The organism is Parabacteroides sp. APC149_11_2_Y6 (assembly GCF_054506995.1).
On the sequence record NZ_CP173709.1, the window covers coordinates 2,537,544 to 2,592,934 of the forward strand.

General features: G+C 46.8%; 66 protein-coding genes and 2 tRNA genes (1 of these 68 only partly in view). 27 read left to right on the forward strand and 41 right to left on the reverse strand.

Features of this window, described 5'->3' with window-relative positions:
- The 3 genes from ACGE0T_RS10320 to ACGE0T_RS10330 form a co-directional block, all read right to left on the reverse strand.
- Positions 1-126 carry the 5' portion of an ISAon1 family transposase gene (locus tag ACGE0T_RS10320; protein WP_459186778.1) on the reverse strand. The gene continues 828 nt to the left of window position 1, outside the view, so the window shows 126 of its 954 coding nt (coding positions 1-126); its start codon is at positions 124-126; the stop codon falls past the left edge of the window.
- 22 nt (positions 127-148) lie between these two features.
- Complete coding sequence (locus tag ACGE0T_RS10325; RefSeq protein WP_459186777.1) at positions 149-490, reverse strand: ISAon1 family transposase N-terminal region protein; 342 nt, start codon at positions 488-490, stop codon at positions 149-151.
- A gap of 141 nt (positions 491-631) precedes the next feature.
- Positions 632-706, reverse strand: a tRNA-Pro gene (locus ACGE0T_RS10330).
- 408 nt (positions 707-1,114) lie between these two features.
- Here ACGE0T_RS10330 and ACGE0T_RS10335 point away from each other — a divergent pair.
- The 6 genes from ACGE0T_RS10335 (at position 1,115) to rpiB (ending at position 8,105) form a co-directional block, all read left to right on the forward strand.
- Entirely contained in the window at positions 1,115-2,194 is a 1,080-nt protein-coding gene (locus tag ACGE0T_RS10335; RefSeq protein ID WP_459190373.1) for an aldose epimerase family protein, read from the forward strand.
- Between the two features lie 46 nt (positions 2,195-2,240).
- Positions 2,241-3,521, forward strand: coding sequence for an MFS transporter (locus tag ACGE0T_RS10340; protein WP_459190374.1), 1,281 nt, complete (start codon positions 2,241-2,243; stop codon positions 3,519-3,521).
- 31 nt (positions 3,522-3,552) lie between these two features.
- The gene (galK, locus tag ACGE0T_RS10345; protein WP_459190375.1) at positions 3,553-4,698 is read left to right on the forward strand and encodes a galactokinase; all 1,146 of its coding nucleotides are present in this window, start codon (positions 3,553-3,555) and stop codon (positions 4,696-4,698) included.
- Positions 4,699-4,730: 32 nt separating this feature from the next.
- Positions 4,731-5,423, forward strand: a complete 693-nt coding sequence (locus tag ACGE0T_RS10350; protein ID WP_459190376.1) for an NUDIX hydrolase — start codon at positions 4,731-4,733, stop codon at positions 5,421-5,423.
- 167 nt (positions 5,424-5,590) lie between these two features.
- Positions 5,591-7,618, forward strand: a complete 2,028-nt coding sequence (locus ACGE0T_RS10355) for a transketolase family protein (protein ID WP_459190377.1) — start codon at positions 5,591-5,593, stop codon at positions 7,616-7,618.
- Between the two features lie 55 nt (positions 7,619-7,673).
- Positions 7,674-8,105, forward strand: coding sequence for a ribose 5-phosphate isomerase B (rpiB, locus tag ACGE0T_RS10360; protein ID WP_459190378.1), 432 nt, complete (start codon positions 7,674-7,676; stop codon positions 8,103-8,105).
- A gap of 86 nt (positions 8,106-8,191) precedes the next feature.
- Here rpiB and ACGE0T_RS10365 read toward each other — a convergent pair whose 3' ends face one another.
- The gene (locus ACGE0T_RS10365) at positions 8,192-9,937 is read right to left on the reverse strand and encodes a helix-turn-helix domain-containing protein (protein WP_459190379.1); all 1,746 of its coding nucleotides are present in this window, start codon (positions 9,935-9,937) and stop codon (positions 8,192-8,194) included.
- A 252-nt stretch (positions 9,938-10,189) separates the two neighbouring features.
- On the opposite strand from ACGE0T_RS10365, the gene ACGE0T_RS10370 reads away from it, so the two are divergent.
- Positions 10,190-11,080: a hypothetical protein gene (locus ACGE0T_RS10370; RefSeq protein WP_459190380.1), complete on the forward strand. Its 891-nt coding sequence runs from the start codon at positions 10,190-10,192 to the stop codon at positions 11,078-11,080.
- A gap of 733 nt (positions 11,081-11,813) precedes the next feature.
- On the opposite strand, the gene ACGE0T_RS10375 is transcribed toward ACGE0T_RS10370, so the two are convergent.
- Both ACGE0T_RS10375 and ACGE0T_RS10380 read right to left on the reverse strand, forming a co-directional pair.
- Positions 11,814-13,004 (reverse strand): FecR family protein, encoded by a 1,191-nt coding sequence (locus ACGE0T_RS10375; RefSeq protein WP_459190381.1) that lies wholly within the window; start codon positions 13,002-13,004, stop codon positions 11,814-11,816.
- A gap of 98 nt (positions 13,005-13,102) precedes the next feature.
- A complete protein-coding gene (locus ACGE0T_RS10380; RefSeq protein WP_459190382.1) occupies positions 13,103-13,648 on the reverse strand; it encodes an RNA polymerase sigma factor in 546 nt (181 codons plus the stop codon).
- A 156-nt stretch (positions 13,649-13,804) separates the two neighbouring features.
- Between ACGE0T_RS10380 and ACGE0T_RS10385 the strand changes: the two genes are divergently transcribed.
- Entirely contained in the window at positions 13,805-14,266 is a 462-nt protein-coding gene (locus tag ACGE0T_RS10385) for a hypothetical protein (protein ID WP_459190383.1), read from the forward strand.
- A gap of 126 nt (positions 14,267-14,392) precedes the next feature.
- Here the strand turns inward: ACGE0T_RS10385 and ACGE0T_RS10390 are convergent, their stop codons facing one another.
- Both ACGE0T_RS10390 and ACGE0T_RS10395 read right to left on the reverse strand, forming a co-directional pair.
- Positions 14,393-16,306 carry a fimbrillin family protein gene (locus tag ACGE0T_RS10390; protein ID WP_459190384.1) on the reverse strand — a complete coding sequence of 638 codons (1,914 nt, stop codon included), beginning with the start codon at positions 16,304-16,306 and terminating at the stop codon, positions 14,393-14,395.
- A 23-nt stretch (positions 16,307-16,329) separates the two neighbouring features.
- Positions 16,330-16,464, reverse strand: coding sequence for a hypothetical protein (locus tag ACGE0T_RS10395; protein ID WP_459190385.1), 135 nt, complete (start codon positions 16,462-16,464; stop codon positions 16,330-16,332).
- 1,056 nt (positions 16,465-17,520) lie between these two features.
- Between ACGE0T_RS10395 and ACGE0T_RS10400 the strand changes: the two genes are divergently transcribed.
- Entirely contained in the window at positions 17,521-18,054 is a 534-nt protein-coding gene (locus ACGE0T_RS10400) for a DUF418 domain-containing protein (RefSeq protein ID WP_459190456.1), read from the forward strand.
- A gap of 658 nt (positions 18,055-18,712) precedes the next feature.
- On the opposite strand, the gene ACGE0T_RS10405 is transcribed toward ACGE0T_RS10400, so the two are convergent.
- From ACGE0T_RS10405 to ACGE0T_RS10415, 3 genes are all read right to left on the reverse strand, one after another.
- Entirely contained in the window at positions 18,713-18,904 is a 192-nt protein-coding gene (locus tag ACGE0T_RS10405; RefSeq protein ID WP_459190386.1) for a hypothetical protein, read from the reverse strand.
- Positions 18,905-19,071: 167 nt separating this feature from the next.
- Positions 19,072-19,161 (reverse strand) — tRNA-Lys (locus ACGE0T_RS10410).
- 133 nt (positions 19,162-19,294) lie between these two features.
- Positions 19,295-19,579: a hypothetical protein gene (locus tag ACGE0T_RS10415; protein WP_459190387.1), complete on the reverse strand. Its 285-nt coding sequence runs from the start codon at positions 19,577-19,579 to the stop codon at positions 19,295-19,297.
- Between the two features lie 416 nt (positions 19,580-19,995).
- On the opposite strand from ACGE0T_RS10415, the gene ACGE0T_RS10420 reads away from it, so the two are divergent.
- From ACGE0T_RS10420 to ACGE0T_RS10430, 3 genes are read left to right on the forward strand one after another with little or no spacing between them, the layout of a single operon-like run.
- Entirely contained in the window at positions 19,996-21,219 is a 1,224-nt protein-coding gene (locus tag ACGE0T_RS10420; RefSeq protein WP_004303751.1) for a site-specific integrase, read from the forward strand.
- Between the two features lie 31 nt (positions 21,220-21,250).
- Positions 21,251-22,540 (forward strand): site-specific integrase, encoded by a 1,290-nt coding sequence (locus ACGE0T_RS10425; protein WP_004295428.1) that lies wholly within the window; start codon positions 21,251-21,253, stop codon positions 22,538-22,540.
- Between the two features lie 28 nt (positions 22,541-22,568).
- Complete coding sequence (locus ACGE0T_RS10430) at positions 22,569-22,934, forward strand: hypothetical protein (RefSeq protein ID WP_004289443.1); 366 nt, start codon at positions 22,569-22,571, stop codon at positions 22,932-22,934.
- A 36-nt stretch (positions 22,935-22,970) separates the two neighbouring features.
- Here ACGE0T_RS10430 and ACGE0T_RS10435 read toward each other — a convergent pair whose 3' ends face one another.
- Positions 22,971-23,282 (reverse strand): helix-turn-helix domain-containing protein, encoded by a 312-nt coding sequence (locus ACGE0T_RS10435; protein ID WP_004295430.1) that lies wholly within the window; start codon positions 23,280-23,282, stop codon positions 22,971-22,973.
- Positions 23,279-23,572 (reverse strand): helix-turn-helix domain-containing protein, encoded by a 294-nt coding sequence (locus tag ACGE0T_RS10440; RefSeq protein WP_004319131.1) that lies wholly within the window; start codon positions 23,570-23,572, stop codon positions 23,279-23,281. Before ACGE0T_RS10440 ends, ACGE0T_RS10435 begins: the two co-directional genes overlap by 4 nt.
- A gap of 543 nt (positions 23,573-24,115) precedes the next feature.
- Here ACGE0T_RS10440 and ACGE0T_RS10445 point away from each other — a divergent pair.
- Genes ACGE0T_RS10445 through ACGE0T_RS10485 form a run of 9 tightly spaced genes read left to right on the forward strand, consistent with a single transcriptional unit; the run spans position 24,116 to position 28,523 of the window.
- A complete protein-coding gene (locus tag ACGE0T_RS10445; RefSeq protein WP_017141503.1) occupies positions 24,116-24,367 on the forward strand; it encodes a hypothetical protein in 252 nt (83 codons plus the stop codon).
- 12 nt (positions 24,368-24,379) lie between these two features.
- Entirely contained in the window at positions 24,380-25,372 is a 993-nt protein-coding gene (locus tag ACGE0T_RS10450; RefSeq protein WP_004295433.1) for a hypothetical protein, read from the forward strand.
- A 45-nt stretch (positions 25,373-25,417) separates the two neighbouring features.
- Positions 25,418-25,828, forward strand: coding sequence for a PcfK-like family protein (locus tag ACGE0T_RS10455; RefSeq protein WP_009132163.1), 411 nt, complete (start codon positions 25,418-25,420; stop codon positions 25,826-25,828).
- 2 nt (positions 25,829-25,830) lie between these two features.
- Positions 25,831-27,114 (forward strand): PcfJ domain-containing protein, encoded by a 1,284-nt coding sequence (locus ACGE0T_RS10460; protein ID WP_177776171.1) that lies wholly within the window; start codon positions 25,831-25,833, stop codon positions 27,112-27,114.
- Positions 27,115-27,154: 40 nt separating this feature from the next.
- Positions 27,155-27,481, forward strand: a complete 327-nt coding sequence (locus ACGE0T_RS10465) for a hypothetical protein (RefSeq protein ID WP_004295437.1) — start codon at positions 27,155-27,157, stop codon at positions 27,479-27,481.
- 40 nt (positions 27,482-27,521) lie between these two features.
- A complete protein-coding gene (locus tag ACGE0T_RS10470) occupies positions 27,522-27,839 on the forward strand; it encodes a hypothetical protein (protein ID WP_459190388.1) in 318 nt (105 codons plus the stop codon).
- A 46-nt stretch (positions 27,840-27,885) separates the two neighbouring features.
- On the forward strand, positions 27,886-28,152 hold the full coding sequence (locus ACGE0T_RS10475; RefSeq protein ID WP_004295438.1) for a DUF6956 domain-containing protein: 267 nt from the start codon (positions 27,886-27,888) through the stop codon (positions 28,150-28,152).
- 4 nt (positions 28,153-28,156) lie between these two features.
- Entirely contained in the window at positions 28,157-28,336 is a 180-nt protein-coding gene (locus ACGE0T_RS10480) for a hypothetical protein (protein WP_004295439.1), read from the forward strand.
- The gene (locus ACGE0T_RS10485; protein ID WP_004295440.1) at positions 28,320-28,523 is read left to right on the forward strand and encodes a hypothetical protein; all 204 of its coding nucleotides are present in this window, start codon (positions 28,320-28,322) and stop codon (positions 28,521-28,523) included. Before ACGE0T_RS10480 ends, ACGE0T_RS10485 begins: the two co-directional genes overlap by 17 nt.
- A gap of 69 nt (positions 28,524-28,592) precedes the next feature.
- Here ACGE0T_RS10485 and ACGE0T_RS10490 read toward each other — a convergent pair whose 3' ends face one another.
- From ACGE0T_RS10490 to ACGE0T_RS10585, 20 genes are all read right to left on the reverse strand, one after another.
- Entirely contained in the window at positions 28,593-29,480 is an 888-nt protein-coding gene (locus ACGE0T_RS10490; RefSeq protein ID WP_117615371.1) for an IS3 family transposase, read from the reverse strand.
- Positions 29,411-29,935 (reverse strand): helix-turn-helix domain-containing protein, encoded by a 525-nt coding sequence (locus ACGE0T_RS10495; protein ID WP_032558195.1) that lies wholly within the window; start codon positions 29,933-29,935, stop codon positions 29,411-29,413. The genes ACGE0T_RS10490 and ACGE0T_RS10495 overlap by 70 nt, the downstream gene beginning before the upstream one ends.
- A gap of 70 nt (positions 29,936-30,005) precedes the next feature.
- Entirely contained in the window at positions 30,006-30,392 is a 387-nt protein-coding gene (locus ACGE0T_RS10500) for a hypothetical protein (protein WP_004295441.1), read from the reverse strand.
- A 361-nt stretch (positions 30,393-30,753) separates the two neighbouring features.
- Positions 30,754-32,706, reverse strand: a complete 1,953-nt coding sequence (locus ACGE0T_RS10505; protein ID WP_005681342.1) for a DUF4116 domain-containing protein — start codon at positions 32,704-32,706, stop codon at positions 30,754-30,756.
- 63 nt (positions 32,707-32,769) lie between these two features.
- Positions 32,770-33,213, reverse strand: coding sequence for a DUF3872 domain-containing protein (locus ACGE0T_RS10510; protein WP_004295445.1), 444 nt, complete (start codon positions 33,211-33,213; stop codon positions 32,770-32,772).
- A gap of 13 nt (positions 33,214-33,226) precedes the next feature.
- A complete protein-coding gene (locus tag ACGE0T_RS10515) occupies positions 33,227-33,811 on the reverse strand; it encodes a conjugal transfer protein TraO (protein WP_004319140.1) in 585 nt (194 codons plus the stop codon).
- A 1-nt stretch (position 33,812) separates the two neighbouring features.
- A complete protein-coding gene (traN, locus tag ACGE0T_RS10520) occupies positions 33,813-34,733 on the reverse strand; it encodes a conjugative transposon protein TraN (protein WP_004303795.1) in 921 nt (306 codons plus the stop codon).
- Positions 34,734-34,805: 72 nt separating this feature from the next.
- Positions 34,806-36,086, reverse strand: a complete 1,281-nt coding sequence (gene traM / locus ACGE0T_RS10525; protein ID WP_005681343.1) for a conjugative transposon protein TraM — start codon at positions 36,084-36,086, stop codon at positions 34,806-34,808.
- The gene (locus ACGE0T_RS10530) at positions 36,061-36,360 is read right to left on the reverse strand and encodes a TraL conjugative transposon family protein (RefSeq protein ID WP_004295449.1); all 300 of its coding nucleotides are present in this window, start codon (positions 36,358-36,360) and stop codon (positions 36,061-36,063) included. The genes traM and ACGE0T_RS10530 overlap by 26 nt, the downstream gene beginning before the upstream one ends.
- A 4-nt stretch (positions 36,361-36,364) precedes the next feature.
- On the reverse strand, positions 36,365-36,988 hold the full coding sequence (traK, locus tag ACGE0T_RS10535) for a conjugative transposon protein TraK (RefSeq protein WP_004295450.1): 624 nt from the start codon (positions 36,986-36,988) through the stop codon (positions 36,365-36,367).
- An 11-nt stretch (positions 36,989-36,999) separates the two neighbouring features.
- Entirely contained in the window at positions 37,000-38,079 is a 1,080-nt protein-coding gene (gene traJ / locus ACGE0T_RS10540; RefSeq protein WP_005681344.1) for a conjugative transposon protein TraJ, read from the reverse strand.
- Between the two features lie 19 nt (positions 38,080-38,098).
- Positions 38,099-38,719, reverse strand: coding sequence for a DUF4141 domain-containing protein (locus ACGE0T_RS10545; protein ID WP_004295452.1), 621 nt, complete (start codon positions 38,717-38,719; stop codon positions 38,099-38,101).
- A 35-nt stretch (positions 38,720-38,754) separates the two neighbouring features.
- Positions 38,755-39,069, reverse strand: coding sequence for a hypothetical protein (locus ACGE0T_RS10550; RefSeq protein WP_004295453.1), 315 nt, complete (start codon positions 39,067-39,069; stop codon positions 38,755-38,757).
- Positions 39,070-39,083: 14 nt separating this feature from the next.
- Complete coding sequence (locus ACGE0T_RS10555) at positions 39,084-41,579, reverse strand: TraG family conjugative transposon ATPase (protein ID WP_127074891.1); 2,496 nt, start codon at positions 41,577-41,579, stop codon at positions 39,084-39,086.
- Complete coding sequence (locus ACGE0T_RS10560; protein WP_029427933.1) at positions 41,576-41,902, reverse strand: DUF4133 domain-containing protein; 327 nt, start codon at positions 41,900-41,902, stop codon at positions 41,576-41,578. The genes ACGE0T_RS10555 and ACGE0T_RS10560 overlap by 4 nt, the downstream gene beginning before the upstream one ends.
- Positions 41,903-41,922: 20 nt before the next feature.
- Positions 41,923-42,225, reverse strand: coding sequence for a DUF4134 domain-containing protein (locus ACGE0T_RS10565; protein WP_004303800.1), 303 nt, complete (start codon positions 42,223-42,225; stop codon positions 41,923-41,925).
- Positions 42,226-42,370: 145 nt separating this feature from the next.
- Positions 42,371-43,111: a hypothetical protein gene (locus ACGE0T_RS10570; protein WP_004303801.1), complete on the reverse strand. Its 741-nt coding sequence runs from the start codon at positions 43,109-43,111 to the stop codon at positions 42,371-42,373.
- Entirely contained in the window at positions 43,108-43,527 is a 420-nt protein-coding gene (locus tag ACGE0T_RS10575) for a DUF3408 domain-containing protein (RefSeq protein ID WP_004295458.1), read from the reverse strand. Before ACGE0T_RS10575 ends, ACGE0T_RS10570 begins: the two co-directional genes overlap by 4 nt.
- Before the next feature lie 41 nt (positions 43,528-43,568).
- Positions 43,569-43,991, reverse strand: a complete 423-nt coding sequence (locus ACGE0T_RS10580; protein WP_004319163.1) for a DUF3408 domain-containing protein — start codon at positions 43,989-43,991, stop codon at positions 43,569-43,571.
- 6 nt (positions 43,992-43,997) lie between these two features.
- A complete protein-coding gene (locus tag ACGE0T_RS10585; RefSeq protein WP_004295460.1) occupies positions 43,998-44,750 on the reverse strand; it encodes a ParA family protein in 753 nt (250 codons plus the stop codon).
- Positions 44,751-45,453: 703 nt separating this feature from the next.
- Here ACGE0T_RS10585 and mobA point away from each other — a divergent pair.
- From mobA to ACGE0T_RS10615, 6 genes are all read left to right on the forward strand, one after another.
- A complete protein-coding gene (gene mobA / locus ACGE0T_RS10590) occupies positions 45,454-45,876 on the forward strand; it encodes a conjugal transfer protein MobA (RefSeq protein WP_004295462.1) in 423 nt (140 codons plus the stop codon).
- Complete coding sequence (gene mobB, locus ACGE0T_RS10595; RefSeq protein ID WP_004295463.1) at positions 45,870-47,015, forward strand: conjugal transfer protein MobB; 1,146 nt, start codon at positions 45,870-45,872, stop codon at positions 47,013-47,015. The genes mobA and mobB overlap by 7 nt, the downstream gene beginning before the upstream one ends.
- A 37-nt stretch (positions 47,016-47,052) precedes the next feature.
- Positions 47,053-49,062 carry a conjugal transfer protein MobC gene (mobC, locus tag ACGE0T_RS10600; RefSeq protein WP_005681351.1) on the forward strand — a complete coding sequence of 670 codons (2,010 nt, stop codon included), beginning with the start codon at positions 47,053-47,055 and terminating at the stop codon, positions 49,060-49,062.
- A 154-nt stretch (positions 49,063-49,216) separates the two neighbouring features.
- Positions 49,217-49,498 (forward strand): Imm17 family immunity protein, encoded by a 282-nt coding sequence (locus tag ACGE0T_RS10605; RefSeq protein WP_004295465.1) that lies wholly within the window; start codon positions 49,217-49,219, stop codon positions 49,496-49,498.
- Between the two features lie 4 nt (positions 49,499-49,502).
- Positions 49,503-49,898, forward strand: a complete 396-nt coding sequence (locus ACGE0T_RS10610) for a hypothetical protein (RefSeq protein ID WP_004295466.1) — start codon at positions 49,503-49,505, stop codon at positions 49,896-49,898.
- Positions 49,895-50,281 (forward strand): hypothetical protein, encoded by a 387-nt coding sequence (locus ACGE0T_RS10615; RefSeq protein WP_004295467.1) that lies wholly within the window; start codon positions 49,895-49,897, stop codon positions 50,279-50,281. Before ACGE0T_RS10610 ends, ACGE0T_RS10615 begins: the two co-directional genes overlap by 4 nt.
- Positions 50,282-50,309: 28 nt before the next feature.
- Here ACGE0T_RS10615 and ACGE0T_RS10620 read toward each other — a convergent pair whose 3' ends face one another.
- The 8 genes from ACGE0T_RS10620 to ACGE0T_RS10655 form a co-directional block, all read right to left on the reverse strand.
- Positions 50,310-50,900, reverse strand: coding sequence for a DUF4948 family protein (locus ACGE0T_RS10620; RefSeq protein ID WP_004319175.1), 591 nt, complete (start codon positions 50,898-50,900; stop codon positions 50,310-50,312).
- Positions 50,901-50,992: 92 nt separating this feature from the next.
- On the reverse strand, positions 50,993-51,538 hold the full coding sequence (locus ACGE0T_RS10625; RefSeq protein WP_004295469.1) for an imm11 family protein: 546 nt from the start codon (positions 51,536-51,538) through the stop codon (positions 50,993-50,995).
- Positions 51,539-51,613: 75 nt separating this feature from the next.
- Complete coding sequence (locus ACGE0T_RS10630; protein ID WP_004295470.1) at positions 51,614-52,219, reverse strand: hypothetical protein; 606 nt, start codon at positions 52,217-52,219, stop codon at positions 51,614-51,616.
- A 65-nt stretch (positions 52,220-52,284) separates the two neighbouring features.
- Entirely contained in the window at positions 52,285-52,905 is a 621-nt protein-coding gene (locus ACGE0T_RS10635) for a hypothetical protein (RefSeq protein ID WP_004295471.1), read from the reverse strand.
- Between the two features lie 58 nt (positions 52,906-52,963).
- Positions 52,964-53,719, reverse strand: a complete 756-nt coding sequence (locus ACGE0T_RS10640; protein ID WP_004295472.1) for a DUF6630 family protein — start codon at positions 53,717-53,719, stop codon at positions 52,964-52,966.
- A gap of 70 nt (positions 53,720-53,789) precedes the next feature.
- Positions 53,790-54,041, reverse strand: coding sequence for a hypothetical protein (locus ACGE0T_RS10645; protein WP_004319180.1), 252 nt, complete (start codon positions 54,039-54,041; stop codon positions 53,790-53,792).
- A gap of 100 nt (positions 54,042-54,141) precedes the next feature.
- On the reverse strand, positions 54,142-54,597 hold the full coding sequence (locus tag ACGE0T_RS10650) for a macro domain-containing protein (RefSeq protein WP_004319182.1): 456 nt from the start codon (positions 54,595-54,597) through the stop codon (positions 54,142-54,144).
- A 96-nt stretch (positions 54,598-54,693) separates the two neighbouring features.
- Positions 54,694-55,389, reverse strand: a complete 696-nt coding sequence (locus tag ACGE0T_RS10655; RefSeq protein ID WP_115484191.1) for an Imm19 family immunity protein — start codon at positions 55,387-55,389, stop codon at positions 54,694-54,696.
- Between the last annotated feature and the right edge of the window lie 2 nt (positions 55,390-55,391).

A 55,391-nucleotide genomic window follows, 5' to 3' on the forward strand; every position in this document is an offset into this window, starting at 1 on the left:
CATGTTTTTCTCAAACAATAACCATTTGTCGGCATGTTCACGGTCTTCCCATTCATAAAAACCAGATAAATGTAAACGGTACCATTCCTCTAACCGCTGACCATTTAGCCCATAGAACTTAGCCAATGTGCTACAATTAACAGGGGTATTATCCAGGTGTTCCTTTTAAAAAAGAGGCAAACTCCTCTGTTAAGCGGGTGCCTTTTGATACTACTTCCCAATCACGCATAAAAGGATTACCTGTATCCATATCCACCCAACGACGCCGACGCACATGAAGGATTAAACTTTTACCTCGAAGTGGGAAGTCATGAATGGAGGTGGGGGGATAAAAACCTTTAGACTGAAGATGTTTATCTTTACGCTCCATTTCTGATAAATCCTTTTCATCTAAATAGATTAATATGGCTGTAGATGTGCGCTCGGCATGGGTTACATCAAAATAGGTCAGTAGACCTTCGGGTAATAATAGTTCGTAGCCTGTTTCCATAAAGCAAAACTACTATCTTTTTTTTACCCCACAACTTTTCGGGGTGATCCGGTATGAGCCCCTTCGATGTGGCTCAGAATCAAATTAAACAAAAACAAATAAAGCGTCGATAATCAAATTGACTATCAACGCTTTATTTTGTCGGGGTACCAGGATTCGAACCTGGGACCCCCTGCTCCCAAAGCAGGTGCGCTAACCGGACTGCGCTACACCCCGTTTTTGCAACCCTCATTATTTCTGATTGCGGTGCAAAGGTACGCTTTTATTTTTAATCTCCAAATATTTCCTCGTTTTTTCTCAATTTATTTTTTTCATCGATTCAAAATCATCATCATTTCTCACTCTCGACCTTTATATTAAACACATATGTAACCCTAGAACATTCATAGTTATGCTTTTCCCGATTCATAATTATGATTTCAGAAAAGCATAACTATGAATCGGGAAAAACATCAGTACAAAATAGCTTCTTATATATCCTTATCATATCCGATTTTTCACACTCACAAATTCTTTCTTTTTTTAAAACAAAAAACAACTTTATGCTATAAAACATCCCTAAAGTAGCCCATGAATACAAAGAAGAGAGTAATTTTACACACAATTTTTGAAACTATAATTTACATGAAGAACAAAGTGACGCTGTCTGGTTTACAAATAGACGCTTTTAACAAGCAGATAGACAGCAAAATGACAATGTTATGTATCCTGACAAACAAGAGGGGTGCAGAACTTACTATTACCAACTACGGTGCAAAAATTGTATCGCTTATGGTACCGGATCGGTCCGGAAAGTTAACCGACGTAGTAACCGGACATAATTCAATTGAAGAATATTTAGTTTCCGAAGAACCATATTTCGGAGCCATTTGTGGCCGTTATGGGAATCGTATCGCTAAAGGAAAATTTGTTTTAGATGGTACGGTTTATGATAAACTCGCCATTAATAACGGCCCGAACAGCCTTCATGGAGGATTAAAAGGATTCAATGCCGTTGTTTGGGACTTAAAACAAATAGACGAACAGACTGTTGAATTAAAATATACCTCTGCCGATGGAGAAGAAGGTTTTCCCGGACAGTTAGAAACCACCGTCACTTATCACTTTTCAGACGATAATGAGGTGGTTATTATGTATAATGCAGTTACCGACAAACCGACTGTATTAAACCTGACGAACCACTCCTACTTCAACTTATCCGGAGCTGGCGACCCTTCGATCGGAGACCACTTGCTAACAATCAACGCCGACTATTATCTACCTACAGATGAAACCGCAATACCTTATGGCCCTAAAGAAAAGGTAGAAGGAACGCCAATGGACTTCCGTACTCCCTATGAAGTAGGAGCACGTATCGACGAAGATTTCGAAGCATTGAATTTTGGGAAAGGATATGACCACACATACATATTAAATAAAAAAGAAGAAAACGAACTGTCATTCTGTGCCCGTTGCGTATCTCCTAAAACAGGAATTGTGATGGATGTTTATACCACACAGCCAGGTGTTCAATTGTACACCGGTAATTGGATGACAGGTGACTTCGAAGGAAAAAACGGACAACGCTATCCAGCACGTGCCGCTCTTTGCCTGGAAACACAACACTATCCGGATAGTCCGAACAAACCAGAATATCCAACTACCGTATTGCGTCCGGGTGAAGTATTCCAAAGTAAAACAATCTATAAATTTGCTACGGAATAAGCTGAAAATATAATTAAATATTAATAATCTAAAACACACTAAGCAGATGAATTCTACCAGTCAAAAGAATTACACATTACCAATCATTATGATGGTTGCCCTGTTCTTCATGATTTCGTTCGTAACAGGCCTACAAAATCCATTTGGTATTATTGTAAAAAATCAGTTTGCAGCGAGTAACCTTATGTCTCAATTAGGTAACGCAGCCAACTTTATCGCTTATGCCTTCATGGGTATACCCGCAGGTATGTTATTGCAGAAAATCGGGTATAAGAAAACTGCACTTTTAGCAATTACAGTCGGATTTGTCGGAGTAGGTATCTCCTATTTATCCGGTCTGGCAGGTAGCTACGCCGTATATCTGACAGGCGCATTCGTATCCGGTTTCTCTATGTGTATGTTAAACACTGTAGTAAACCCGATGCTGAACACTTTAGGTGGTGGTGGCAACAAAGGTAACCAGTTAATTCAGGTTGCAGGCTCCGTTAACTCAATCGGTGCTACTATTGTTCCGGTATTGGTAGGTTACCTGATGGGGGATGCTGCCAGAGCAACAATCAACGATGCAAGCCCGGCTTTATTCCTTGCTATGGGTATCTTCGCCGTTGTATTCGTTGTATTGTTCCTGATGGATATTCCTGAACCACACATGGAAAAACAGAAACATGCACAAACTGCAGGACCTGACAAACACAGTGCTTTCTCTTTCCGTCACTTCATCCTGGGCACAATCGCCATCTTTATTTATGTAGGTGTTGAAGTAGGTATTCCTAACTTCATGAACTTGTTCGCAACCAGTCCCGAACTGAATATCGATACAACAACAGCAGGTAGTCTTGTTGGTACGTATTGGTTCCTGATGATGATCGGACGTTTGTGCGGCGCTTCTCTGGGCGCTAAATTCTCCAGTAAATCCATGTTAACACTGGCTTCTTGCGTAGGCTTGTTCTTTATTGCTATCGCAATCTTTGCTCCTATCGAAACGAAAGTCAGTATGCCTGTATTCTTGTCTTCTTTATCATTTGGTATGGTTGAAGTACCTATCGGTATTATGTTCCTGGCACTTTGCGGTCTTTGTACTTCTATCATGTGGGGTGGTATTTTCAACCTGGCTGTTGAAGGTTTGGGTAAATACACAGAAGCAGCTTCAGGTTTCTTCATGGTAATGGTTTGTGGTGGTGGTATCCTGCCGTTGGTTCAGGGTGTTGTTGCCGACGTTGCAGGCTTCCAGTATAGCTACTTTGTTATCCTGTTCGGTCTGGCATACTTATTGTATTATGCTTTAGTAGGAAGCAAAAACGTAAACAAAGATATTCCTGTAGAATAAATTAGATAAAGAACTTTATATCAGAATTATCATGAGACAGAAAATCAGAAATAAATTCCAAGAGTTATTTAATGTAGAAGGCAGTGTATATGCATCTCCCGGACGTATCAACCTGATTGGCGAACATACCGACTATAACGGAGGTTTCGTTTTCCCGGGTGCTATTGATAAAGGCATGATTGCTGAAATTAAACCGAACGGTACTGGTAAAGTACGCGCATTCTCCATAGACTTGAACGATTATGCTGAATTCGGTCTGACAGAAAATGATGCACCGGAAGCAAGCTGGGCAAGATATATTTTCGGTGTATGCCGTGAAATCATCAAACGCGGAGGAAAAATCCAAGGATTTGATACGGTTTTTGCCGGAGATGTTCCTCTGGGTGCCGGTATGTCTTCTTCAGCCGCATTGGAAAGCACTTACGCTTTTGCATTGAATGATTTGTTTTCTTTAAATATCGACAAATTCGAATTAGCTAAAATAGGACAATCAACTGAACACAACTACTGTGGCGTAAACTGCGGTATCATGGACCAGTTCGCTTCTGTTTTCGGTAAAGCAGGCAGCTTAATCCGTTTGGACTGCCGTTCTTTGGAATACAAATATTTCCCGTTCAACCCGGTTGGTTATAAGTTAGTGTTGTTGGATTCTGTAGTAAAACACGAATTGGCATCCTCCGCTTATAATAAACGCCGTCAGTCTTGTGAAAACGTAGTTGCCGCTATCCGTCGCAATCATCCGGAAGTTGAATTCTTACGTGATGCAACCATGGAGATGTTGAATGAAGTGAAAGCTGATGTCAGTGCAGAAGATTATATGCGTGCAGAATACGTAATCGAAGAAATCCAGCGTGTACTCGATGTTTGCGAAGCATTGGAAAAAGGCGATTATGAAACTGTTGGCCAAAAGATGTATGAAACACATCATGGCATGAGCAAACTGTATGAAGTAAGCTGTGAAGAACTGGATTTCCTGAACGACATAGCTAAAGAATGTGGAGTAACAGGCTCACGTGTTATGGGTGGTGGCTTCGGCGGTTGTACAATCAACCTCGTTAAGGAAGACAAGTATGATGCATTTGTGAAAAAGGCATTTGAATCATATACTGCTAAATTTGGTCACGAACCGAAACTGTACGATGTAGTAATCAGCGACGGTGCACGTAAATTAGCCTAATAATAAATTCATCTAATAATCCATTAAAAGTTATGACTACCGCCTTTTATCAAGAGGAAGACAAATTTTATGTTGCTGTAGACTGTATCATATTAGGTTTCAACCAAGGTGAACTTAATATACTACTTTACAAACGCAATATGGAACCACTAAAAGGAGAATGGTCATTAATAGGAGGCTTTGTCAAAACCGGAGAAAGTGTGGACGATGCAGCTTTGCGTGTACTCACAGAATGCTCCGGTATTGACCACCTTTATATGGAGCAGGTAGGAGCTTATGGGGAAGTTGCCCGTGATCTTGGAGAGCGGGTTATCTCCGTAGCCTATTATTCATTGGTAAACATGAACGATTTCAATGAGGATATACTTAAAGAGCACAATGCCATTTGGGTAAAATTAAGTGATCTTCCTACATTGATATTCGATCATAAGCAGATGATAGCCGATACATTGACACGTTTGCGCGGAAAAGCCATGTCGTGCCCGGTAGGGTTCAATCTGCTTCCGGAGAAGTTTACCCTCCCCCAACTTCAGAGTTTGTACGAAGCAATTTATCAGACTCCGCTGGATAAAAGAAATTTCCGGAAGAAATTAAATTCTATGGATATTCTTGAAAAATTAGATGAAAAAGACAAAAAGAGTTCAAAGAGAGGCGCTTTTTATTATACTTTTCATAAAGAAAAATATGACAGCCTGTTAGAACGAGGATTTTACTTCTCATTATAAGAATAAAGCCGGAACATAAGTTTCGGCTTTATTTTTTATCGTTTGTCTCTCTTTATGAGAAAGATCTTACAGTAGAAGAACTTTACCGAAAATGAATTGTTACACAGATATGATGGTCTATACAAAGAGATTGACTATATTTGCATAAAAAATAAAAACTCATCAAAATGAACGATATTAAATTAATGAACAAAGCAGCAGACAACATCCGTATTTTGTCTGCCTCTATGGTCGAAAAAGCTAAATCCGGTCACCCAGGTGGAGCAATGGGTGGAGCAGACTTTGTAAACGTCTTGTTTTCAGAGTTTATGGTATACGATCCTAAAAATCCTACCTGGGAAAGCAGAGACCGTTATTTCCAGGATCCGGGCCATATGTCTCCAATGCTTTATTCAGTACTTGCCCTTACAGGCAAATTCACAATTGATGAATTGAAACAATTCCGCCAGTGGGGAAGTGTTACTCCGGGACATCCTGAAGTAAACGTACAACGCGGTATCGAAAATACATCCGGCCCTCTGGGACAAGGTCATACCTATGCAGTAGGTGCTGCTATAGCTGCCAAGTTCCTGAAAGCGCGTCTGGGTGATGTCATGAATCAAACAATTTACGCATATATTTCCGACGGAGGCATCCAGGAAGAAATTTCACAGGGCGCCGGACGCATTGCAGGTACATTAGGACTTGACAACCTTATCATGTTCTATGATGCAAACAACATACAGTTGTCTACGACCGTAGAAGAAGTGACAGCAGAAAATGTTGCCATGAAATATGAAGCTTGGGGTTGGAAAGTTATTACAATAAACGGTAATGACGTAACAGAAATCCGTAAAGCATTAACAGAAGCAAAAGCCGAGACTTCCCGTCCTACCCTTATTATCGGTAATACAATTATGGGTAAAGGAGCTTTAGGAGAAGACAAGAGCAGCTATGAAAATAAGGTATCCACTCACGGACAACCTCTCTCCGCTGCCGGTGTTTCTATTTCCGAAACTATCAAGAATTTAGGGGGAAACCCTGAAGACCCATTCCAGATATTCCCTGAAGTTGCAGAGTTATATGCTAAACGTGCCAAAGAGCTGGAAGCAATCGTTGCCGAACGCTATGCTGCAAAAGCAGAGTGGGCAAAAGCAAATCCGGAATTGGCTGCTAAAATGGAGAAATGGTTCTCAGGTGAAGTTCCAGCCATCGACTGGAAAGCAATCGAACAGAAGCCGAATCAGGCAACCCGCACCGCTTCGGCCACCGTTTTAGGTATATTGGCTACTCAGGTCGGCAATATGATTTGTGCATCCGCCGACTTATCCAACTCGGATAAGACAGATGGTTTCCTGAAGAAAACCCATTCTTTTGTAAAAGGAGACTTCAGCGGTGCTTTCTTCCAGGCTGGTGTAGCCGAATTGACAATGGCTTGCGTATGTATCGGTATGGCGCTGCATGGCGGCGTTATCGTAGCTTGCGGAACATTCTTCGTATTCTCCGATTATATGAAGCCTGCAATACGTATGGCTGCATTAATGGAATTGCCGGTTAAGTTTATCTGGTCGCACGATGCATTCCGTGTGGGAGAAGACGGGCCGACACACGAACCAGTTGAACAGGAAGCACAAATCCGCCTGATGGAGAAACTGAAAAACCATAAGGGACATAACTCAATGTTGGTACTTCGTCCTGCCGACGTATGCGAAGCAACTGTTGCCTGGAAGATGGCAATGGAAAACACCTCCACTCCTACCGGCTTGATTTTCTCCCGTCAAAACATTAACGATTTGCCTTCTAAGGGCAATCGGTATGAAGATGCTTTACAGGCAGAAAAAGGAGCATACATTGTAGAAAGCGACGAAAATCCGGATGTAGTTATGGTTGCTTCGGGTTCGGAAGTATCGACCTTGGAAGAAGGTGCCGCATTGCTTCGTGCCGATGGCGTTAAAGTACGTATCGTATCCGTTCCTTCAGAAGGCTTGTTCCGTAGCCAGAGCAAAGAATATCAGGAATCGGTAATTCCTACCGGCAGTAAGATATTCGGATTGACTGCGGGCTTACCGGTTAACCTGGAAGGTTTGGTTGGTGCAAACGGTAAAATCTGGGGATTGGAATCGTTTGGTTTCTCCGCTCCTTATAAGGTACTGGACGAAAAGCTTGGTTTCACCGGACAGAATGTATATAAACAAGTAAAAGAATTATTAGGATAAAAAAATAACGGAAAGGGAGTCTCGTGAGAGTCTCCCTCTTCTATAAAAAATAGATATGAAGACAATAGGTTTATGTTGTGACCACGCTGGGTACGAACTCAAAGAATATGTAAAACAACTACTCGATTCTAAAGGATTAGCTTATAAAGATTTCGGTACAAATTCTATGGATAGTTGCGATTATCCGGACTTTGCCCATCCCCTTGCTGTAGCCGTTGAAGCCGGAGAAGTATATCCCGGGATAGCTATCTGCGGAACAGGCAATGGAATCGCCATGACATTGAACAAACATCAGGGCATACGGGCCGCTTTGTGCTGGGAAGAAGAAATAGCACGTTTGGCCCGCGAACATAACAATGCAAACATTATTGTTATGCCCGGTCGATTTATCAGCCGGGAAGAAGCAACCCGTTCGGTAGAAACATTCCTGAACACTCCATTTGAAGGCGGACGCCATCAACGGAGAATTGATAAAATACCAGTATAAGATATTTTCCAGATAAAAAACAAATCCTTCTCTGCCTCTATATTATAGATTCAGAGAAGGATTTGTTTTTATAAAATTTCCCCCATTTATTCTTCTTCCTTCAATCCGTCACCTTGTTCCTTATATTCCTTATTCAATTTGGCATATTGTACGGGAGACATACCATAACGGGCACTAAATAAACGGGACATTGTACGATAAGAACCAAAACCACAAGTGGAAGCAACAACATGCATATCACAATCCACCTCTTCGGAGATTTGTTTTACCACCATTTCCAAACGCAGGCTGTTTATATAATTGGTAAAATTCATGCCTGTATGAGCCTGTAAAACTGCAATAAACTTATTCTTGTTTGTAAAGAGTCTCTTCACTACATAATCCCGTGTAAGCGATGGGTCTTGAAGCAGATGCTCTTCCTTCAGTAGCCTGACAAACTGTTCGAATAAATTGTCCGCTCCATTTCCATCCAGTTTCAATTCTTCATTTTGGGAACGTATCAGATCTTCCAATTGCTGTATACGTTCCTGAGCTTTATCTTTCAATTTCAGATACTCATTCATCTGTGTATACATCTTCTTGTTACGCCGTCTTTCCTGAATAACCACTCCAATAATCAAAATAATAATAACCAGGCACAAAACCACAGTCACAACAGCCGAAGAGATAATCATATCCCCTTGGTGTATCCGGACTTTCTGCCGCTCTATCTGTGATTCTTTTTCTTGCATATTATATAAGGTAGCCATCTCTAAAGCCTTACTCCTCCTGTCCCGTTCATAAAGGGTATCGGATAATACCGATGTCTTCTGATAAAAAGAAACAGCTTCTTTATATTTATGAAGATTCAGATAAGCTTCTGCCAACTGACGGCAAGTTTCAACAAATGGAGACGTAATATCTCCCAGACTTTCATAAAACTGATAGTTTCTCTCCAACAACCTGATTATATCCTCGTTATTTCCCAATGCCTGATAATATCTGACAGCCAATTCCCTTCCGGTTACACTGTCAAAACAAGGATTCGACTCAAGAATCTTAAAATACTTTCCTGCCTCATCATATTGTTTCATTTTACTTAGAACATAAGCAAGGTTACCATAACAATGGCACTGTTGCATTTCCAGTACACGAGGAGGCATTAGCTTTTTATCGGCATCCGAAAAATTATTTATCACATCCAAATGCATTAACGCTGTTTGGTAAGCCTTTTCATAACTCTTATCTTCACAATAATCTAAGGTCAATTCATTATAGCATTCCGACAATTCATATAAAGCTCTTGTCCTACGCAAAGGAGGCCCTGACATATCATCTGCCACTTTTATAAAAAGGCTGATCGCCTCATTTGCAAAATGGTATCCCTGCTTTTTATCACCTAAAGCAATATATGCCTTACCTATCGTCCAATAAGGCCACCGTTTCACCCGGTCATCCAAATTCAATTCTTTAATCTTATCCAATTGTAAACCGGCACATTCTATTGCTTTCCCGTATTCGTCGATAGCCAGATAATCATCACAAAGATTTCTTGTCGCATTTATAAAATAAGAATAGTTGTTTTGTACGGAGTCTTCCGCCAAAAGCAAATTCTCATATTTTATAGAAAGCATATATTGTGAAGTATGTTTATAAATATCCGCCTGCACCCAATACAATTGATAATCGGGTATATCCTTTTTACCCCACACACTATCCAACAACCGCTGTGCATTTTGAGGATCTGTATTCGCTAACGAACGGATAAATATTATATCCAAACTGTCTTGAACCTCAGACTTACCATAGTAAGAGAACAGCAAAAAACAAAAAAATACACATAATACTCGCATCTTCATCTTTTATCAAGTCATTTCCAGAACACAAAAATACAATAATCAACATTAAACTAACAGACACAAACAAATATCCATCAAAAATAACAAGATCATAATAATAATCAATAGTTTATAGCATAAAATAAACAGATCTTCCTGTGAACGGCTAAGTTTAGTTGTGATGTTTTATCCTCAAATTGTGACAAAATAGCCCTTTATATACTTGCTATATAGATATTTTTGCAACAAATATCAAATTACACAATTATGAAAAGAAATTTGTTTATATTCTCATTTTTAATTGCAACAGCATTATTCGCGTCATGCGAAAAGGACCAGACTCCCAAACTGACACCTGCCGAACCCGGACAAATTACAATGGACAGGACCAAAGTTGGCGCCGGACAACCTGTTACCCTGACTTGTCCCATATCCCTGGGTGAAAATGTCAAATCTTATGAAGTAAGATGGAAATATCCGAGTGGCATATCTTCAGAACCAGTTCAATTAGAGGATGGAAAGGCTATATTAAAAGACTATACGCCATCAAGTGCAGGACACTACATACTTGCCTGCACCGTTTCATCACTGGGTGACGGAGGTTTCGAAAATAAAGAAGCTACAATAGAATTCGATGTTGTCAATTGTGATTTCAAAACTTCTTTTTGGGGCGACAACCTCAACGATACCAAACGGAATGCACCCGGCATCCAGAAATTAGAAGGACGAAGTGATGTCTACTTTTTAATATCCGAAGACGCAAACAAGAATCAAATCTTCACTTACTATGTCTTTTCCAATGATAAATTATCTAAAGGCCTTGAAAGTTTGATTGCCGATAATTTGAGGCCTATCCGTAACCGGGTAAAAGCATCCACATTACCTATAGCTGAAAGCTATAGCCTAAGCTTTTCTGGTTTTTGGAAAGAAGGAGCAGTTGAGACAACTCAACAAGAGGCAATTTTAGCCAAAATGATGGCAGACCCATCATTAAAAAACATATCGCCTCAAGAAATCGATAAACTTTACGAACCTGTTTTAAAAGGTGATTTAACGATGGAATTCACATGTTCTAACGGTAGTACAAACTCGGTATTAACGATCGAAAAACAAAAAGACGCAGACAAAATTGCTTTTCGAACTGTTTTCGAACCATAATTGATACATTTCTGCCGGACAGCCCTTTTGTCATTCTGACAAAAAGACAAAAACAGCTATTCCTACGTTACCTGTATGGAGCTACATCCGGTATCAGTTGTAAATATGCGAATCTCACAGGGTTTAGCTTTGTCTGTTTGTTGACGTAAATAGTATAATGCTTACTAATTGAATAAAGAGACGGTTTATTTATTATACGCGAAAAACGCGGGTTAATACATACTATTTGCTCATTAATCCGCGTTTTCCGCGTCATTATCATCTAATCATATTGTTACGTTTATTAGTAGACAACAATCTATTTGACATCTGAATCCAGTCTGGTATTAGTATCATTCCAGAACCGTGTCTTCACTTAAGGGCATCAAAAACAAAACATATATGATTCGATTTCAAAACATATATGCTTTAAAGTCAAAACATACATGTTTTATCCGCGCGGATAGTTGTATTTGAGTGCACAGACTGCTGGAATTTGTTGGCAAAATAACTGGAAATTGGCCCGGAATAGATGAAAATAGGTTCCGGATAGTACACAAAACCCTATTTTTAGCACTAAAAAAGAGTAAATTTCCTCCTAAAATGACTTTTATACATACATGCTGAGTCAAAACAAAAGGCTTTATTCAATCAAAGTGTCAAAAAACAGCACAAAAACGGAACATTATGAAATATCGAAAAGGCAACCTGAACCTATTAAACGGTACTTTTTGAGAAGAATTAGAAAGATAGTTCAGGAGATACTACGCTTCAATTCGATAACATTCCCTTTTATCTCATAGGTGATTGGCAAGCTCTTTTGCAAAGTTTGCAATACCTGTTCCACATTTTCAAATAAAATAAGTTTTCCGGTACATTTCAAATTCTCGATATCGGACGAACAGGCAAACCGGAGATAATAATAATGGGACAGGCGGCTAAGAATATCTTTCAATTCCTTCTGATTAAATTGCAAGAATCCATCTTTCCAGGAGATATAATCATAAATATCTACATGGGAAACCGACATCTGCTCTTTATCCAGCACTAACATCTCATTGGGCTTGATCCGTTTTTCCTCTCCCGAACAGTTATCTACAGATACACTCCCCTCTTTCAGGATCACTGCTTGCTGCGGGTCATCATTATAGGCTGTAACATTAAATGAAGTTCCCAATACTTTCACCTTCATCCGTGACGTCTCCACATAGAAAGGATGGGAAGAATCCTTTTTTACTTCCAGATAAATCTCGCCGTTCACATGGATTGTACGGTCATCACCGTCAAAGCGGTCGGGGAAGCGAAGTACTGTGCCTGAATTGACCCATACTTTAGTTCCATCAGCTAAAAGAATAGACGACTGGCGACCTTTGGGCACCGTCAGCTGGTTTAAAGAAATCTCTTCTTCCTGCTCATCTTCAATAGCAGCTATATTCTTCTCTGAAATCTCTATTTTACCTTTTTTGTTTACACTGATAGGAGTTTTGTCTATGACCCGGACCTTCTTCTTTGTTGTTAATTGCAATGTTATTTCAGTCTGCGTGCTATCTATGCACATATGCTGGGCAATGAAAGAATTTGCCGTATCAAGGCTTCTCCCTTTTTGTACATGCCATCCAATACCAATAGAACAAAGCAAAACAACGCAAGCGGCGGCATATTGCCAAAATAAATACCGGCGCTTGGCTTGCTTATGCTTAACCGCATTTTGCTTAATACGTAATTTAAGAGATTCTTTTTCATCGGGAGATAAGCTGTACCGGTTCATCCGGGCAGAACAAACAACATCCTTCGCATGCCGTACTGTCAACTTTTCTTCCGGAAAAGCATCCAAATAGCCATTCCAATAAGCATCCGACTCTTCTGTCGGACACAGGCACCATAAAATAAACAAATCTTCATGGATTAATTCTTTTTCCGTTTTCTTACAATTGTATTGAGCCATCTCCTTCCTATAGATATTTAAATAAAGACGCAAATATTTTAAATTTGTCCCTATGCACAACCTAAATAAATATTAATAAGCAACACTTTTACAAACACTTAAGGTTTCATCAGGACAACCAGCCATATGAACATAAGCAGTAATTTCTCTTCCTGCATCCGTTCGATAGCCCGGTAAGTCAATTTCCGCACACTCTTTGTCGTAATTTGAAGTATCCGGGCAATTTCTTCATAACTCAAATCCTGCATATAATGCAGATAAATCACTTCCCGTTGCTTACCGGTAAGCAAACTCATTAGATATTCAATCTGCTTAGAACATTCCTGCCGCTCTTCCTCGTCCTCCAGCAAATCCAATGTCTCCACCTTAATTAAAAAGTCATATTCGCTTGTCTCTTCCAGATTCTTATAGGGTATTTCCTTTCGTTTCAAAGAGATAATCCGGTTTTTCAGGCTACACAGGAGATAAAATTTGACATTGGTGGTAATATTCAACTTATCCCCTCCCTCATAGAGATGAAGAAAGACATCGTGTATGGCATCCATCAGAATGTCTTTATCGATGCCAAAAGCCATTCCATATGAAAACATGTCATTTACATAGGTCTCATACCATTGGTCAAAGTCTCTTTCCTCTTGTCTCATATATTCATAAACACAAAAAAATGAAGTAGACACAAATTTAAAAGAAAATCTCCAGTAAAAAACAAAAAGGGATAAAATTCATTACTTTTACAAAGAGCTATTGCTTTGCATGGATAAAACGTGATACATCATTCTAATAACGAAAACAATACTACAATGGAAAAAAATATAATAGACGAACTATTCAGCGATATCCTAAATGAATTTAAAAATAGTAGTGGTAACTTTACTTTTACCCTTAATGATTCACTCCGGAAAATATGTAATGCTCCTGATAATAGTTGTGGCGTCTACATTTATACCATGGAGCAGGAGCACAAAGAAGTTCCTATTTATATAGGATGTTCCGGTGAAATAATAAATGGAGAGCCACACCCTCGATATGGAGGTCTAAAAAGACGTATCTATGGAAAACAAGAAGGTATACGGAGAGATATCTTTTATAAAGAAGTTATGAAAAAAAGAGGTATCGGACAATTAAAAGTATATTGGTATGACACAGGCAATAAAGATCCGGAGTTTATCGAATATCAACTAATTCTAAAATTCATCCTTCATTATCACGAATTACCGGCTTACAACAAAAAATTAGAAAAGAAATCAATATACATCCCGTGACATCCAGATAGTCCGGTTCCGGATGCAAGAATAGATATTCACAAATACAAAAATACCCCTCGACTATTCTCTAGCCAAGAGGTATTATTGTGTTTAAATGAAAATAGGTTCTGGTATAAGGTGAACTTATTCTATCGGAACAAGTTTTGGTATCGTATTATCATCACCTCCGGATGCAAACTTATAAGGGCTTGCATAATCCGGGTTATTTGTATTCCATTCTTCAATAATTGCATTAAGTGAAGCAATCGTTTCATCACTGTTCAAATCGGAGATAAGGCTTGGGCCTTTGGTATTCCAACCTTGACCTTTATTATCTGAACCCGCAACAAACAAGTCTGCATTACCCACAAAATACAAGTCTTCCGTTTTTTCTATATCATAATATAACATATCCCCAACTAACCCTCCTACATAAGAGCTATTATCACCAGCTTTTATTTCACCTTCATTCAAGCAACCTTTTATGTAATTTTTGTCAGAAGACAACATCCCTGCCATTCCACCATGATCCCCCTGACTATCAATTGTTCCGTGATTGATGCAAGCTATAATCTTTTCACTCGTCCCCATAATACCCCCTGTATTACCTGAGCTATTATGCTTTATTTCTCCATAATTCTCACAAGCAATACAATATACATTAGTACCTCTATAAATTATTCCACCTACGTCAGAGCTATTACAGGTAATATTTGCCTTGTTCACGCATCCAATAATATAAGTCCATAGTCCATAACTAACTATACCGGCACATCCTCCGTTTCCTGTAATCTCTCCTGAATCTAAAATTACATTTTTAATTACAGCTGGATTTGATGTACTTCCATAAGCAAATCCAAATAGTCCAGGATTATCACTTGTCAAGTTTATATAAATATTTTCCACTTTATATCCATTTCCATTATATGAACCTTTAAAACCTAAAGATGATGATTTTCCTATAGGAGTCCATTGATTTTCAGCATCACACTTCAAATCCAAATCAACTCCTTGAGTCAAAGTCCAATTGGAAAAACCATTATAATTATACCCATCGGAATACGTTTTATTCCCAAGGTTGGTTACCAAAGCCACCCAAACTAATTCTTCACGTGACATAATTTGGAGCGTTTTAGCCTCATAATCTATTATATCCGGTTTTTTAGCAGTAAGCACAGCTTTTGAGAGGTCCAATTCTAACGTTTTCGTATAACGTTTTCCCGCTTCAAAAGTTGCATTGGACGTAGGCACATCTATATATTTCTCTGAACCATTGTCATAAAGGTATATTCTTACATTCATATCACTATTCATAGCAGGAAAAGAAGCCATAGCTACGATAGTAGTGGTTGTACTAAGTACCGGTCCTGTCATATAAGAAAGTGTCAATTTATTTCCTGCCGAACTTATATCAGAAAGTTCTTTAGTATACACATTCAAATTTTTCTTATTGTAAAGATTACTTCCTGACACTTCTATATTTCCGAGAGTAACTCCCGCCTTAGCATTCTTTAACGTCAGATTAAACTGTAACAAAGCACAAAGATGCTCCATTTTAAAAGTCATATTATCTTCATCATCTAAATGTCCGGCTTCTTTGCCTACCATATAAGTGTATGGAAACAGATAAGAATATTCGTTAGAAATTATACCTCCTGTTTGAGTCGTCAAATCCAAAGAAACAGCCTCACCTGTACCATAAGCATAGTTTGTCCCATTATAAAGCACATAATAGTTGTCGTCAGAGGACTTCGTCACAGTCCCTTCAAACTTTGCCGATTTTGATTTTTCTGTAATAGAAGTTGTAAGAGTTCCTAATTTTGCTTTAGCTCCACGTTGATTGATACCAAAAGCATGTATGGCATCATCAGATGTCCAAAAAACATCTGCACTATTATCATTCGGTTCAATATCGACTTTTGTTACTTCCCCTTGAGAAAGTATTGCTGCAACATGTATTTGCTCCTCTCCATTGCCATTCTCTTTCTTAATCTCATCCTTACTACAACCTGATAGAAAAAAAGCAGTTGTTACCAATAGAAATAATATTTTTTTCATGATTATCAAATGCCATTTAATTTTTACCACGTTCCTCCATCACCAAAATCAGGAGTACTACCATCAAGGATAGCTCCTTCTATTTCCATTTCCACTACCTCAATAAAGGGTTTTTCATAGGCTATCTTAGCCTCTTGGTCTTTTTCCATTGGTCTCATAAAAAACACTGTTTAATAATTTTGTTATACAATAATCAACTTAGTTCTGTTCGAACTAATATGTAAATATTGATTATCAAGACACATAGCCTATAAACACGTATTTTAGGAACGATTTAAAAATCATAGTATTATAGATTATCTAATACGTTAATTATTGTTTTTCCAATCAGAGAAGGAATAATCTAAAAGAAAAATTTAAAATCAACCGCCAATATATATAAATCAAAACATAAAGTAAAATAATATATTTCAGAAATATGATATTTAGTTGATAAACAATTTATTAATAAAACAGAATGAAGCTTTTTAATTGAAATATAGAATTATTTTTGTACTCCCTATATTCGTAGATTTTATTATTAGTTCGAACAGAACTAAGTCTAAATTAATACTAATATACACATATAGAAACAAAATAGCCCTACTCTCACAGGTTAAGCTGTATTTTCCTAATCAAAGAAATGGTAACCATCTAAAACGGCCGGCCACTTCGTACATTGGGCTATCCACTCTGTATGCCATAATTAAAGACCTTGTATATCGAAGACTGATAAAATTGAACGTCAGGAGCAGCGCTACACCGGACGTTCTTTTTTCTGTATGAATTATAAATAAAGCTAATACGTAGTAGTCATTGTCGTAGAAATTTCATCAGGTAAAGTCGAATCACTCTTTCATAATATCTCATATGTATACACCTTATTAATAGTATATTTATGCTTATCTACCATTAGAATCTTAAGATGGTCATTAGATCCCTTAAATTAAAAAAAGAGTGTATAAGTATGATCTTTAGCTATATATCCTCTACTAACATGATATATATCATGACCTTTAAAAGTAGCTTTCATTTTTGCATCATGTACTTTTTGTTCTCCCTCCAGACCATAGTCTTTAAAACCCAATATATAACCCACACATTTTTTTAGATCATGACTATCGTCACTCAATCCGGAAACATCCAAGATATTACTCAAAACAGTATTTGTCACATTTTATTGGAGTTTCGGAGAAGCTCGTTATCCACAAATGATGGGTCTGTTTATTCTTGGAATGCTTATAGGACGTTCTGGTGTATACAAAGACGAGAAAAAAATAATACTGTATAGCCGCAAGACACTGCCATGCAGTATTGTTTGCTCTGTAATATTTAAGGTTGTATTACTTGTACTTCCATTTATAAATATAAACGGGATGGAGCTTATTTACGGCGATATATTATTCAGCGCCTATGCAAATTTAAGCATGGGCATGATGTATATCTCAGCCTTCATGCTTCTTTATCATACAACTAAGAATCAAAATTGGATGGAAAAAATTGCACCTTTCGGACGAATGAGTGTCACGAATTATGTGATGGAAGGACTAATATGCGTTCCTCTTTTTTACGGATATGGTTTTAATCTGGCTGTGCAATTAAGTTACTTGCAATCTTGTTTGATAGGATTGGTAATTTTCGCTTTCCAGGTATTATTCAGCAACAGGTGGATCAAACGATATTATTTCGGGCCACTTGAATGGCTATGGAGAAGTTGCACATGGTTAAAGTTCGTTCCGTTAAAAAGAAAGGTAATAAATACTCCATGATAATAGAAATCAGCTGGTCCCTGTACCACTCACAAAGCAAAATGGAACATATTTGTTCCAGACATCCGAATAAAATGTACAGAAGAATTAAAGAATAAAAATTCTTTAGGAACATTCAACTAAATCTTCATGGTTATACAAATCTCAAAAAGTAATACATAGGCCGGAGTTATCATTCCTCGGCTGTACTTCCTAACACAAACAGAAGTCTGAATATCAATCCCCCTCCTATACAGCTATTTTATTTTCACACCTCTCCTCTTCCTTATTTAGCTCATCAATAAAAAGTCAGTTAGCAATATCAGCTTTCCGATAATCCTCACTGATATATATACCCGTGGTAATAAGATTATGTTCTGGCTCCCGGTGTCCTATATCATCTTTGCTTATACCTATATCTCGCATAAGAGAGGCGAACGAGTGGTGACTAAAATAGGTCGTAAGATTTCCGTCCGTTTCGATGTCTAATAAGTCAGCTATCTTTCGAAGCTGTTGATTAAACATCTTATTAAATGCTTCTGAATTGGCATACTGAAATTCCGATCTACGAGTATGAGGAGTATAACTCAGGTCCTTTCATCAAGGCAGTAATCAGCGAACCACAAAAGATATTTTTACCCTTCGTATTTTCCGATAGCCTCCGCTTCCGGTTCTATCTTCATATTATAAAAAAGGTATAATTCGTTATTACCAGATCAGCAGGATTGGAATTATATTCATCGATAGCAGAATTAAAGATACCAGTAGATATCCACTCCTCACTACCTCTATGAGTAATTTGAATGTAAATTACACATTCTCCACTCTCTTTTGTTTGACCTTTTCTAATGACCAGTTTCAAATTTGCCATACAACCTCCAGTTTCAAATTAGTTTCAAATCCTTTGTGTGAAAACGTACATATGAGCTTTGCACGTCAGACTGTTTTTAGCAATTTTTCCATCAAAAATGAGGCATAAAAAAACAGCACTTCACAGATTAAACTGTAAAATGCTGTTTATTAACTTGTTGTTTTTTGTGACCTGGGAGGGGCTCGAACCCTCGACCCAATGATTAAGAGTCATTAGTGGTCAATCTGCAAAGGATTAATAAACAGTTTCTTACAGTCGGATATTTTTAAATTTTCAAATTAGTTTCAAATCGGGATGATTTTAAAGGTTTAGCAAATGGAAAAACTATCGCCTTACCTCAATCTTTGTTACGAAACAAAGATAGTATTTTTTTAACTTAAGTGATATACATTAATTGCTCATCATCTTATCAAAGTCATCAAGATTAACTAAACTACTGCGCGGTACATCTCCTGTTTCATCAACTGACATACCATAAACGGAAAAACTTTTTTCTTTGAACATGATTAGAGCAACCTCCTGCCCTTTCTGAATTTGTGCATTAAGATAGTCAGACATCAGGTTCCAATCTGTTGGACCGATGAATAATGAAGTTATCTTCATATCTTTTACGATAGAGCCTATTGTATAGCCTTCTATCTGTTTACACTTAGTTGCTGCTTCGTCAAATGTCATAGTAATATCTTTTTCTCCTTGGCACAAAGATATACAGAACTCGCAAAAAAACGGCAAAATTTGGATAAATAAAGTAAGTGTTTGGTATTGAGGAGAGTTAAGCCAAATTCTTCTATACCTTTCCAAATCGCTAAAATGCAGGATAATGAAAGGTTAAGAGAAAGATTTGCTACTTATCCGTTGCCTTTTTTAGCCCCGGATAATCCGGCAAAATAACGCTTAACCACCTGCGGTTTTACCGTTCACCATGCAAAGAACCCTATATTTTGCCCGTAAAGATAACCGTTTTTTTCCGTTTTTCATGGAAATACAGGTTATGTTACCGGCATCCGGGGTTTTATTCTTTGTTCCGCTATAATTTTCATAACTGTAAATAACTCTATATCAAGTAATTTTGCAACATAAAAAATAGAGTTATGAAACAGACGGATGTAACGGTTACGTTCTACCTCAAAAAGAGCGAAATGAATGACGAGGGACATTGCCCGGTCATGGCGAAACTTGTTGTCGGCAAATTTTCAGAAGCGGCTTTTAGTGCGAAAATGTCCGTACCCGCTGCACTGTGGGCATCCGGACGTGCCACGGGTAAAAGTAACGCCGCGCGGGAAATCAACCGGCAACTGGACGATTTGCGAGCTTCAGCCATTTCCATTTATGACGAACTGTCAGCCACCCGTGAGAATGTAACGGCTGAAGAAATAAGGAATCTGTTGTTGGGGACGGCTTTCGGGCAGGAAACCCTGTTGGGTTATTTCCGGACGTTCATCGAACATTTCGAAAAACGTGTCGGCGTGAACCGGGAAAAGGGAACAGCGCAATCTTACCGCTATGCTTGTAACTGTGTGGCCGCTTTCATCCAGGAGAAATACAAGTTGTCGGATGTTCCTTTCACGGCCCTGAACCGTTCATTCATCGACAACTATGACCTCTACCTACGCACGGAGCGCCGCTTTGCCCTGGGAACTATCGTGTTGCTTGTCACACGGTTGAACACGATTGTCGGGGAAGCCATCGCGGAAGGGATTATCACTGCCGACCCGTTCGCGGGTTATGAAGCCGAACATCCCGAGCGGGAACAGAAATACCTTACCGCAGCGGAGTTACAACGGCTGATGACCACACCCCTGCACGACCCGAAACTCTACCATATCCGCGACCTGTTCCTCTTCTCCTGCTACACGGGTATCCCTTACGGGGACATGTGCCGCCTGACGACGGAGGATCTGGAAGTGGCCGAGGACGGTGAGGTATGGATCAAGACCGCCCGCAAGAAGACGAAAATCGACTATGAAGTGCCATTGCTCGACATACCGTTGCTCATCCTCGACAAGTACCGGGATATGGCCCCGGAAGGAAAACTGCTGCCGATGTACAGCAACAACGAACTCAACCGGACACTGAAACGTATTGCCGCCATTTGCGGAATTGAACGGAAGCTCGTCTTTCACTGCGGACGCCATACCTACGCCACCGAGATCACGCTTTCGCATGGTGTCCCGCTTGAAACCGTCAGTAAAATGCTGGGGCATAGCCGCATTTCCACGACGCAGATTTACGCCAAAGTGACCGATGACAAGATCGACATGGATACCCGGTCTTTAGAGGAAAAGATTGCCGGCCGCTTCTCCGTAGCTATTTAATCTATCATTGACAATCAAATTCACAACGATTATGGAAACGAATAATAAAGAGATAAAACGTCGCAGCACGTTCTCCCTGCTGTTCTACATCAACCGCACGAAAGTCCGCAAGGACGGAACATGTAAATTGTTATGCAAGGTAAGCATCGACGCCAAGTCGGCCCCGATCAATATCAACGCGTTTGTCGATCCATCGCTTTGGAATCCGGAAACCAAAAGGGCGAACGGACGAAGCGAGAACGCCCGAACGGTAAACCTGGCAATAGAGAAACTGACCGAAAAAATCACCGGGCATTACCGTCATATTCGTAAAAGCCTCGGTTTCGTGACGGCCGAGCTGGTCAAAAACGCCGTGGAAGGAATCGGGCAGAAACCGTTCACCCTCCTTGCCTTGTTCCGCGAGCATAACGAGGAGTTCCGCAAGCGTGTCGGCGTGGATCGCAAGGAAGAAACCTATGAAAGTTACGAGAACTCCTATAATATTTTAGCCTCCTTCGTGAAAAAAAGGAAGGAAAAGGAGGATGTAGCGTTGCGGAGCCTTGACCGGGAGTTCTACGATGATTTTGAAATATTCCTACGTACAGATCGTGAAATGAAACCCAAGACAGTACACGAGCATCTTTACCGGTTGAAGAAAATGACCAAGCGGGCTGTCAGTCAGGGTACACTCCGGCGCGACCCTTACGGGAAGCTGCACCCGGAACTGCCCCGGCGCAAGAGCCGCCATTTGAAACTCGAAGACCTCAAAAAGCTGATGGAAACTCCCGTCGATAAACCCAACCTCCAGCGGGTGCGGGACTGGTTTCTCTTCGCTACCTTCACGGGGTTGTCCTACGCCGACCTGAAACGCTTGTCCGAAAAAGACATCACGCAGTCGGACGACGGAACGTACTGGATACACATCCGGCGCCAGAAGACCGAAACGCCCTCGGCCATCCGCCTGCTGAACGTGCCGTTGCAGATCATCGAGAAATACCGCCACGAGCGTAAAAGCGACAGGATTTTCAACCTCTATTGCCGGGGGTATCTCATCAAGCTCACCAGAGAACTGGGACGGACATACGGCTTCGACATGACCTTTCACAAGGCGAGGCACAATTTCGGGACACATATCACGCTCTCGTTGGGTGTGCCTATCGAAACTGTCAGCCGCATGATGGGACACAAGAGCATTTCCACCACGCAGATTTACGCCAAAGTGACCGACCGCAAGGTGGACGAGGACATGAAACGGCTGAAAGAACAGACCAAAGGCCGGAAAATAAATCTCTACGAGGAGGACGAACCGGAAACGGCAGATATTATAACGGTAAACGGTTGAACAGTATAACAAAAATTGATAAATTTGTATGACTATGACGACAAGAGAACCTATCAGCATTGAAAACGGGCGGGTGGAAATCCACGCGCCGGAGAACCGTGTATGGCTCACGCGCCACCAGATTGCCGACCTGTTCGGAGTCTTCGTTCCTGCCGTGGGGAGCAACATCCGCTCCATACTCAAAAGCGGCATACTCTGTGAGGAGAGGGTTTACCGCCGGGAGCGCAACCGTGACGGCGGTATTGTCGAGCTGTATTCGCTCGAAATGATCGCCGCGCTGGCTTTCCGCTTAAAATCCGGGAATGCCGAAGCCTTCCGACGGTGGCTTGTCCGAAGGGCCACGACGACCGCTGTCGTCTGGCAGCTCCCCGGCATGAACACGATATTGAACTGAAAAAGAAGAACGGCCAACGTTTTGGCCGTTCTTCTTTTATACCCATTCCTGTCCCCCGATACATTTCTTCCGGGAATCTTCCAGGAATTTCTGTATCTCGGATTCCATGTATAGTACCTTGCCCTGAATCAAATAATAGGGAATGATCCGCGCCGTGCGGTATTCCTGCAATGTACGCCTGCTGATTTTCAGCAGCCGGGACAATTCCTCGTCGGTGACGAACCGCTCTCCCTTGAGTGTCCGGCCTCCGGAGGATTCCAGTTTATCCAGTGCCTTGCCGGCCTTTTCCAAGCGCCGGAAGAGATCCGCCACACGCGGATCGTGCTTGTCGATGAAATAATGGCTCATAACGCGGCGGTATTAGGATAGTGCGACGATTGCAGCAGTTTCCCGACATCTTCCGGTTTGTAGAAGATTTTGTGACGGATGCGGCTGAAAGGCAGCAACCCTTTCTCCCGGTAGGTTTGCAGGGTACGTTTCGATATACCCAGCACGTCACAGACATCCTGGTTGTCCAGCCATTTTTTCAAACTCACGTCCTCTTGCCTGCGGCATAACGCCTCGGCTTTTCTTTCAATGGCTTCCACGTGCCCTGCCAGCGCGTCGAAAGCCTTCACGTCCATACTTATTATTTCCATGTTCTGTTTCATTTTTTGTTTCCCGGATGCCCAAAAGTACACAAATGAACAGTATCTTGTTATCAGCCAGTGGTATATGGACGTATCCGTCTTAAAAGTGGCAGCGAGTGGCGCCACGTCCGGCGGAAACGATCCTCCGCCGATACGGGATCGGCACGTTCCGATACGCCAATCGCCCGTGAAAGGAAATGTTCGCGGGCGATTTATCATTCCATGCAGGGTGAGCCGTGAACCGACTTTCGCGAGCGTTCACGGCATATCGTTTTCTCCCCGTTTCTCCCCCATAACCTTTTCCTCTCTTTTTTTTCATGCCGCGGAGCGCGGTATGGAAATCTGTTGTCAGTAGCAAAGGTAGTTACGGGGCTCACGCTGCTGCAAGATCGGGCCGCGGGGCGGTTTGCCGCAAAATCTTCCTCTTTCCCTGCGGGCGAGCGTATTTTCCGACAAAATCTTGCAGCAGCTATCCCCGACACCTTTTGATGCTACCGAAACAGATTCCATCCATACCGGCTCCGCTACGGCATAAAAAAAAAGTCAAAGGTTATGAGAAACGAAGAGAAAAATAAATGGAAACAGAAATCCTCCAACCTTCCACTTGGCATAAAGGCAAAGGTCGGGTTGGCGGTAAAGGTCGGGGCGGTGACTTTGGGCTTCCACGTGTGGGGTATCGACTTTATTTGGGTCGTTTTGGGCTTCACGTTCTGTTATGACATCCTGCGGGGCATTTTCTCCTGCCTTGTTTCTCTCGTGGCTCTAACCGGCTTTTTCTATTTCCTATTCACTCACATCTTCTAAATTTTTACAGGTATGACAAAGTACATTTCATTATTCGGAGCGACTACCACGGACACGCAGGTGCAGGTAGTCAAGGAAAACCAGGTAATCATCGGTATCGGTGCGGGTGCGAGCAGAAAGCGTTACGTCGTTTACAAGGTGGAACACACCGCCCGTGGCTACGTGTACCACATGGTCGATACCGAAACAAAGGAAATCAGCCAAACGGACATTTTGCGACCCCTCTCGCAAACATTCGGTATCGGCAGGTACTACGACGACGTGAACCCCGAGTTCATGGACGCTTTCGAGGTGGCTTTGCTCGTGAGGCAGGCGGAAGAGCAAGCCACGGCGCAGGCCATCGCCGCCGCCAAAGAGAAAGCCGAGCATGACCGCATAGCGGAAATAGGAGCGCAGAGGTTACGCCGCATCATGCCCGAAGGGGTGCAGGGCGTAATCATCGCCGAACTCAACGAAACGGAATACACTGACCCCTCTTACGAGTGTTCGACCACCCGAAGCGTGCGTACCGTCATTCTCGGCTTTTCGGCCACCTCTCGCAACGGCTTCGGGGAGTTGAGAAAGGCGGCGGCCAATTTCCCGCAAACGGCGCACCTCTCCGAATACGACCCCAAGAACGAACACCGCTATCCCGTTTTCACGCTCGGCAAAAGTCCGAAATACGGGTGGAGTGTCTGCAAACTGACCCACTACACCCGTGAAGGGTACATCGACAGGCTGGCATATATCGCAGGAAACGAGGAGAATATATGTCTGCCCGAGCCGAAAGACGAAAAACGGGCGGAACGCACTGAAACGAGCGTGCAAGGCGGGTTTATCATCGTGGACTATTCCGAGAAGGCGATAGCCGTATTCGGGGACACCAAGCCCGTCAAGGACGCCCTTCACGCACTCGGGGGACGCTTCAACGCACGGCTGACGCATGACGGGCAGAAGAAAGCGGGATGGATTTTCCAAAAGACCAAAGAGGACGAGGTGCGACGGCTTCTCGGAAAGGACGAATAAATGTTGAACACGGGGTGGCTCGCCGCCCCACAATACCAAAAAATCATGGCACAAGGAACAGATTATTTCAAACTGACGATACAGAACTATCTCGACGCACGGGCACGGGAGGACGAACTTTTCGCACCCCGATACGCCAACCCGAAAAAGAACATTGACGATTGCTGCACTTTCATCATCAACCAAGTACGGCAGAGCGGTTGCAACGGGTTTGCCGACGAGGAAATATACTCTATGGCACTCCACTATTACGACGAGGAGGACATCGACATCGGCAAACCCGTCAGTTGCAAGGTAGTGGTCAATCACACCGTCGAACTGACCGAGGAGGAAAAAGCCGAGGCACGGCGGAACGCCATACGGAAGGCCGAGAGCGAAGCCTACGCCAAGTTGGCGAAAGCCAAGTCCAAACCCAAGAAAATCGAAGATAACAAACTAATGCCCAGTCTATTTTAGTTATGAAACCGAGAACAAAATTCCAACAGAACGTCGTGGCGGCAAGCAAACACCTGCCGCCGCTTACCCCCGCACAAATCGAATGGGGGTACAAGAACTGCATCGAGCATATCGGACGCCGCACGCCGAAAGGACTTATCACCTGCACCGAGTGCGGCCACACGTGGCAGAGCGAAAACGGAGAACTCACGGACAATCTGTTAGGGTGCGAGTGTCCGCACTGCCACACCACGCTGAAAGTGGAAACCACCCTGCGCCGCAAGTTCAACGATTACGAGTATTTGTGCATCGTAACCCGCTGCAAGGGTTTTCAAGTCCTGCGCTTCGTCTATATCGAGTGTTGGGCGAAAGTGGGACAGACGCCCGTTTACACCCATATCGAAGCCGTACAGCGGTGGATTGCCTCCGACGGACGCTCCGCAACCTTCGCACGGCTGCGCCCGATGGGCTTCTTCGTTCACGGGTGGAGTTGGTCGAGCGCATTGGAACTGCGGGCGGAGAACGACGGGAAATACAACATCACGCCCACACGCATCTATCCCCGGCAACGGCTTATCCCCGAACTGCGCCGAAGCGGTTACGGCAAACAACTCCCCGATGTAACCCCTTTCGACCTTATCCACCTGCTGCTCTCGGAGAACAAGGCCGAAACGCTGCTTAAAGCGGGACAAACGGCACTCGTGCGATTTTTCGCCCGTTCCTCCCGCAATATCGCAGACTATTGGCCGGCCATCCGTATCGCCATCCGTAACGGGTACGCTATCGGGAAACCGACGGAATGGTGCGACTACATCGATCTGCTGCGATTTTTCGGGAAAGACCTGCATAACGCCCATTTCGTGTGTCCCGCAGACCTGCCCGCAGCGCATGACCTCTACATGGCTAAAAAACGGCGGCACATGCAAATGGAACGGCGGCAGGAGGAACGGCGCAAGGCGTTGGAACAGGAAGCCTCGTTTGTCAAAGCCAAAGGACGGTTTTTCGGAGTGGAGTTTTCCGACGGGGAAATCCGCATCAAGGTATTGGACAGCGTTGAAGCCATACGGCAGGAGGGCGAGGCCATGCACCACTGCGTGTTTACCAACGAATACTATCTGAAAGCCGACTCGCTCATACTCTCGGCTACAATCGACGGCAAACGTATCGAAACGATAGAGGTGTCCCTAAAACGCATGGAGGTCGTGCAGAGCCGTGGCGTGTGTAACAAGAATACCCCATACCACGGGCAAATACTGAAACTGATGAAGGGGAACATGTCCCTTATACGGAAACGAATGACAGCATAAAAATCGGGGCGGCGAAAGCCGCCCGCAAAAACAAAATAGAATGAACCAAATAGCATATAAATTCGTGTCGTGGGACGTTCCCGCACTCGAAAGCCTTGCAGGCTCAAAAGCGTACATATTACGCAAACGGCTCAATGACGGGGGAACGCTCACCCGTGAGGAGAAAGACTGGATTACCCGTGAGGTAAACCATAACACCTATTTCAAGGACTCCATTCCGCTTTTAGGGTATCGTTTCAACTTTGTCGATGTACTGAAAACATTCGTGGTAAAGCAGTACGGGCATTACACGGAATACAAGGGCGTGGACAAGACGAGCATACGCTCCATGTTGTACGGCAGAGTGGAAAGGATTGTCGAATTATAAAATCGGGGCGGCGAAAGCCGCCCTACAAAAAAATATAACAATGAAAATCATCTATAAAAGCTACATGGCACGCCCGCTCAAACCCTTCAGGGAGTGGGATTGGGAAGTTCGGGAAGCAGTCAAGACGGCCCTTGCGCTCGTCGAGGGGAAAAACGGGTTCAAAACCCATTCCGAGATATGGCGAAGGTGCAACCTCGTCATTACCGTGGGACACAACATCTACACCACGAGTATCGAGATACGACCACCCGAGCAGGACGTGATACGCCGCAGGAGCAACTGGCATAACGGCTACGCCTACTACTGCAACGGCGTGTTCTGGGCGAACATGAGCAGGGTTAGAGTGGAACTTGTCTGATTAAAAAATTTCGGGGCGGCAAAAGCCGCCCGTAAAAAGCGAGAATATGAAAACGAATGAAGTAAACAAGGAAATCTCCTATGAAACGCTGCTCGTAACCTTCGGCGAGGGTATCGGGCGGCTCAACACCATGTTCGACGACCCGCAGGTGTGGGGCGTTGCCACGCTGAAGCAGTGGATCGACGGGTATGAAACTACGCGCTTCACCGAAATCGACGACCGAACGGCGGTTATCACATCCGAATACAACATGGACAGCGTGAAGGAATGGCTGCAAAAGAACACACCGATTATCAACCTGGAAAAACGATAAAATCATGCGCAAGTACAAATTATTCATCGGCTACCGGCTGCTGGGAGAGTTTTCCGGTATATGGGAAGCCAAAAATTTCGCCGCTGAAAGCGGCATGAGCGGAATTTTCTCGCTCGTGGGAGAAAATTACCGGGACAGTTGGTACGAACCCAAAAAACAGGACAAGAATGGAAACAAAGATTAAAGACATCACGGGAGCGGAAATAACCGTTACCGACTTAAAAGAGGCGGTACGCCAATGCCGGGAGTGCCTCGCAAGTCCTTACCTGATGCCCTCGGGGCATACCGTGGGGGAAAACCATGCCTACATGTTGCGGCAACTGCTCGCCCTGCAAAGGCGGAAACGGGAACACGGCAGGCAACGGCCGTGAAAATACGACGCGAAAAAAATCGGACGATAACTGAAGTGCACCCCAAATATTGGACGGATTAGTATTTGTTTAGATGGCATGAGTTCGGTATTGTACCGGGCTCATGTTGTTTAAGTATTTCTTTATCCGCTTGTTATTGTAGTAGTCGATATATTCTTCCAATTCTTTTCGGAAATGGTCTATGGATGAGAATTTTTGCAAATATAATAATTCGGACTTCAATAATCCAAAGAAACTTTCCATAGCAGCGTTATCCAGACAGTTACCCTTGCGCGACATGCTCTGTGTAATACCTTTCTGTCTTAAACGGAGCTGATACTGCTTCATCTGATACTGCCAGCCCTGGTCGGAATGCAAGACAATACCCGGAGAATCCGGTATTCTGGCAAACGCATCGTCCAGCATCTTCATGATCTGCATAAAGTTAGGGCGTTCAGCTATTTTATAGCTAATAATCTCCCGGTTATATAAGTCCATAATCGGCGATAGATATAACTTTACGCCGCAAACCGAAAATTCCGTAAGGTCAGTAACCCACTTCTGATTCGGTTTTTCGGCTGCAAAGTCGCGTTGCAGAAGATTGGGCGCTATCCGTCCGATCTGTCCTTTGTATGAACAGTATTTACGGAGCCTGACCTGACTTTTTATCCCGCAAATATTCATCAGCTTAAGTACGGTTTTGTGATTTATCGCATATCCGATCTTATTCATTTCAACGGTAATGCGCCGATAACCATAACGCCCCTTATGTTCGTGATATAACCTTATAATACTCTCTTTTTCGCGAGCATATTTATCGGGTTGTTTTGATTTTCTGAAGTGATAATAAAATGTGCTTCGCGCCATCCCTGCGGCTTTGAGCAATACTGAAAGCCGGCACTGCGGCCTTAGTCCTTCGATGGCTTGGGCTCTTTCCCGCTCTCGCGGACAATGCGCTCCTCGACTAAGGCCTGCAATTTTTTTAAGTAAGCATTCTCGGCACGAAGATACTCCAGTTCCTTAAGCAACTCTTCGTGCGGAGTCGTTTTGAGTTTGACTTTTTTAGTCTTCGATTTACTCATGGCCGGCCTCCTTCTTTGCGGTTTACGCCGCAGGCCTTCAGCACCTTGGTTTTGATAGAGCCGCTCCCATTGACGAATAACAAAAGGGCCCGGAATGCCGAAATGCACTGCTGTCTCCAGCAAAGATAGATGATTTTGGTGCATATGCTTCAAAACTGACAACTTAAATTCTGCACTGTAGCTACCGTGGCGCAGCTTAAGGCCGGCAAGGCCATGGCGCTCGAATAATGTTACCCACAAGTGAACTTGCGAGCGGCCACAGCCCAAGTGACATCCGGCTTCCCTAACCGAAAGTCCGCCTTCGAGTACCAGTTTTACGGCCTTTAAACGAATCTCATAATTATATTTCATAAAAAACACCCCAAAAGTGTCCAACTTTTGGGGTGCAGTACAAACAACCGTCCGATTTTTTTGTTTCCCGTCAATCGACCGCCGTATGGTCGCCCAGCTTCCCGTGCAGTTCACGCCCGATATGTCCGGCAATGCCACGGGGAGAAATTTCAGAGATTGAACCCCACCCGCCATGCGTGTATATGCACGTCTTGAGCGGTTCGGTACGGGAAAGGTAGAACAGATAGCCGTTGCGGAGCAGGATGCCCACGAACACCGAGCCGACCTCGATGTCGGCGATCTCGTCAAAACGTATCTTCCCGTCATTGTATAATACTGCCGTGCCATCCGCATCGGGAATGACGAACAGATCGTCTTCCATAACAATCCCGTGCAACTCGATTAGCGACCCCAGGCATTCACTCGCCGATACCCGGTCGTAATCACCCTTTACCTCATTTGTCGATTTCGTTTCCATATCGCTTTTCTTTAGGTTCAGACAAATACCATACGAAAAAGGCGTGAGAATACGTTAAATACCGGCATTGAGGTACAGCCAAGCACCCATCCACTCGATAGATAATTTCTCCCCACGCCGCTATCGCATACGCTTGACGCATATAGACACGACGATAAAGAAGAGAACTACCCATTATTTTGCGAGCGGATTAAAATTTGGCTGTTTTCAATGCCCCACCATAATGTGTTCCTTCCGTATGTAAATCGCCCGGCGGCACGCCGCCGGAGGATTCGATTGCAAATATAACGATTTCATCCGGGTATCGGCGACAACACGTGCGATTTTTAACAACCTTCCTGCCAAAGAACTACCCGCCGTCCTACAATTTCGGCCCCCGGGCGGGTTTGCGGGGCGCGACCTTCGGCTGCGCCTTCTTCTCCCTGGGCGGTTCGACGATCCGCAGTTTGAGTTTCTCCGTCTTACGGTCGTAACGCACCTCGCAGCAATCAATCTCACCCGCAACCGACGTCCACACGTTGTTCACACGCACCGCGCCGCCCGAGTAGAGGGTCTTGTATTGTTCGTATTCGAGCGGCTGCCGCAATTTCGCGTCCACCTGACGGTGGAACGAATAGATATTACGTCCCTTCGCTATCTCGTCGGGAACGTAAACCCGCAACTCTGGATGGGCGGCCTCGGCATAGAGGCACAGATCCGCCGTGCGAAGCTCCCTCGGAACCCACTGGATCATCCTCGGGTCGCCCCGCACGGCCGTATCGGCCACGAGCGGCGTGATGGCCGTCTGGGGAATGTCATACAGCACCCCCGCATCCTTGCGAACGGCCTCCAACGCCACCTCCTCCGTTACAAGCCGGCGGTTCAGGTGCAGGACACTCATCAACCGGTGTATCTTCTGCGGGTCGTCCTGCTCGCGGAACACCTGCAAGACCAGGGCGGGGTCGCTCAACGCGCTGATAACCGAGAAATCGGTTTTGTCCTTCCCGTAGGTACGCTCGAAAGCCTCCCGGCTCATCTCCGGCGTCCGGGCTTCGCGGGGGACGCCTTTCAGGTTTTGCGGGTTCTCCCGCACCAGGCTCATGTATAGATCCGGGCTTTTCATGCTCTCGGGCAGGTGGGCGATGGCATAGGGACTGCGCCGTATGGCCTCCATGCACAACTCCGGCGTTTTCCACTTCTCGGGGACATATTGCAGGTAGCTCCCGTCGTGCCCGACGGCCCGGCGGCACATCTCCTCGTTCTTGGCGTGGTCGGGAAGGTTGTAGAACAGCTCCGGCTCCAGGGCGAAAATTTCCCGGGCCACTTTCGGCGTGACGTGTGCCGGGTTCATGTGCTGCAAAAAATCGAAGGTCTTCTCGTAATTCGTGCAATAGAACCCCAACGCCTTCATGTGTATATCCTCGAAAGGGATATAGCGGAGGACACGCAGGTCGTCGGCACGGGCCAACGCCCGGTTGCAGACCTCCGGCGTGAGCTGTTCGGGGTTGAAAAAGCGGATGGCCAGGGGATCGCGCTCCAGCGCTATCTCGCACAGACGGTCGGTTTTCAGATGCTTCGGAACGTACTCCAGTGCCAGGTAGTTCGAGGACACGGCAGCCTCGCAGACCCGTTCCGTGCGTAATTCCTCCGGCACTTCATGGAGCAGGATGCCGTCCCCACTGACGGCACGCAGGCAGACTGCCTCCGTGCGCAGTTCCACCGGCACGAGCGAAAGGCAGGACGCGTCCATCCCCACGCCGTGAAGGGCCAGCTCCCCGGTCATGACCTCCGGGGCAATGGAGGCGAAAATCTCGAACTTGTCCACGAACGACATCCCGAATTTTTTCAGCCCTTCCAGGCATATATCGGGATACGGAATGTAAGGGAGTATCTTGTAATCGGCACTGTCCACCGCTTTCAACGCCGCACGGCATATTTGCGGCGTCCTCAATTCCCCGGGAACGGCCTCCAGCACCAGGCCGTTGCGCTTCACGGCCGCCATGCACAGTTCGGGGGTCTTCAACCCCTCCGGAACGTAATACAGCGCGTAGCTGTTGCTATCGACGGCGGCACGGCACATTTTCGGTGTCTTCAGACGGTCAGGGACGAATTTCAGTGTTTCGCCCCGGTAGCCGGCCGCGGCAAGACAAAGTTCCGGCGTTTTCATCGCTTCGGGAACGAACTCGATGTTGAAAGCCGATTTCTTGATGGCGAAACGGCAGACCTCCGCCGTTTTCCGATCCTCGGGCAGCGTCTCGAAAAGGTTCTCACGCCACGGGTTCTCGTACACCCCCGTATCGAGATAGGCTATATCTATTCTCTCTTGCTCTGTCATGGTTTTCAGTATTTATGGAAAGCGCCCGGGTGACGGGCGCTTCTCTTGGTTAGACATATTCCGTTATCGTTCCGTTTCCTCCGTCCCGTTCTCGCTCTGGAACGTGAAGGAGGTCTTCACGACCTGACCCGTGTTGTCCTCGACATAGACGTCGATGGTCTGCTGGTCATCGCTGCGCGATGTGTAATAGAGGCGGAACACCTCACGGTCGAGCGGATAGCGGTCGTTGGGCAGGAACACCGTACCGTCGTCCATCCTCAACTCACCGCGCCCGTCGGGCTGGAAATAGCGGATCGTGTAACGTGCGCCGTCATATCTCCCCTCCCGCACGAGCGTGCAGCGGATTTCAGCGGTTTCACCAACGGAGATTCGCTTCTGAACGGGCATCGTTTCCAGAGAGAACGTGTACGCCTGCTGTATATCCAGCCCGTTGTCGCAGGATGCGCATAAAAGACCCAGGGCGGCGATCCAGACCGCCAGGGCCAATATCTTTTTCATCTTTTTCATGTCGCTTGCAAGTTTAATGGATTATGAATTTCACGCCCAGGCCGAACTGCGCGTGGAAATGTCCCGTTGTAGTGCCCCATAGGATACGCTCACGCCCCGTCAGCGAGAGGATAATCCTGTCGGTCAGGTACGCATCGACCTCCAGCGTGACGGCCCCGCCATAGAGGAAACGGTCGCGGTGGCGGAGCGTAGAGCCGTCATAGAGCCGCCTTTCGCCCCGGTTCACACTCTCGTAACCGGCCAGCGCCGAGCCGCCGAGGTAGAAGAAAAAAGTCCTGGACGGGTCGGCGAGGAACTTGTAATAGTAACCTCCCTCGGCCGTGAACTGCGCCACCGGGATACGTTCCGACTTGTAGGGGTAATAACGGTTCAGGAACTCCGCGCCGAACACCCACTTGTCGGCATTCTTCGCGTAGCGGCTCATGGCCAGCCCGAACCAGTAGCCCGTTTCGCTGCGGCTGTCCCGGGTATAGAAGCCGTCGGCCATGCCTCCCCGTATTTCCAGCCCGCGCATGGCGGGCAGGGCACGCTGGGCGTGCGCCCCGTCCGAAAGGAGGAGGCATAACCCCAGCGTGAGAATGAATATCGCCCGTTTCATATCACTTTACCTTTAACTCGTTGATAACACGTGCGCGCACCAGGTCGGCATTCTCCACCGTGAAAGTCTGGTGTCGCCCGCCCTGCTGCTCGTGCAGTTCCACGACCAGCTGCTTGTCGTCGGCCAGCGTGAACTTCGGGAGCGTGAAGACCATGCGCTCGGTACGCTTGCCGCCGATGACCTGCACGTTGTTGTACGCACGCACGGGCCATACGACCTGCTCCTGGATGGCCGTGCGTTTGGCCACCTTCTTGTCCGTAATCTTGAACGTCAGGTAGTCCACGTTGAAAGGCACGTTGGAGGAGTTTTTCAGTTGGAGGTGGAAATAAAGCAGGTCGTTATGCACGTAGATACCTTTGAGGAGGTATTGTACCCCGAAACGCTTGCAACCGATATGCTTGATCTCGCGGCGGTCATTCTTGTAAATGGACTGCATGATCAGTTTGACCAGCAGCGGAGATTCGCATCCCAACTCCTGCAAATAGATGTCCAGCGCGTTATTGGGGCGGTTTACCGCCTCCCCGTCATGCAGGAAGTCCGCCATCTCGACCGACAGTTTCACCGGCTCGTCGGCATACTTGACATTGAAGCTGTAATAGGCCCCGTCCTCGGTAATGACCGAAAGGTTGCTCTCGCGCGAGAAATCACGCAGGGCCGCCTTTACACGCAGCACGTTTTCCGTGCCATCGGCTTTCGCCGCCAGAAGATCCGAAGACCCCAGATCGACGTAACGGATGGCCGAGGGGAAAATCACATGCACGGTCTTGCTGAACGTCACCTCCAGCGCGTAGGGCGGGATAACCCGGTTGAAAGTCAGCGGACGGGTAAGACCGTCGTACAAATCGCCCGTGGAGGGCTTTTCCTGCGCGTGGGCAGCGAACATGCACCCGATAAAAGCGAGTGCCAGAAGAATCTTTTTCATACTCGATAATTTTTTGATTGTTGATAAAAATGGATTTTTTCAGTGGTGTACGGAAGTACGTCGTTTGTACCCTTATTGAAGGGGCGGGAGCAGCAGGACGCTGTAACCGGCCTTGAGCGTGACCTTGACCGAGCGCATCTTCTTGCTCACGTATTGCGACACGCCCTGGATGGCGCTGCGCCCCAGGTCGGAGAGCAGTTGCGAACCGGCATCGTCCGTGATCGTGATACTGCTGCCCATGCCCGCGCCCATATTGGCGGCGATCTCCTTCACGGCATTGAGTTCTTCCGACCCCGGCACGGGAATACCCTCGTTGCCGTTCGTGTCATAGACCGACAGATCGACCGGAACGACCGCCCCGCCGTGCTGGACAGCGCTGACCTTGACCGTCAGCCGTTCGCCGTTGATCCTCGCCGCCCCCGTTACGGGCGTACCCGAGGGGATGAGCAGATCTCCCGCCATCATCGGTTCCAGCAGCCGGAAAGTAACCTCCCCGCCATCGGTGAGCGTCACGGTTTGCTGCACGGCGGCGCGGATACTGTTGCGCTCGGGCTCGCGAAGGTCGCTCCCCACCGTGTTGAAACCCCAGTTCCGGGGCTTGACGAACTCACGGGCGAAGACCGAATCGGGCAGCGGGGCGGCGAGCAGCGACACGATGTTACGGCGCACCTGGCGCACGGGCTGCACGGAAGCCTTGCCGGAAACGGAGGCTTTCTGACGCGGGGCTTCAGGGGCCTGACCGCCATTCATGTAGCGGGCGGCGATCTCGTAGGACTTCTCCAGCAGCGCCACCTGCTCCTCCTGGGCCGTTTTCTGCGCCTGCTGTTCTTCCAGGCGGCGTTCCAGTTCCTCGATGCGGGCCTGCATCTCGCGCTCTTCCCCCGTTTCACCGGCGGTGTCCTCGTAGAAACTGCCTAACTGGCGGTTGATGTCGGCATAGGCGGCACGGGAAGTCCGGAAAGCTCCCGACGAACCGCCGGCAGAGCCGGAAGACTTATCCGGCACGGCAGCGGGCATGACGGGCTCTTCCTCCTCGTCCTCCATCCCGAACGCGAAATCCTGCAAGGAGCGCATCTTTTCCCGCTCCCTGCGCCGCATCTCCTCCTGCACGTAGGCATCACGCTTGTCCGAGAGGATACCCTCCGATTCCGGGGTCGGCAGCTCCGTGTTGAAACCCGCCGAAGGCTCCTCCCGTTCTTTTTCGCCGGGGGAGAAGATCAGCCACATGCACCCGGCAAAGGCCAGGAAAAAGAGCGGGAAGACCACCATCTTCTTCCGCATCTGTATCTGCCGGGGCGTGAGTTCCTTTTTCCCCGCCTCCGGCTGTTTATTCTGTTTTTCGTTCGTCGTCATAATTGAAATCTTTTAGATGTTTTACACTGTCGGCCTCCTGCCGTTGTCTTAATTCCAGTTCCAGCCGCTCGATATGCCGTATCTGCATCCGTTCCCCGGCTCCCTTGCCGAAGCGGTAGATGGAAGACACGGTAAAGTAGAGCGACAAGACGGAAAAGAACAAGAGCAGCGTGAGGATCACGATAATCCGCTTATCGGGCGAGAGTGCCCCGCAAGCGCGGCGCAGGTGGTCTTCGACCCACTCCCCGAAAGCCTTTATTCTCTTCTTTGCCATAGCCTTATCTTTTTAATGTACGTAAATCGCGGTTCTCCAGAATCTCGAATTTCTCCATGATGAAACCCTGCGGGTTATTGTCCGAACGCCCCGAGTTGATCAGCTCGCAGCGCGTGACCAGCGAACGCTCGGTGATGTTGCTCTCGCGGACAATCATTTGCCGGGCATAGGTCATGGCCCGGTAGGGATAGGCGTTGAAGTCGCACACCACGGAGTCCACCTCGATACGCTGGCTGATGTTCCCCGACACCACACGGTTGTAGTAACCTTTCTCCTGCATGTCCTGGTAATAGGCGAAGGCGCTCTTATCGACCAGGAACAGCGCGCGGTTGATGTTGCTCTCGATGGCCGCACGGTCGGGCGAGAGGGTAAAGAACAACTCGTGAAAACGCCGGATATGTTCGCGCGCCTCCACGGGGCGGTTCTGGCTCAAATCCTGCGATAGCGCCAGCATCAGCGACTTGCCCCCGTCCAGGACGTAGATCTTCTCGCGCTGCTTTTCGGCGAAACGGAAGCTCGCGACCACGCTGAACACGGATACCAGCGCGCACAGGCAGAGGAACACGATACCGAAAAGCCGAATCTGCCTGAAACTTGTTTCGATGTTTTTTAATGACTTGAATTCCATTGTCCAAATTGTTATGAATGATTACTGTTACCTTGTGTTGCCAGGTTGCGCCCGTTGGGGGCACTGCCCGAAGCCGGGCCACCGCCGCCGTTACCGGAGGAGGAACCGCCACCGCCGCGACGCCCGAACGTGCGGCCGATCATGTTGCCGGCGATACCGCCCGCGACACCCGTGGCGAATGCCCCGGCCTTGTTGATACCGCCCATAGCCCCGCCGGCTCCGCCCGACTGGATCACCCACTCGGCAACGGTGGGGATCGTGAAATAGCCTATGATACCTATAATCAAAAAGATAATATAGACACCGCTGCCGCTGTCGGGAATGTAGTTGGGGTCTTGCAGGGCCAGGACGTCCGCCTGGAGCATCAACGTCTGGATCTTGGCCAGCACCGCGGAGAACAGGTCGGCGATGGGAAGCCAAAGGTACACGCTGATATAGCGGGAAATCCAACTCGCGAGCGTCGAGTGGAAGCCGTCGTAAATGGAGAGGGCGAACGACAAGGGCCCCAGAATCGACAGCACGACTAAAAAGAATGTCCGCAGCGTGTCGATGGTAAGCCCCGCGGCGTTGAACAACAACTCGAAGAAGTCCCGGACAAGCTGCCGGAAACCGGCCTTGATGTCGTACCACGTGCGTTCGGCCCACATGCTGATAATCTCGCCCAAATCCGTGATACCCATATCCGCAAGCCGTTGTTCATACACCTCGTCGTCCACTAACCAAGCCTTGCCCTCGCGCCTGCGGGCCTCGGCTTCCAAATCGTCCTTCTGTTGCTGGTATGCCTGCAAATCCAATGTCTGCCCCTCCAGTATGGCGTGCGTGCCCTGCACCACGGGCGACATCACAGCGTTGATCGTCCCCAGAACCACGGTGGGAAAGAACATCACGCACAAGCCGATGGCGAAAGGCCGCAGGAGCGGGAACACGTCGATAGGCTCCGCGCTGGCCAGTGCCTTCCATACCCGGTAAGCCACGTAAAAGAGCGCACCCAGGCCGGCGATACCTTTCGCCACCCCGATCATGTCGCCGCATAGCGGCATCATCTCCTGATACAGGTTCCGGAGAACCTGGTGTAAATTGTCGAAATCCATGACTGCCTCCGTTTTCAGGTTACCAATATCTGTCGTTCGGGTTCCCGTAAAGTGCCAGCACCCGGTGCGCGTCGCCCTTTTCGCGGCTGCGGATGAAGGACACGGAGATGGTCTTGCGCGTGTAATAGCGCGTGAGGTTGCGGTACTCCAGCATCTTCGTGTAAACCTGATCCACCACGTCCATCCGCTCCTTGTCCGAGAGCGAGAGGCCGTTGCCGCCGGTTATGACCGTCTTGAGTTCCGCCACCAGCGCACCGCCCTCCTCCAGCAGCCGGGCGTAACCCGCCGAGATCGCCGCCAGCTCGTCCACCGTGAAGTTCGGGTCTGAAACCATACGGTTGAATCCCGAGGTGTAGATTTCCGTGATCTCGCTGACCATTTCGAGCGTCAGCTTCACCTTCCGGGCATCCTTGATGATGTTATGCACCGATTTGAGGGCGTCGTAGTAAGCCTTGCTCTGGTTATAAATCTTGATACTCTCTTGCAGCGACTTGACCATGTTGGTCGCCGTGGTCGAGCTTTGAACCGCGCTCTTGATGTTCTGAACGAGGTTCGACGGGTCGATGACCGTCCACTGCGCTTTTGCCTGGTACGTGAAGCAAAGAAGCCCCACGAACAGCGTTAAAATCAATCGTTTCATCCTTTTCATTATTTAATTCGTGAATACTTGGGCGGTCATTCCGACGCCCGGTAATAATCCCCGTAGGCGGAGAGCTGGAGCACCTCGCGCCCCACATCGTAGGCCAGGGCGACATACCCGTAGAGGTCGAAGTAACGGATACCTCCCCAATACTTCCTCACGGGACGGGAGAAGCGTGTCCCGTCCTTGTAGGACACCTCCACGTAAAAACCGCCGCCCCGGCGTCCCGGGTTGCGGTAGATGCGAACCCGGGGAGAACCCGAGCGGCTTTCCCACTCGCCCGCCACCTCGTACAGCGCGAAGTCCAAACGCGCCGCCGTGGGGTCTGATCCGATACACTTGCGATACATGGCCTGCCCTCCCTTTAACGTTTGCCCTCGGCGAGCTGCCTGATCGCCAGTTCTATATCACCGCCCAGCTCGCCGGCAAGCCGCTGTACCTCCACTTTCTCCGTTTCCTCGGTCGTGTAGGCCAGGTACTCCGGGACGCTGACCTCCGTGGCATAGACCGCCGACTGAACGCCGCCCAGACCGATCCAGACCTCCTTGTATTTACGGGAAGGGTTGTTGGACTGGTTGATCGAGAGAATCTGCGCCTTCTCCTTGTCGGTCAGCCCCAACAAGGACTGAATCGCGTCGAAACGGTTCATGAACTTGCGCTGGTCGAGCAGGATCTTGCAGTCCGAGTTGTTGATGATCGCCTCCTTGACCACCGGGCTGGAAATGATGTCCTCGACCTCCTGCGTCACAACGATGGCCTCACCGTAGTATTTGCGGACGGTTTTATACATATAACGCAGATATTCAGCCATATTGGCCGTAGAGAGCGCCTTCCAGGCCTCCTCGACGATGAGCTGTTTGCGTACCCCCTTGAGCCGTCTCATCTTGTTTATGAAAGCCTCCATGATGATAATGGTGACCACGGGAAAAAGCTCCTTGTTTTCCTTGATGGAATCCACCTCGAAGACCACGAAGCGCTTCGAGAGCAGGTCGATGTTGGCCCGGGAGTTCAAAAGGAAGTCGTAGCGTCCGCCCTTGTAATATTGCCGCAGGGTGATGAGCATGTTGTCGATGTTGAAATCCTCGCGGCTGACCCGGATCTCCCGCTCCTCCAGCTCGCGGCGGTAGTCGTCCCGCAGGTACTCGTAGAAACTGTCAAAACACGGCACGATATTCCGGTCGGCGCGGATACGCTCGATATAGGCGTTCACGGCACTGCCCAGCTCGCCGCTCTCGGTCTTCGTGATCTTGTCGTCCTCGGTTTTCCAGAGTGTCAGCAGCAGCGTCTTGATGCTGTCCTTCTTCTCCACGTCGAAATAGTAGTCGTCGGTGTAGAACGGGTTGAAACTGATGGGATGTTCCTCGGTATAGGTAAAATACACGCCGTCCTCACCTTTGGTCTTACGCCGGATCAGCTCGCAAAGACCCTGGTAGCTGTTACCGGTATCCACCAGCACGACATGCGTGCCCTGCTCCCAGTATTGGCGGACTAAATGATTCATAAAGAACGACTTGCCTGACCCAGAGCCGCCTAACACGAATTTATTCCTATTCGTAATGATCCCTTTTTTCATCGGTTCGTCCGAGATGTCCAGGTGCAGGGGCCTGCCGCTTACGCGGTCGCACAGCTTGATGCCGAAAGGGCTGGACGAGGATTTATAGTTGGTTTCCTCCGTGAAGAAACAGACTGCGGGCTCGATGAACGTGTAGAACGATTCCTCGGCGGGGAAATCCCCCGCGTTGCCCGGCATACCCGCCCAGTAGAGCGTGGCGGCGTCCACGGTGTTGTGGCGCGGGCGGCACTCCATCAGAGCGAGCTGGCTGCCCACATCATTGCGGATATGCCGGAGCTCCTGCACGTCGTCCGACCAGGCCAGCACGTTGAAATGGGCCCGGACGGATTGAAGACCGAACGAGTGCGCCTCGTTGAGATACTGGTCGATCCACTCCTTGTTTATCTGGTTTCCGCGGGAGTAGCGGGAAAGGGACTGCATGTTACGCGCACGTTTCTCGAACATACGCAGGTTTTCGTCGCTGTCTTCCAGGAACACGTACTGGTTGTAAAGGTGGTCGCAGGAAAGCAGAAGCCCCACGGGGGCCGCGAACGACAGCAGGCAGTCCGAACGGTCGGTGGAAAGACGCTCGTAACGGGTATCCGTACCCACGCGCCCCGGCAGGTCTTCCGTGTCCGAGAGCGTGTGCAGGCACACCCGTTTGTTGCCCACGCGCAGAACCTCGGCCCCCAGCTCGATGTCCTGAAGAGAAGTCGTCTCCGAGAGCGAGAGGGAAAAGTACCGTTCCAGCAGGCCCGGACAATCCGCCGTACCCGTGATCTCGTCCCCCGTGAGGCGGACAAAGGTCAGGAAACCCGAATCGTTCAGAATACGCTCGAACTGTTCCGCCGCCTCCAGGAATTTTGTCGCCGATTCCCGGTTTACCTCTTTGGGAATGATGTTGCCCCGGCAGAGGGTCGAGAAGTCTGAACGCATGTGCATACGCTCCCTCGTCGTTTTCGTCAGGTAGAGGAAGCAGGCGTGGGTCAGGAACGGACGCTCGTTGAAATGCCGCTCGTAACTGCGGGAGAGGAAACTCATGTCCCCCTCGCCCGTGGCCGGGCGGTAACGCTCGCGGATGAACCAGTCCTGCTTGTGTACCACGCTGTATTCGGGCAAGACCTTCAGGGCCTTGCACCAGGCGGCGTGGATCGCCTCGTACTCGGCGGACGTGACGGTGAACAGCTCCGGGAGTTCGACCCGATAGGCGACCGTTATGTCCGCGTCCTTGCTGATGATACAACCGCCTTCCACGGCCAGGAGCGGGAACTTGCTTTCCAGCGTGGTGGCTTTCAAGATGTTTCTCATACGCGGCCCCCCTTTCTTTTCAGCAACCGGCGCAGGGACTTGCGGTTGAGCAGGTAGCGGGGATGCCGGCGCGCGGCGAACAGCTTCATCAGCCCGTGTTCCCCGTAACGGGCGTTCAGGCGGAAGGTAAGCCAGACCAGCACCGAAGCCGCCGCAACGCCGAAAGCGATACATACCCACTGATCGACCCCTGCCATGTAGAGGATGACGAACACCACGAAGACGGCCAGCAGGCCGCCCGCGAAGATGAAGAGGTACTGCGCCTTCAGGCCCCGGAACTCCACGCTCTTGCCGATTCCCTTGTTGATTCCATATTCCATAATTATTTGCATGACAGGTTGGACTACAAGAAGAAAGAGCGTAGGATCGTCGCGGCGACAATCAGGAAAATACACGCGCCGAACCAGCTCGCGGCGGTCTTCGACGTGTCGGGGTCGCCGCTCGAAAACTTGTTATAGACCTTGATCCCGCCGATAAGGCCGACCACAGCCCCAATCGCGTAGATGAGCTTCGTTCCGGGATCGAAGTAGCTGGTTACCATGTTGGTAGCCTCCGTAATGCCGGCGATGCCGTTGCCCTGCGCGAAAGCGGAGGAGATGGCGGCAAAGAGAAATGCCGCCGGAAGAAGAATCTTGTTCTTTCTCATAACTCGATAATGTTTGAATTGTGGCGCGGGGATGGATAGGCCCCGCACCGGGTTAAACTTCTTGATTCGGATTTTTTCAGTGGTTCGAGGATAGCCTCACGTGCTACCCGTAGTCTTTTTCTTTCATCGTGATGTCATTATGGGGTTAAACAAACTCACGGACGTCGAAACCCGTGGGAACCGAACCCTGCGGAGATGGGCTTTCCGCAGACCTCTCGGACATACGCCGGTGAAAGGCCGAGAGGTAGGTGTCGATCAGGGATTTTACCCTGTCGTTCCCGTCGGGGCGGCCCGAAACGATGACCTCGAACATGTCGGTCTGTTTCAGGCCCAGGAGGACACGTCCCGTTTCCTCCCTTTGCTCGTCTGTTGAAGGTGGATCATGTACCACGTGGCGGTAGGCTTCGCCCATCTGTTCAAAACTAACCCCCTGGGCAAGCGAGCGGCCCAAAAGGGGCAGCTCTTCGGTGTCGTCTTCATCCTCGTCATAATCCGGCTCCTCCGCGTCCGCATCCGGGAAAGATTCATCGTACAGCGGAAAGTCGATTTCCAGAGGTTCGTTAGGCTCCCCCTCGGGAGCGACACCGAACACTTCATCCAGGTCTTCCGGCGGAATCTGCCGGGGGTGTTCGGGTACATTCGTGGGCACAAATATATCGGCTTTTTCCGTAACTTTTTCAGTTTCAGATTCTACGGCAGCTTGTGGCCGGGAGTGGCGCGGGTCGAGGACAAAGCGGCTCCTGCCGATGATCTCCTGCCGGCAGGGCGTGTCTTCGGCAACGATCCCGTCTGCCGGTTCGTTACGTTCCATCCGCCGCAGGCGGAAAAACGCCCACAAGGCATACCCCACGGCAAAGAGGGGCAGCAGCCACAACGCCCCGTTCATCGCTCCTCCGCTTTGGGTTGCCGGGAGGCCACGGCCTCGCGTTCCTCGAAAAGCCGCTCGATGGTTTCCCGGTTATCGTCCAGGTGCGCCTTGAGAACCTTGTCCACGTAGGCCGTGATCGTCACGTCGCCACGACCGATGACACGGGTGATCTCGCGGATACGCTCGTGATACGACGGACGTATCTTCACGTGCTTGTTACCGGCGAAAGGCAGCCGCAGCAGGCAGATGTAACGGGCCAGGTACTCGGCCTCGGGGGTGGGGACAGTCCCCACGGCGACCTCCCCCGAAGGGCCGTCGGGGACGATAAGGGTTTTCATCCTGCGCCGGTAGCGGCACACGCGGAAGATGAAGGGCACGGCGACGCAAAGGACGGCCGCCAGGATAACAGATAAAATAATTGCTTTGTCTGACATGATGGATTGTTTTTAATAGGTTGTAAATATTGGGTTCATAACTAAAAAATATCGGAGTTCCGTTTCTTGTAGAGTTCCGAAATTTCCTCCTGATAGGTCGCGAAATGCTGCTCCAGCACATTGTCCAGGTAGCTATACAGCGAGAGTTCGTTCTTACCGATAACCTGCACTATCCGGGTTATACGCTCGTGAAACTCCTTGCGGATATACACCGTTTTGCCGCTTCGGGTATTGGAGGGGGCGTTCCGGATAAAAAGACGCTCGTAATCCTGGCCTTTCCCTCTTCGGCGGCGTCCCTCCTCTTTCGTAGCCGGCGAGGCGGCGGCCTCGCCGGACGGTTCCGATAGAGCCGATGCCTCCTCCTCTTTTTCCGGCGTGTAAGGATGTAATGGCCGGTTTCGGCTTTTGGCCTGGCTGATGATGAAGGAAGCGTCCAAACCGTCGTCATGTTCTTTTCCGCTCATAAGATCCTACTTTAACAGTTCGATCAATTCATCCACGAGTTTATCCAGGTTGCTGCCCCGGATCAAAGAACGGTCTGCCGGGAAGAGCGTGGAGCGGAAGACAGAGCGACGGCTGGCGTTCTGCTCACGACGAAAACGCTTGGTGTCAGGCAGGAAGGTCTTCAGAACAGGAAGACCCAGCTCTTTCATTACCGCCTCGTAAACCTGATATAACTCTGTCTTTTCACGTCCGTCCACCATGTTCCATAGCATATACAGCCCTTTCATCCGGGACTTCTCGCGGCCCATGATATGCTCCTTTACCACAACCGCGTAATTCAGGGTGCTTTCCATGACAACCCGGTCGGCACTGATCGGGGCGACGAGATAATCCATTCCGGCCAGGGAATGAATCAGATCCTCGTTATTGATCGTACCGGGAAGGTCGAAGAACACATAATCGAAATCACCTTGCGGCAGGAGGTAGTCGGCATCGGCCAACGCCTCTTTCGTGTTGCTTTCCACGACAGGATAGGCTTTCTTTTGAAGCCGGGTGAATTGTTCGTAAGCTAACCTCTTGTAATGTTCGTCTTCGAGGGCAAGCTTCAGGTCACGTTCCCGCATCTCCACGATGGAGTGTTGGGGATAATCGCAGTCGATGACCGCGACATTGAAACCCTTTACATAGTGCAGGTAAGAGGCTGCCAGCACCGTGAGGGTGGTTTTGCCCGCTCCGCCTTTCTGGGTGGAGAAGGCCACGAATTTCGTTTTCTCTTTCATTGTTCCATGCGTTTTTAGTTATACAATCGGGTAATCGTTCATCTCTTCACGTATCCGGACAAGTGACGGCATGAGATTTTATGCTGGTATGCCGGCACGCATATATGCTGGTGCGCTGGCAGGCTGTTACGCCGGTATGCCGGTGCATGGGCGCGTGTCCGATTTTATACTCATGCGCAACCGCATTTGCTTATCCGGACAAAGACCCGCTTTTTCCTCTGCACACGATGTTTTCTGCATCCGTCCACACGTGTGCGGACAGGGGGATGTGTCATTGCCCGTATCCGTTCTCACGTGCAAAGTAAACCCTTAAAAACACGGGTTGTATGCTCTTTTTCCGCTATGGCCGCGTGTGGCGTCAAAGTGGACGCAAGTGGCGTAATCGCTTATGGCACAAGTGATTGAATAGGTCGGTATCTTTGCCTCGTGAACGATCCCGACGCTAATGAAGCCGTCCTTGCCCCGTTTTACGGCGGCTTTTTCAATGTTCTGTCCGCGAGCGGGCAGAAGGTATTTGCAAAGGGCAAATAGCAAGCTGTGTTTTCTGCTGCACGATTCTCGTTTTGCAGCAGAAAACAGCTTGCCCGCAAGGGGGAGAAAGCACCTCCGGAGTCGGTGCTTTTCAGAAGGGCGGCAGGCCGCGAAGGGATCGGAATTTTCAGGAACCGGTGGGGCTCTGGCCTCTCCTTAAAATTTCGATGCGATGGAAAAGAACAGAAAGCCCCGAGGGGGCAAAGGGGGACGACCCGCGAAAAACGACCCGGCCGTTTACCGCTTTTCGGTAAACTTTTCAGCCGTGGAACATGCCCGTTTCCTCGACCTTTACGAGCAGTCCGGGCTATTGTCCAAAGCCGCTTTTATCAAAGCGAGAGTGTTCAACGAGGCGTTCCGGGTGGTAAAGACCGACCGGGGAACGCTCGAATACGTGGCGAAGCTGACCGCTTTCCACGCCCAATTCCGTGCCGTGGGAACGAATTACAACCAGGTGGTGAAGGAGCTGCACGCGCATTTTTCCGAGAAGAAAACACTCGCGCTGCTCTATAAACTGGAGAGAGCGACACGTGAACTGGCGGCCGTCGGGCAGCAGGTCGTGTCGCTCTCCGAAGAGTTCAAACAGCGATGGTAGCCAATATCACCACCGGAAAAGACGTGTACGGCGCGCTGGCGTACAACCAGGAGAAAGTCGATCGGGGCGACGGGAAAGTACTGCTGACCCACATCGTGAGGGAGCCGGCGGATGGGCGCTTCAACGTGGCCGCGACGGCAGAAGACCTCCTGCGCTGGATGCCCTCGCACTACCGGACGGAAAAACCCGTCGTGCACGTATCGCTCAACCCGGCTCCCGAAGACCGCCTTGACGACGGGCAGCTCGCGGAGATAGCCGGGGCCTACATGGAGCGCATGGGCTGGGGAGGACAACCTTATATCGTATTCAAGCATACCGACATCGGACGGGAGCATATCCATATCGTGTCGGTGCAGGTGGCCCAGGACGGGCGCAAGATAAACGACAGCAGGCGCAACGAACGCAGCGTGGCCGTTACCGAGGAACTGGAACGGGAGTACGGACTGCATCCCGCCAAAGGGAGAAGGCGGGAGAAAGGGCAAGGGATCGTCCCCGCCGATTACACGCGGGGCGACCTGAAACGCCAGGTGGCAGCGGTAATAAAACCGGCCGTGGCGACATACCGCTTCCAGACCCTCGGCGAGTTCCGGGCATTGCTGTCCTTATATAATATAGGTATAGAGGAAGTCCGGGGAGAGCGGAACGGAACCCCCTACCGGGGATTGCTCTACACGCTGCTGGACGAGAACGGGGACAAGGCAGTGGCCGCGCCGCTCAAATCCTCACTGTTCGGTAAAGAGGTCGGGTATGACGGGCTGGAACGGCACATGGAGCGTAGCGCCGAACGGTTCGGGAAGGACGACACGAGGAGGCAAATCCGTGGCCGGGTCGATAAAGCGCTTCGGGGAGAACCCACGGAGGAAGAACTGCGCGAACGCCTGCGGGGAGCCCGGGTGGATCTCTACATACGACGCAACGAAAACGGCCGCATCGTGGGTGTGACGTTCATTGACCACGAAACACGGACGGTCGTGAACGGATCACGGCTGGGAAAGGCATACTCGGCCAACGCCTTCGAGCTGCGCTTCGGCGGAAAACGGAATCCCGGGGAAAACACGAGGGGCTTGTCCCCGAAACAAGCGCCTGCCGGACGGGACGGGCAACGGAAGCGGAATACCTCACGACGGAGGAAAGTATAACATCTCAATTATCATTCATTTATTAAATCTTACGGTTATGCAACAGGAAGACGACCTTCGGGGTCTTGCTAAAACAATGGATTTCATGCGGGCATTGAGTATCTTGTTCGTGGTTATCAACATCTACTGGTTCTGCTACGGGCAGATACGGGAATGGGGAATCAATATCGGCGTGGTCGATAGGATTCTGCTGAACTTCGACCGCACCGCGGGGCTGTTCCGGAATATACTATGGACGAAACTTTTCGCCGTAGTGTTCCTCGCCCTTTCATGCCTCGGGACAAAAGGAGTAAAAGAGGAGAAAATTACCTGGCGGAAAATCACGGCATCGCTGGCCACGGGAGGCGTGCTGTTCTTCTTCAACTGGTGGCTGCTGGACTTGCCGCTGACGGCAGCGGCGAACGCGGCTTTCTACATACTGACCCTATCGGCCGGGTATATCTGCCTCTTGATGGGCGGCGTGTGGATGTCCCGCCTGCTGAAGAACAATCTCATGGATGACCCTTTCAATAACGAGAACGAATCATTCCAGCAGGAAACACGCCTGATCGAGAACGAGTACTCCATAAATCTGCCGACGAAATTTTACTATAACAAACAGTGGAACAACGGGTTCGCCAACGTTGTAAACCCGCAAAGGGCTTGCATCTGCATGGGAAGCCCGGGCAGCGGGAAGAGTTATTGTGTTGTAAACCAGTTTATTAAACAGCAAATCGAAAAGGGCTATACCCAATACATCTATGACTACAAGTTTCCCGATCTTTCGGAAATCGCTTACAACCACCTGCTGAATCACCAGAAAGGTTACAAGAAAATCCCGACTTTCTACGTCATAAATTTCGACGACCCGCGCCGCTCGCACCGCTGTAACCCCATTCACCCGGACTTCATGACCGATATTTCGGACGCCTACGAGAGCGCCTATACCATCATGCTCAACCTGAACCGAAGCTGGGTGCAGAAGCAGGGCGATTTTTTTGTGGAAAGCCCCATTATCCTTTTCGCGGCCGTGATCTGGTTCCTGCGCATCTACGACAACGGGCGGTATTGTACCTTCCCGCACGCCATCGAGTTCCTGAACAAGCGGTACGAGGATATTTTCCCGATTCTGACATCCTACCCGGAACTCGAAAACTACCTCAGCCCCTTTATGGATGCCTGGCTCGGAGGCGCTCAAGACCAGCTCCAGGGCCAGATAGCATCGGCCAAAATTCCGCTTTCCCGCATGATTTCGCCCCAGCTATATTGGGTCATGTCGGGCGATGACTTCACGCTCGACATCAATAACCCGAACGATCCCAAGATACTCTGCGTGGGGAACAATCCCGACAGGCAAAACATTTACGGAGCGGCTTTGGGATTGTATAATTCCCGGATTGTCAAGCTCATAAATAAGAAAGGCCAGCTCAAATCGGGCATCATCATCGACGAGCTGCCGACAATCTACTTCAAGGGACTCGACAACCTGATCGCCACGGCCAGAAGCAACAAGGTCGCCGTGCTGCTGTGCTTCCAGGATTTTTCACAGTTGAAGAGGGACTACGGGGACAAGGAGGCCGCCGTCGTGATGAACACGGTGGGCAACATCTTCTCCGGGCAGGTCGTAGGTGAAACGGCCAAGACACTCTCGGAACGGTTCGGTAAGGTATTGCAGAAGCGGCAGAGCATGACGTTGAGCCGCAGCGACAAATCGACATCCATATCCACGCAGCTGGACAGCCTGATCCCGGCCTCGAAGATCTCGACGCTCACGCAGGGAATGTTCGTCGGGGCTGTGGCGGACAATTTCGACGAACGTATCGAGCAGAAGATTTTCCACTGCGAGATTGTCGTGGACAACGAAAAAGTGAAAGCGGAAACGGCCCGGTACAAGAAGATACCACAAATTACCGATTTCACGGACGAGAACGGGACGGATCACATGAAACAGGTCGTGCAGGAAAACTACGAACGTATCAAGGCAGAGGCCGGCCGCATCGTCGCCGAGGAACTGGAACGTATCAAGAACGACCCGGTGCTTTGCAAGCTCCTGCCGGAACAGAACTAAATGAACACAAACACCCCCGCAAACACCCTCCGTTACCTTAACGGGGGCTGTTTCTTGGTTTTATAACCGCACAGCCGGTGTTTTGGAGCATAAAGTAGTGATTATGTGAACAGAAAACATTATTTTTGTGTTCGGAATCCTTTTAATTATAAGTATGACAGTTACCGATATATACGAAGCAATGAACAGCAAGGCGGAAGCGTTTTTCGAGTGGTTGCAGGCTCACCCGAAATACGGGTTGCTGTTTGGTGTCGGGTTGCTTGCCCTATGGCTTGCAGGGTTGCTGTTCCGTTGGAAATGGGCGTGTCATTGGCAGTTTAACAGCAAACTGTGGTTATTTGACGATTGCAAGCCTGAAACACGCCGCAGGGTTCAGATTGTGTTGGTCAGCGTTCTGATTATACTTATATTGGTTGGTTTCTTTGTATGGAGATAACGGTATGGAAAAGGACAATCGCAAATACCGGATCTGCTTCATCGACTATATGTGGTATGTAGCCGAGATATGGCACGAAAGGGAGCGTACCAATCTCAACGGACGTATGCTACTGTTTTGGTGCTGGCTCTTCGTCCTACTCATACCGCTTGGGGTTCCGCCGATATTGCGCCTTTTCGGCTGGATGATTGGTTTGGCCATAGTGATTCCTCTCTGCTTTCTTCCCGATTTATTCTGCAAGCTACGCTATACAGCCGGACGGCGTGAAGCGCTCCGTGAACATTACGGGAAGATGAAACATCCCGGCAGGAAGCTCGCCAAAATAGTTCTTATCGCTATCGCCCTGATCGTGGCAAATGTAGCGCTGATGTTCCACCTCGGATTTATACATTGGGCATGATGAAACGGCAGGAGAATAAGCAACGGTTCTATCTCTGGGACTACCTCTGGTGGATGGGGGAGAAATTGGAACAAGCAAGACGAACAGGCAGGGTCGATGGCGAAATGATGCTCTCGATTTATATCTTCGCTCTTTTGATATTCCCTATGATGACTGTTACTATCCGGCTTTTTCCAGGTGTGTCGGCATTGTTGCCATGTGTCGTTTTTAGCATTGTCACATTTGCCGTTATGTCGCTCGTCAGCAGGATTTACAAATGGCGAGGCAAAGCAGTGATGTCTCACTATGCCAAGTGCAGGTTTAACGAACTCCTTGCGGTTCTGTTATTTTTCCTTGCGATAGCCATTATCTGCTTTATGATGTATCTTCTTGACAAAAAGTGAAACAAGCTTTGATACGAACTCCGGGCCGTTATATCGAATGGTCTAACTCGATGTACCAGTTTCCCTTGATGGGTTTGTAAAGCGTGGTGTCGTTGTACGTCCTGCGGTAGATCTCGTTCAGGTCGCCATATTCGGTGATACGGATATTCCGACGGCTTCTCAATCCGGGATCGTAAACGAAACTCTTGGACGTTCCCGCATCCACGATGCCGTGGGAGTAGTACGGCATAACAAGGCTCACATATACCGAATCTGCCGTTCCCCATTCCCTGCGATCAACAAGGATAAAACCGCATCCAATCTCTGATAACAAGGAGTCGAGTAGGATTCGCTCCGGCTTCAACAGTCCATATACCGGAATGTCTTGTTCGTCATTCGTTTCATGGAATGTATCGCTTTGTTCTGTTGAATCAAGTATAATGACCTCTTCCGGAGAAAGCGGCGGGTAGTGAAAACTACCTTCTGAACTCTCTGCCATGATTTCGTACACCTTACGGAACGCCACCTCGTGCGTGGTGAAATGGCGTATCATTTCCTCGTCCGACGGCGGCATGGGAGGCTCTCCGCAGCTTGCGGCAAGCAGGATTACAAATAACAGGATTATGATTGGTGTTCTCATTTTCTAATGTTTAATAGGATGCAGATAATCACTGTTTAAGTGATTGATGTGCGTGTTATCAATACTTTAACTACAAACTTTAAAACAATCATTCATTTTATAATAATAGTTTCGTATCTATCAAAATGTATTCCTTGAAGATGATGTTTCAATACAAGGTTCTTAAATTCCTCCCCATAAAAAGTATAGCGACAATTTACATTCGGAAGTCTGAAAATAGTTTGCTCTTGGATTTTATTTTTATCCAACACAAATTTATTTATACAACTCACCCATCCTCTTTCTTTATCTAACCACACTATATCTGATTCTTTTTCAATCAAAGCATCTATTATATTGGTACAATGAAAAAAATAAAAACCTTTTGGCGACTTTATATCAAGAATTTCTCCATTTTTGATAAGAATATTTTCTAAAATACTTAATGCTTTGTCGCTAATAGTTAATAGAGGATTACAAAATTGTGATAAATCAAAATGTTTATGTCTATTACTTTTTTTCCATATATATTCCATCTCAGGAGGATTCCACTGCTTTAGTAAACCTTCAGCATGTCCCATACAATTTTGCCAATCTTCCACATTTGGAAAACGTAAATCGTTAAATCCTTCTAAACTACCTATTAAGTAAAAGTTCATATTGTCGTACTGTAATTGATAATGGTTTGACGGGGAACGGCGTTAGTCCGTTATCCCGGCTTGTTAATATTAAATTTATGTTTCCTGATAGATTGTTTCAGAATATAATTCTGTCGAAAGAATAATAGATTTTAATTCTCCATTAGACTTATAATCAAATGAATGTTGTAACGTATCCTGTTCAATATCATTTCTATCAAATTGTCTTATAACTATTTTTTGTAGGCGGTCATTTTCATAAAAATATGTTTCTTCTCTACTTCCACGAGAACCCTTTGAATACATTTTCTCTATTTTACCATTACTTCCATATAGATAATATCGGACATTCACAATACGTTTGCTATTATCATATGCAATAGTTTTCATGAGTTCCTTTTCATAAATGAAAAAGGTGTAATAGAATTGATTTTTAAGTTCCAAGCCCTCTCGGATTTCTATAATTTGATTTTTTACATCGAAATAATAAGTAAATAGGTTATTAGTTGTTTTGAGAGAAGTTACATTTCCAACTATTTTCCCTTGCTTAAACCTGTTTCTTTGATAAGAATAAGGGGATATTTCGTAGAACTCACCTTTGTAATTCTCTTCCCTTACAACATTCTTATCAATTTCTCTTTTCAATTCATCAAACATATTTCTCAATGAATTAAAATCATCTTTCAATTTATCAGGTATCATAGTGTTTCCTTTTAATATTAATGTTTGGTGGCTAACCGACCTTTCAGGGGTAGTTAAGCCGCTTGTTAGCAACCTCTTTTCGTTTTATAGATTATTTCAGAATATCCATTTGGAAATGATTTGGTAATACTTTCTAAAGCCCCATCGTCTTGATATTGGAATATATGAATTAAATCATTACCACTATTACCCTCAATATCATATTGTTTGACTTCAATATGTGTCAAAGCATTTTCTTTATAGATATAATTCTCTTCACGGCAACCATACCTACCACATAACTGTGACCGTTTCAGCTTTCCGCCCTCAAAAAAGTAATGGCATACATTCATCAAATGTTTTCCATTATCGTATAGAATACTTTTCACAAGATTGTCTGTATAATACAGGAAAGTGTGATAAAACTGATTTTCAATAGAACAACCAACCTTAACTTCTACGATTTGATTTTGGTTATTAAATCCGTAGATACAAAGATTTTTGGTGCTTTTTATTGTATCAGGACGCTTTACAGGTTTTCCTTGTTTGCAACCATTACGCTGATAGGAATATGGAGTAAGTTCATAAAACTCGCCCTTATACAACTCAGTCCTGACAACATCGTCTTCTATTTGTTGCCTTATGGTTTCAAAGTCATTTTTCAATGCTTCAAATTCAGTTCTTATAGTTTCTCCAATCATTTTCATCTTTTTGGGGTTGCTAATGTTCGGCAGCGTTCCGCTTATTCAATCGGTTTGCTGTTTGTTATCGGTCTATTTCTTCTGTTTCAATCTTGCCTCCAAGTTGTTCAATTTCTTTTCGATATTCATCCACAATTATAGAGTTCCCTATTCCAAGTAAAATTTTATCTCTTGAACAAAATTCCTTGATTTCACTTAGTGGAACAGAAAATTTCTTTTTTAAGTACAGCATAATTTTAGGCAATTCATTTCCCTTGTCTGCAAGATATATATTGTAAATCTTAGGACTAATGATTGTCAGATAATCATCTAATTCCGTATTCTCAAATTGCACAAACTCGGCAGTTGGTAATATTGCATAACGAAAACAATCCGATTTTGTATCACAAAACACAATGGAATAACCGCCTCTGTTAAGTTGCTTGTTCATAGCTTGGAACAACAAAGGCAAATAGTCACCTCGGCGAATTTTGTCCCAATCCAAAGAATCCTCAAACTTTTTAGTGTTCCATAAGAAACGTTCTATCCCATAATTCTTTAACATCATCGTAATGGAACGCTTAACCTGCCCTGAATATTCTTCACCACTCCAATCAATAACTGCCATTCTGTGAGAAACTATAGCAAAACAAAGCATAATATCTACTTCACTAAATTCATTGTCTTCAGAGCTTGTATCGTACCATCCCTTTTCAAACATTTTCCTATGTTGAAGGACAAAGGTTCTCTTATCTATATTGAACAACTGAATCATTTCTAAAAATTCATCATAGTGTTCTTTTAATAACACTTTAGCGAATAATTGAAGTTTACTATCCATATTTTAATTTTTAGACCGATAATGTTTGTTGGATAATCGACCTTTGGAAGATTAATCCGTATGCTATCGTTTATTTCAACTTAATTAGTTTTTCATATTGACAAGAAACATCAAGAAGTTTATCTACTAATTCATCTCCAAGCCAACAATCTATTAGATATTTGCCATAACTTGGTGTAAACGAGTAAATATCTTTATCAATCGCATTAATCATATTTTCCAATTCTTTTTGTACATTATGTAATGCACCATCAGGAAGAGAAGTCTTCCTACATTCAAAAGGTTGCGCTAATATTCTTTTTACATCATCAAGTATATTCACACAACAACTTTTTACTGTTTCTTTTCTACTTACCATATTAAACGATAATGTTCGGCGAATAATCGTCCTTTAGGGAGATTGATACGCTTGTTATCTGCCTTTATTCGCTTTGATAAGTTTCAACTACATACAAATCAACATTAGGATAATCATTTGAAACTGTCTCTATAATTGCTTTTACATCATCCCATTTTAATCCTCCTAATCCAGCACCGATTGCAGGTAAGGCTATTGCCGTTACATTATCACCACTGGCTAACTCAAGCATCTGTATCAGTGCCTTTTCGATATACTCTATTTTAGCTCGTGTTCGCCACGTTGCTTGAGTACCAAGGTTATATATATGTCCATTGCCATAATCATAATCAAAAACATCACCGGGGCAAAACTTATTTTCTTTGCACAACTGCTTATATTCAAGATACATATCTGGATATTTGCTTTTGAACTGTACGGCAATGCCTTTACCCATTGCACCGGCACAATTACAACCATGCGCATAACTGCTCACTCCATCAATACGGAATATGTCGCCTTTTTCAATATACCTAATCATTGTTTTTTTCTTTTTTATTGTTAATTATTCTGGGCAGATAATGTTCGGTGAATAATCGACCATTCGGGGAGATTTATTCACGTGTTAGTTGCAAATTTATAACTTTGACAAAAGAATATTTAGCTCCTTTATTTCCTGCTTTTCATCATTATATATCAAAGCATTTCTATACGAATGATTACTTGTACATATCGTTCCTATCTTGGAATTTTCCTGTATGTCAGAGTTGGATACTAATAATCCGTTCAAGATACATTTACCTATATATTCGGAATGTTCCTTAAATAAGGGAATTTGTTGCAATCGTTGGACAATCTCAAAAAGTGCTGTATCTTTTTCCTTTTCTTTGATTGCAGACAAAGGTAAGAGTAAATGAAACAGTACATCTCCATATATCTCTTTTGTAATCCTCATTAATTCCGAATATGTGAGATACTTCAAGTGAAAGTTGCCACTAACTTCCCCGATTAAAGTGTCATTCAAAAAATAATATGTACAGCAAGGATGAAATTCTATTGTCAATACAATATCGCTGCCGATAGGAAGTGTTAGAGTTCTTGGGTTTTCTATTTCACCTTGATTTTCGGATGTTTTCAAATCAATTTGAGATAGCCAACACCAATATTTCTTGTACTTCTTTTCATCCAACAATGTTGGTACAAGTTCTTCATCCCATACTTCATCAAAATTCGCATCCCTTTCTTCATCAAAGGCTCGAATATGATGATGTAACATTACGTTCCAAAAAAGCGCATTTGAAAACGAATATTCTTTTTCTGATATTACATTCATTT

What these genes read in the sequence shown, in the direction of transcription:
- ACGE0T_RS10405 (WP_459190386.1), bottom strand. Translation starts at nt 18,904, where the DNA reads ATGGCAAATTTGAAACTGGTCATTAGAAAAGGTCAAACAAAAGAGAGT.
- ACGE0T_RS10400 (WP_459190456.1), top strand. Translation starts at nt 17,521, where the DNA reads ATGCTTATAGGACGTTCTGGTGTATACAAAGACGAGAAAAAAATAATA.
- ACGE0T_RS10485 (WP_004295440.1), top strand. Translation starts at nt 28,320, where the DNA reads ATGGAAACAAAGATTAAAGACATCACGGGAGCGGAAATAACCGTTACC.
- ACGE0T_RS10425 (WP_004295428.1), top strand. Translation starts at nt 21,251, where the DNA reads ATGGAAACGAATAATAAAGAGATAAAACGTCGCAGCACGTTCTCCCTG.
- ACGE0T_RS10510 (WP_004295445.1), bottom strand. Translation starts at nt 33,213, where the DNA reads ATGAAAAAGATGAAAAAGATATTGGCCCTGGCGGTCTGGATCGCCGCC.
- traM (WP_005681343.1), bottom strand. Translation starts at nt 36,086, where the DNA reads ATGACGACGAACGAAAAACAGAATAAACAGCCGGAGGCGGGGAAAAAG.
- ACGE0T_RS10335 (WP_459190373.1), top strand. Translation starts at nt 1,115, where the DNA reads ATGAAGAACAAAGTGACGCTGTCTGGTTTACAAATAGACGCTTTTAAC.
- ACGE0T_RS10465 (WP_004295437.1), top strand. Translation starts at nt 27,155, where the DNA reads ATGAACCAAATAGCATATAAATTCGTGTCGTGGGACGTTCCCGCACTC.
- traK (WP_004295450.1), bottom strand. Translation starts at nt 36,988, where the DNA reads ATGGAATTCAAGTCATTAAAAAACATCGAAACAAGTTTCAGGCAGATT.
- ACGE0T_RS10640 (WP_004295472.1), bottom strand. Translation starts at nt 53,719, where the DNA reads ATGGATAGTAAACTTCAATTATTCGCTAAAGTGTTATTAAAAGAACAC.
- ACGE0T_RS10470 (WP_459190388.1), top strand. Translation starts at nt 27,522, where the DNA reads ATGAAAATCATCTATAAAAGCTACATGGCACGCCCGCTCAAACCCTTC.
- galK (WP_459190375.1), top strand. Translation starts at nt 3,553, where the DNA reads ATGAGACAGAAAATCAGAAATAAATTCCAAGAGTTATTTAATGTAGAA.
- ACGE0T_RS10495 (WP_032558195.1), bottom strand. Translation starts at nt 29,935, where the DNA reads ATGAAATATAATTATGAGATTCGTTTAAAGGCCGTAAAACTGGTACTC.
- ACGE0T_RS10380 (WP_459190382.1), bottom strand. Translation starts at nt 13,648, where the DNA reads ATGAGACAAGAGGAAAGAGACTTTGACCAATGGTATGAGACCTATGTA.
- ACGE0T_RS10545 (WP_004295452.1), bottom strand. Translation starts at nt 38,719, where the DNA reads ATGAAACGATTGATTTTAACGCTGTTCGTGGGGCTTCTTTGCTTCACG.
- ACGE0T_RS10555 (WP_127074891.1), bottom strand. Translation starts at nt 41,579, where the DNA reads ATGAGAAACATCTTGAAAGCCACCACGCTGGAAAGCAAGTTCCCGCTC.
- ACGE0T_RS10580 (WP_004319163.1), bottom strand. Translation starts at nt 43,991, where the DNA reads ATGAGCGGAAAAGAACATGACGACGGTTTGGACGCTTCCTTCATCATC.
- ACGE0T_RS10630 (WP_004295470.1), bottom strand. Translation starts at nt 52,219, where the DNA reads ATGATACCTGATAAATTGAAAGATGATTTTAATTCATTGAGAAATATG.
- ACGE0T_RS10420 (WP_004303751.1), top strand. Translation starts at nt 19,996, where the DNA reads ATGAAACAGACGGATGTAACGGTTACGTTCTACCTCAAAAAGAGCGAA.
- ACGE0T_RS10440 (WP_004319131.1), bottom strand. Translation starts at nt 23,572, where the DNA reads ATGGAAATAATAAGTATGGACGTGAAGGCTTTCGACGCGCTGGCAGGG.
- ACGE0T_RS10450 (WP_004295433.1), top strand. Translation starts at nt 24,380, where the DNA reads ATGACAAAGTACATTTCATTATTCGGAGCGACTACCACGGACACGCAG.
- ACGE0T_RS10365 (WP_459190379.1), bottom strand. Translation starts at nt 9,937, where the DNA reads ATGCGAGTATTATGTGTATTTTTTTGTTTTTTGCTGTTCTCTTACTAT.
- ACGE0T_RS10445 (WP_017141503.1), top strand. Translation starts at nt 24,116, where the DNA reads ATGAGAAACGAAGAGAAAAATAAATGGAAACAGAAATCCTCCAACCTT.
- ACGE0T_RS10570 (WP_004303801.1), bottom strand. Translation starts at nt 43,111, where the DNA reads ATGAACGGGGCGTTGTGGCTGCTGCCCCTCTTTGCCGTGGGGTATGCC.
- ACGE0T_RS10610 (WP_004295466.1), top strand. Translation starts at nt 49,503, where the DNA reads ATGGAAAAGGACAATCGCAAATACCGGATCTGCTTCATCGACTATATG.
- ACGE0T_RS10505 (WP_005681342.1), bottom strand. Translation starts at nt 32,706, where the DNA reads ATGACAGAGCAAGAGAGAATAGATATAGCCTATCTCGATACGGGGGTG.
- ACGE0T_RS10455 (WP_009132163.1), top strand. Translation starts at nt 25,418, where the DNA reads ATGGCACAAGGAACAGATTATTTCAAACTGACGATACAGAACTATCTC.
- ACGE0T_RS10655 (WP_115484191.1), bottom strand. Translation starts at nt 55,389, where the DNA reads ATGAATGTAATATCAGAAAAAGAATATTCGTTTTCAAATGCGCTTTTT.
- ACGE0T_RS10500 (WP_004295441.1), bottom strand. Translation starts at nt 30,392, where the DNA reads ATGGAAACGAAATCGACAAATGAGGTAAAGGGTGATTACGACCGGGTA.
- ACGE0T_RS10370 (WP_459190380.1), top strand. Translation starts at nt 10,190, where the DNA reads ATGAAAAGAAATTTGTTTATATTCTCATTTTTAATTGCAACAGCATTA.
- ACGE0T_RS10635 (WP_004295471.1), bottom strand. Translation starts at nt 52,905, where the DNA reads ATGAAAATGATTGGAGAAACTATAAGAACTGAATTTGAAGCATTGAAA.
- ACGE0T_RS10355 (WP_459190377.1), top strand. Translation starts at nt 5,591, where the DNA reads ATGAACGATATTAAATTAATGAACAAAGCAGCAGACAACATCCGTATT.
- ACGE0T_RS10475 (WP_004295438.1), top strand. Translation starts at nt 27,886, where the DNA reads ATGAAAACGAATGAAGTAAACAAGGAAATCTCCTATGAAACGCTGCTC.
- ACGE0T_RS10650 (WP_004319182.1), bottom strand. Translation starts at nt 54,597, where the DNA reads ATGATTAGGTATATTGAAAAAGGCGACATATTCCGTATTGATGGAGTG.
- ACGE0T_RS10430 (WP_004289443.1), top strand. Translation starts at nt 22,569, where the DNA reads ATGACTATGACGACAAGAGAACCTATCAGCATTGAAAACGGGCGGGTG.
- rpiB (WP_459190378.1), top strand. Translation starts at nt 7,674, where the DNA reads ATGAAGACAATAGGTTTATGTTGTGACCACGCTGGGTACGAACTCAAA.
- ACGE0T_RS10460 (WP_177776171.1), top strand. Translation starts at nt 25,831, where the DNA reads ATGAAACCGAGAACAAAATTCCAACAGAACGTCGTGGCGGCAAGCAAA.
- ACGE0T_RS10395 (WP_459190385.1), bottom strand. Translation starts at nt 16,464, where the DNA reads ATGAGACCAATGGAAAAAGACCAAGAGGCTAAGATAGCCTATGAAAAA.
- ACGE0T_RS10605 (WP_004295465.1), top strand. Translation starts at nt 49,217, where the DNA reads ATGACAGTTACCGATATATACGAAGCAATGAACAGCAAGGCGGAAGCG.
- ACGE0T_RS10435 (WP_004295430.1), bottom strand. Translation starts at nt 23,282, where the DNA reads ATGAGCCATTATTTCATCGACAAGCACGATCCGCGTGTGGCGGATCTC.
- ACGE0T_RS10585 (WP_004295460.1), bottom strand. Translation starts at nt 44,750, where the DNA reads ATGAAAGAGAAAACGAAATTCGTGGCCTTCTCCACCCAGAAAGGCGGA.
- mobA (WP_004295462.1), top strand. Translation starts at nt 45,454, where the DNA reads ATGGAAAAGAACAGAAAGCCCCGAGGGGGCAAAGGGGGACGACCCGCG.
- ACGE0T_RS10325 (WP_459186777.1), bottom strand. Translation starts at nt 490, where the DNA reads ATGGAAACAGGCTACGAACTATTATTACCCGAAGGTCTACTGACCTAT.
- ACGE0T_RS10515 (WP_004319140.1), bottom strand. Translation starts at nt 33,811, where the DNA reads ATGAAACGGGCGATATTCATTCTCACGCTGGGGTTATGCCTCCTCCTT.
- ACGE0T_RS10390 (WP_459190384.1), bottom strand. Translation starts at nt 16,306, where the DNA reads ATGAAAAAAATATTATTTCTATTGGTAACAACTGCTTTTTTTCTATCA.
- ACGE0T_RS10550 (WP_004295453.1), bottom strand. Translation starts at nt 39,069, where the DNA reads ATGTATCGCAAGTGTATCGGATCAGACCCCACGGCGGCGCGTTTGGAC.
- ACGE0T_RS10575 (WP_004295458.1), bottom strand. Translation starts at nt 43,527, where the DNA reads ATGTCAGACAAAGCAATTATTTTATCTGTTATCCTGGCGGCCGTCCTT.
- mobC (WP_005681351.1), top strand. Translation starts at nt 47,053, where the DNA reads ATGCAACAGGAAGACGACCTTCGGGGTCTTGCTAAAACAATGGATTTC.
- ACGE0T_RS10620 (WP_004319175.1), bottom strand. Translation starts at nt 50,900, where the DNA reads ATGAGAACACCAATCATAATCCTGTTATTTGTAATCCTGCTTGCCGCA.
- ACGE0T_RS10385 (WP_459190383.1), top strand. Translation starts at nt 13,805, where the DNA reads ATGGAAAAAAATATAATAGACGAACTATTCAGCGATATCCTAAATGAA.
- ACGE0T_RS10615 (WP_004295467.1), top strand. Translation starts at nt 49,895, where the DNA reads ATGATGAAACGGCAGGAGAATAAGCAACGGTTCTATCTCTGGGACTAC.
- ACGE0T_RS10480 (WP_004295439.1), top strand. Translation starts at nt 28,157, where the DNA reads ATGCGCAAGTACAAATTATTCATCGGCTACCGGCTGCTGGGAGAGTTT.
- traJ (WP_005681344.1), bottom strand. Translation starts at nt 38,079, where the DNA reads ATGGATTTCGACAATTTACACCAGGTTCTCCGGAACCTGTATCAGGAG.
- ACGE0T_RS10350 (WP_459190376.1), top strand. Translation starts at nt 4,731, where the DNA reads ATGACTACCGCCTTTTATCAAGAGGAAGACAAATTTTATGTTGCTGTA.
- ACGE0T_RS10625 (WP_004295469.1), bottom strand. Translation starts at nt 51,538, where the DNA reads ATGAACTTTTACTTAATAGGTAGTTTAGAAGGATTTAACGATTTACGT.
- ACGE0T_RS10340 (WP_459190374.1), top strand. Translation starts at nt 2,241, where the DNA reads ATGAATTCTACCAGTCAAAAGAATTACACATTACCAATCATTATGATG.
- ACGE0T_RS10415 (WP_459190387.1), bottom strand. Translation starts at nt 19,579, where the DNA reads ATGACATTTGACGAAGCAGCAACTAAGTGTAAACAGATAGAAGGCTAT.
- ACGE0T_RS10565 (WP_004303800.1), bottom strand. Translation starts at nt 42,225, where the DNA reads ATGAGAAAGAACAAGATTCTTCTTCCGGCGGCATTTCTCTTTGCCGCC.
- traN (WP_004303795.1), bottom strand. Translation starts at nt 34,733, where the DNA reads ATGAAAAAGATTCTTCTGGCACTCGCTTTTATCGGGTGCATGTTCGCT.
- ACGE0T_RS10375 (WP_459190381.1), bottom strand. Translation starts at nt 13,004, where the DNA reads ATGGCTCAATACAATTGTAAGAAAACGGAAAAAGAATTAATCCATGAA.
- ACGE0T_RS10530 (WP_004295449.1), bottom strand. Translation starts at nt 36,360, where the DNA reads ATGGCAAAGAAGAGAATAAAGGCTTTCGGGGAGTGGGTCGAAGACCAC.
- mobB (WP_004295463.1), top strand. Translation starts at nt 45,870, where the DNA reads ATGGTAGCCAATATCACCACCGGAAAAGACGTGTACGGCGCGCTGGCG.